This window comes from Gordonia lacunae, assembly GCF_002149015.1.
Classification (GTDB): domain Bacteria; phylum Actinomycetota; class Actinomycetes; order Mycobacteriales; family Mycobacteriaceae; genus Gordonia; species Gordonia lacunae.
In genome coordinates, this window is record NZ_NGFO01000005.1 from 115,343 (window position 1) to 173,013 (window position 57,671).

54 protein-coding genes (2 of these 54 running past the window's edge) are annotated in these 57,671 nt (G+C 67.8%); 21 read left to right on the forward strand and 33 right to left on the reverse strand.

What is annotated here, in order from left to right:
- Positions 1–4,343 carry the 5' portion of a non-ribosomal peptide synthetase gene (locus CA982_RS05820; protein WP_086534405.1) on the reverse strand. Its footprint begins 9,541 nt before the window's first position, so 4,343 of the gene's 13,884 nt are visible here — the first part of the coding sequence; it begins with the start codon at positions 4,341–4,343; its stop codon lies off the left edge, out of view.
- A gap of 602 nt (positions 4,344–4,945) precedes the next feature.
- On the opposite strand from CA982_RS05820, the gene rplN reads away from it, so the two are divergent.
- Genes rplN through CA982_RS05840 form a run of 4 tightly spaced genes read left to right on the forward strand, consistent with a single transcriptional unit; the run spans position 4,946 to position 6,433 of the window.
- On the forward strand, positions 4,946–5,314 hold the full coding sequence (gene rplN, locus CA982_RS05825; RefSeq protein WP_004019493.1) for a 50S ribosomal protein L14: 369 nt from the start codon (positions 4,946–4,948) through the stop codon (positions 5,312–5,314).
- A gap of 1 nt (position 5,315) precedes the next feature.
- The gene (gene rplX / locus CA982_RS05830) at positions 5,316–5,633 is read left to right on the forward strand and encodes a 50S ribosomal protein L24 (RefSeq protein ID WP_005197643.1); all 318 of its coding nucleotides are present in this window, start codon (positions 5,316–5,318) and stop codon (positions 5,631–5,633) included.
- A 1-nt stretch (position 5,634) separates the two neighbouring features.
- Positions 5,635–6,246: a 50S ribosomal protein L5 gene (gene rplE / locus CA982_RS05835; protein ID WP_004019491.1), complete on the forward strand. Its 612-nt coding sequence runs from the start codon at positions 5,635–5,637 to the stop codon at positions 6,244–6,246.
- Between the two features lies 1 nt (position 6,247).
- Entirely contained in the window at positions 6,248–6,433 is a 186-nt protein-coding gene (locus tag CA982_RS05840; RefSeq protein WP_004019490.1) for a type Z 30S ribosomal protein S14, read from the forward strand.
- Between the two features lie 100 nt (positions 6,434–6,533).
- Here the strand turns inward: CA982_RS05840 and CA982_RS05845 are convergent, their stop codons facing one another.
- Positions 6,534–6,986, reverse strand: coding sequence for an SRPBCC family protein (locus CA982_RS05845; protein ID WP_086534406.1), 453 nt, complete (start codon positions 6,984–6,986; stop codon positions 6,534–6,536).
- 82 nt (positions 6,987–7,068) lie between these two features.
- A complete protein-coding gene (locus CA982_RS05850) occupies positions 7,069–8,490 on the reverse strand; it encodes an AIM24 family protein (protein ID WP_086534407.1) in 1,422 nt (473 codons plus the stop codon).
- Between the two features lie 268 nt (positions 8,491–8,758).
- Here CA982_RS05850 and CA982_RS26665 point away from each other — a divergent pair, with 268 nt between their 5' ends.
- Positions 8,759–8,899: a hypothetical protein gene (locus CA982_RS26665; RefSeq protein ID WP_167383334.1), complete on the forward strand. Its 141-nt coding sequence runs from the start codon at positions 8,759–8,761 to the stop codon at positions 8,897–8,899.
- A gap of 58 nt (positions 8,900–8,957) precedes the next feature.
- Here the strand turns inward: CA982_RS26665 and CA982_RS05860 are convergent, their stop codons facing one another.
- From CA982_RS05860 to CA982_RS27115, 19 genes are all read right to left on the reverse strand, one after another.
- Entirely contained in the window at positions 8,958–10,451 is a 1,494-nt protein-coding gene (locus CA982_RS05860) for a sugar transferase (protein ID WP_086534501.1), read from the reverse strand.
- A 132-nt stretch (positions 10,452–10,583) separates the two neighbouring features.
- Positions 10,584–11,252, reverse strand: coding sequence for a GAF domain-containing protein (locus CA982_RS05865; protein ID WP_086534409.1), 669 nt, complete (start codon positions 11,250–11,252; stop codon positions 10,584–10,586).
- Between the two features lie 46 nt (positions 11,253–11,298).
- Positions 11,299–12,516 carry a lipase family protein gene (locus CA982_RS05870; RefSeq protein ID WP_086534410.1) on the reverse strand — a complete coding sequence of 406 codons (1,218 nt, stop codon included), beginning with the start codon at positions 12,514–12,516 and terminating at the stop codon, positions 11,299–11,301.
- Positions 12,513–13,784: a hypothetical protein gene (locus CA982_RS05875; RefSeq protein ID WP_086534411.1), complete on the reverse strand. Its 1,272-nt coding sequence runs from the start codon at positions 13,782–13,784 to the stop codon at positions 12,513–12,515. The genes CA982_RS05870 and CA982_RS05875 overlap by 4 nt, the downstream gene beginning before the upstream one ends.
- A complete protein-coding gene (locus CA982_RS05880; RefSeq protein WP_086534502.1) occupies positions 13,771–14,877 on the reverse strand; it encodes a glycosyltransferase in 1,107 nt (368 codons plus the stop codon). Before CA982_RS05880 ends, CA982_RS05875 begins: the two co-directional genes overlap by 14 nt.
- The gene (locus CA982_RS05885; RefSeq protein ID WP_086534412.1) at positions 14,867–16,258 is read right to left on the reverse strand and encodes a YveK family protein; all 1,392 of its coding nucleotides are present in this window, start codon (positions 16,256–16,258) and stop codon (positions 14,867–14,869) included. Before CA982_RS05885 ends, CA982_RS05880 begins: the two co-directional genes overlap by 11 nt.
- A 148-nt stretch (positions 16,259–16,406) precedes the next feature.
- On the reverse strand, positions 16,407–17,498 hold the full coding sequence (locus CA982_RS05890) for a glycoside hydrolase 5 family protein (protein ID WP_086534413.1): 1,092 nt from the start codon (positions 17,496–17,498) through the stop codon (positions 16,407–16,409).
- Between the two features lie 62 nt (positions 17,499–17,560).
- Positions 17,561–18,658, reverse strand: coding sequence for a glycosyltransferase family 4 protein (locus tag CA982_RS05895; protein WP_086534414.1), 1,098 nt, complete (start codon positions 18,656–18,658; stop codon positions 17,561–17,563).
- Entirely contained in the window at positions 18,655–20,175 is a 1,521-nt protein-coding gene (locus CA982_RS05900; protein ID WP_086534415.1) for an oligosaccharide flippase family protein, read from the reverse strand. The genes CA982_RS05895 and CA982_RS05900 overlap by 4 nt, the downstream gene beginning before the upstream one ends.
- Entirely contained in the window at positions 20,172–21,122 is a 951-nt protein-coding gene (locus CA982_RS05905) for a glycosyltransferase family 4 protein (RefSeq protein WP_086534503.1), read from the reverse strand. Before CA982_RS05905 ends, CA982_RS05900 begins: the two co-directional genes overlap by 4 nt.
- Before the next feature lie 32 nt (positions 21,123–21,154).
- Entirely contained in the window at positions 21,155–22,555 is a 1,401-nt protein-coding gene (locus tag CA982_RS05910) for an O-antigen ligase family protein (protein ID WP_167383335.1), read from the reverse strand.
- A gap of 138 nt (positions 22,556–22,693) precedes the next feature.
- Positions 22,694–23,320: a DUF4262 domain-containing protein gene (locus CA982_RS05915; RefSeq protein WP_086534417.1), complete on the reverse strand. Its 627-nt coding sequence runs from the start codon at positions 23,318–23,320 to the stop codon at positions 22,694–22,696.
- Between the two features lie 86 nt (positions 23,321–23,406).
- On the reverse strand, positions 23,407–24,615 hold the full coding sequence (locus CA982_RS05920) for a nitrate/nitrite transporter (protein WP_086534418.1): 1,209 nt from the start codon (positions 24,613–24,615) through the stop codon (positions 23,407–23,409).
- Complete coding sequence (gene narI, locus CA982_RS05925; protein WP_086534419.1) at positions 24,612–25,361, reverse strand: respiratory nitrate reductase subunit gamma; 750 nt, start codon at positions 25,359–25,361, stop codon at positions 24,612–24,614. The genes CA982_RS05920 and narI overlap by 4 nt, the downstream gene beginning before the upstream one ends.
- A gap of 8 nt (positions 25,362–25,369) precedes the next feature.
- Complete coding sequence (narJ, locus tag CA982_RS05930) at positions 25,370–26,035, reverse strand: nitrate reductase molybdenum cofactor assembly chaperone (RefSeq protein WP_086534420.1); 666 nt, start codon at positions 26,033–26,035, stop codon at positions 25,370–25,372.
- On the reverse strand, positions 26,032–27,723 hold the full coding sequence (gene narH, locus CA982_RS05935; protein ID WP_086534421.1) for a nitrate reductase subunit beta: 1,692 nt from the start codon (positions 27,721–27,723) through the stop codon (positions 26,032–26,034). The genes narJ and narH overlap by 4 nt, the downstream gene beginning before the upstream one ends.
- The gene (locus tag CA982_RS05940) at positions 27,723–31,481 is read right to left on the reverse strand and encodes a nitrate reductase subunit alpha (protein ID WP_086534504.1); all 3,759 of its coding nucleotides are present in this window, start codon (positions 31,479–31,481) and stop codon (positions 27,723–27,725) included. The genes narH and CA982_RS05940 overlap by 1 nt, the downstream gene beginning before the upstream one ends.
- A gap of 124 nt (positions 31,482–31,605) precedes the next feature.
- Positions 31,606–31,947, reverse strand: coding sequence for a cupin domain-containing protein (locus CA982_RS05945; RefSeq protein WP_086534505.1), 342 nt, complete (start codon positions 31,945–31,947; stop codon positions 31,606–31,608).
- Between the two features lie 223 nt (positions 31,948–32,170).
- Positions 32,171–32,527, reverse strand: a complete 357-nt coding sequence (locus CA982_RS27115) for a PQQ-dependent sugar dehydrogenase (protein ID WP_341865015.1) — start codon at positions 32,525–32,527, stop codon at positions 32,171–32,173.
- Between the two features lie 410 nt (positions 32,528–32,937).
- Between CA982_RS27115 and rpsH the strand changes: the two genes are divergently transcribed.
- From rpsH to map, 9 genes are all read left to right on the forward strand, one after another.
- Positions 32,938–33,336 (forward strand): 30S ribosomal protein S8, encoded by a 399-nt coding sequence (rpsH, locus tag CA982_RS05955; protein ID WP_004023571.1) that lies wholly within the window; start codon positions 32,938–32,940, stop codon positions 33,334–33,336.
- 15 nt (positions 33,337–33,351) lie between these two features.
- The gene (rplF, locus tag CA982_RS05960; protein WP_004023570.1) at positions 33,352–33,888 is read left to right on the forward strand and encodes a 50S ribosomal protein L6; all 537 of its coding nucleotides are present in this window, start codon (positions 33,352–33,354) and stop codon (positions 33,886–33,888) included.
- Positions 33,889–33,891: 3 nt separating this feature from the next.
- The gene (rplR, locus tag CA982_RS05965) at positions 33,892–34,296 is read left to right on the forward strand and encodes a 50S ribosomal protein L18 (RefSeq protein ID WP_086534422.1); all 405 of its coding nucleotides are present in this window, start codon (positions 33,892–33,894) and stop codon (positions 34,294–34,296) included.
- A 61-nt stretch (positions 34,297–34,357) separates the two neighbouring features.
- The gene (rpsE, locus tag CA982_RS05970) at positions 34,358–35,008 is read left to right on the forward strand and encodes a 30S ribosomal protein S5 (protein WP_086534423.1); all 651 of its coding nucleotides are present in this window, start codon (positions 34,358–34,360) and stop codon (positions 35,006–35,008) included.
- A gap of 2 nt (positions 35,009–35,010) precedes the next feature.
- On the forward strand, positions 35,011–35,196 hold the full coding sequence (gene rpmD / locus CA982_RS05975) for a 50S ribosomal protein L30 (RefSeq protein WP_086534424.1): 186 nt from the start codon (positions 35,011–35,013) through the stop codon (positions 35,194–35,196).
- Complete coding sequence (rplO, locus tag CA982_RS05980; protein ID WP_004023566.1) at positions 35,193–35,633, forward strand: 50S ribosomal protein L15; 441 nt, start codon at positions 35,193–35,195, stop codon at positions 35,631–35,633. The genes rpmD and rplO overlap by 4 nt, the downstream gene beginning before the upstream one ends.
- A gap of 205 nt (positions 35,634–35,838) precedes the next feature.
- A complete protein-coding gene (gene secY, locus CA982_RS05985) occupies positions 35,839–37,167 on the forward strand; it encodes a preprotein translocase subunit SecY (protein WP_010842208.1) in 1,329 nt (442 codons plus the stop codon).
- The gene (locus CA982_RS05990; RefSeq protein ID WP_004023564.1) at positions 37,164–37,718 is read left to right on the forward strand and encodes an adenylate kinase; all 555 of its coding nucleotides are present in this window, start codon (positions 37,164–37,166) and stop codon (positions 37,716–37,718) included. The genes secY and CA982_RS05990 overlap by 4 nt, the downstream gene beginning before the upstream one ends.
- Positions 37,719–37,756: 38 nt before the next feature.
- Positions 37,757–38,554 carry a type I methionyl aminopeptidase gene (map, locus tag CA982_RS05995; RefSeq protein WP_086534425.1) on the forward strand — a complete coding sequence of 266 codons (798 nt, stop codon included), beginning with the start codon at positions 37,757–37,759 and terminating at the stop codon, positions 38,552–38,554.
- 47 nt (positions 38,555–38,601) lie between these two features.
- Here map and CA982_RS06000 read toward each other — a convergent pair whose 3' ends face one another.
- Together CA982_RS06000 and CA982_RS06005 are read right to left on the reverse strand one after the other, a co-directional pair.
- Positions 38,602–40,173 carry an alpha/beta hydrolase gene (locus CA982_RS06000; protein ID WP_244176143.1) on the reverse strand — a complete coding sequence of 524 codons (1,572 nt, stop codon included), beginning with the start codon at positions 40,171–40,173 and terminating at the stop codon, positions 38,602–38,604.
- Positions 40,124–40,753, reverse strand: coding sequence for a hypothetical protein (locus CA982_RS06005; RefSeq protein ID WP_244176144.1), 630 nt, complete (start codon positions 40,751–40,753; stop codon positions 40,124–40,126). Before CA982_RS06005 ends, CA982_RS06000 begins: the two co-directional genes overlap by 50 nt.
- 143 nt (positions 40,754–40,896) lie before the next feature.
- Between CA982_RS06005 and CA982_RS06010 the strand changes: the two genes are divergently transcribed.
- Positions 40,897–41,499 carry a TetR/AcrR family transcriptional regulator gene (locus CA982_RS06010; protein ID WP_086534427.1) on the forward strand — a complete coding sequence of 201 codons (603 nt, stop codon included), beginning with the start codon at positions 40,897–40,899 and terminating at the stop codon, positions 41,497–41,499.
- Positions 41,500–41,512: 13 nt separating this feature from the next.
- On the opposite strand, the gene CA982_RS06015 is transcribed toward CA982_RS06010, so the two are convergent.
- Entirely contained in the window at positions 41,513–43,117 is a 1,605-nt protein-coding gene (locus CA982_RS06015; protein WP_244176145.1) for an HNH endonuclease signature motif containing protein, read from the reverse strand.
- 305 nt (positions 43,118–43,422) lie between these two features.
- Here CA982_RS06015 and CA982_RS06020 point away from each other — a divergent pair, with 305 nt between their 5' ends.
- The 6 genes from CA982_RS06020 to CA982_RS06045 all read left to right on the forward strand — a co-directional run bounded on the left by CA982_RS06020 (position 43,423) and on the right by CA982_RS06045 (position 51,083).
- Positions 43,423–44,364, forward strand: a complete 942-nt coding sequence (locus CA982_RS06020) for a hypothetical protein (RefSeq protein ID WP_244176146.1) — start codon at positions 43,423–43,425, stop codon at positions 44,362–44,364.
- Between the two features lie 52 nt (positions 44,365–44,416).
- Positions 44,417–46,507, forward strand: coding sequence for a bifunctional lysylphosphatidylglycerol flippase/synthetase MprF (locus CA982_RS06025; protein ID WP_086534430.1), 2,091 nt, complete (start codon positions 44,417–44,419; stop codon positions 46,505–46,507).
- A 109-nt stretch (positions 46,508–46,616) separates the two neighbouring features.
- A complete protein-coding gene (locus CA982_RS06030; protein ID WP_208617892.1) occupies positions 46,617–47,531 on the forward strand; it encodes a carbohydrate ABC transporter permease in 915 nt (304 codons plus the stop codon).
- A gap of 110 nt (positions 47,532–47,641) precedes the next feature.
- Positions 47,642–48,478, forward strand: coding sequence for a carbohydrate ABC transporter permease (locus tag CA982_RS06035; RefSeq protein ID WP_086534508.1), 837 nt, complete (start codon positions 47,642–47,644; stop codon positions 48,476–48,478).
- A 111-nt stretch (positions 48,479–48,589) separates the two neighbouring features.
- Complete coding sequence (locus CA982_RS06040) at positions 48,590–49,903, forward strand: ABC transporter substrate-binding protein (protein ID WP_086534431.1); 1,314 nt, start codon at positions 48,590–48,592, stop codon at positions 49,901–49,903.
- Positions 49,904–49,952: 49 nt separating this feature from the next.
- Positions 49,953–51,083 carry an ABC transporter ATP-binding protein gene (locus CA982_RS06045; protein ID WP_086534432.1) on the forward strand — a complete coding sequence of 377 codons (1,131 nt, stop codon included), beginning with the start codon at positions 49,953–49,955 and terminating at the stop codon, positions 51,081–51,083.
- On the opposite strand, the gene fdhD is transcribed toward CA982_RS06045, so the two are convergent.
- From fdhD to CA982_RS06085, 8 genes are all read right to left on the reverse strand, one after another.
- The gene (gene fdhD / locus CA982_RS06050; protein ID WP_086534433.1) at positions 51,055–51,924 is read right to left on the reverse strand and encodes a formate dehydrogenase accessory sulfurtransferase FdhD; all 870 of its coding nucleotides are present in this window, start codon (positions 51,922–51,924) and stop codon (positions 51,055–51,057) included. The two genes, CA982_RS06045 and fdhD, sit on opposite strands and share 29 nt — an antisense overlap.
- Positions 51,925–51,964: 40 nt before the next feature.
- On the reverse strand, positions 51,965–52,414 hold the full coding sequence (gene dtd, locus CA982_RS06055; RefSeq protein ID WP_086534434.1) for a D-aminoacyl-tRNA deacylase: 450 nt from the start codon (positions 52,412–52,414) through the stop codon (positions 51,965–51,967).
- 44 nt (positions 52,415–52,458) lie between these two features.
- Positions 52,459–53,193 (reverse strand): SIMPL domain-containing protein, encoded by a 735-nt coding sequence (locus CA982_RS06060; RefSeq protein WP_086534435.1) that lies wholly within the window; start codon positions 53,191–53,193, stop codon positions 52,459–52,461.
- A complete protein-coding gene (locus CA982_RS06065; RefSeq protein ID WP_086534509.1) occupies positions 53,190–53,582 on the reverse strand; it encodes a phage holin family protein in 393 nt (130 codons plus the stop codon). Before CA982_RS06065 ends, CA982_RS06060 begins: the two co-directional genes overlap by 4 nt.
- Positions 53,583–53,665: 83 nt before the next feature.
- Positions 53,666–54,436 carry an ABC transporter ATP-binding protein gene (locus CA982_RS06070; protein ID WP_086534436.1) on the reverse strand — a complete coding sequence of 257 codons (771 nt, stop codon included), beginning with the start codon at positions 54,434–54,436 and terminating at the stop codon, positions 53,666–53,668.
- Between the two features lie 28 nt (positions 54,437–54,464).
- A complete protein-coding gene (locus CA982_RS06075) occupies positions 54,465–55,469 on the reverse strand; it encodes a FecCD family ABC transporter permease (RefSeq protein ID WP_425269037.1) in 1,005 nt (334 codons plus the stop codon).
- Positions 55,470–55,549: 80 nt separating this feature from the next.
- On the reverse strand, positions 55,550–56,596 hold the full coding sequence (locus tag CA982_RS06080; RefSeq protein WP_086534437.1) for an ABC transporter substrate-binding protein: 1,047 nt from the start codon (positions 56,594–56,596) through the stop codon (positions 55,550–55,552).
- 217 nt (positions 56,597–56,813) lie between these two features.
- Positions 56,814–57,671, reverse strand: the 3' portion of a protein-coding gene (locus CA982_RS06085) for a short-chain fatty acyl-CoA regulator family protein (RefSeq protein WP_244176147.1). Its footprint extends 630 nt past the window's final position; 858 of the gene's 1,488 nt are visible here — the last part of the coding sequence; the start codon falls outside the window, past its right edge — the gene reads right to left on this strand; its stop codon occupies positions 56,814–56,816.

Below are 57,671 nucleotides of genomic sequence, written 5' to 3' on the forward strand. Positions count from 1 at the left end.
TCGAGGGCCAGCGACACCTGGAAGAACGGGTGGACGTTGCCCGAACGGACCGGGTTGAGCTCCGTCACGAGCCGGTCGAACGGCATGTCGGCGTTGTCGAACGCGTTCAGGTCGGTGTCCCGAACCCGAGCCACCAGATCGGCGAACGGCATGTCCTTGTCGACGTCGGTGCGCAAGGCGAGCGTGTTGACGAACATGCCGACGAGGTCGTCGAGGTCGGCGTCGCCGCGGCCGGACACCGGTGTGCCCACGAGAACGTCCGAGGACTGCGCGAGGGAACGCAGCAGGAGCGCCACCGACGCGTGGAGCACCATGAACACCGTGGCGTCGGCCTCGGTGGCGATGGTCCGGATCGCGCCGTAGGTGTCGGCGTCGATCGTCGACGTCACCGACGAGCCGGATCGGCCGGTGACCTCGGAGTCCCGGCTCCGTGGCCGGTCCAGGGGCAGTTCGGTCTCACCCGGCGCCCCGGCGAGGGTGTCCCGCCAGAAGTCGAGTTCGGCGGCGGCGTGAGGACTCTGGTCGAGCCAGGCGTGCCGCGCGGCGCTGGTCTGCGAGTAGCTGACCGGCAGCTCCGCCCAGGCGGGTTCGGTCCCGTCGCGGCGGGCTCGGTAGGCGGTGGCCAGGTCGCCGGCGAGCGGGGCCAGCGACCAGCCGTCGGCCGCGATGTGGTGGACGACCATCGTCAACCGGTGATCGTCGTCGGCGGTCCGGACGAGGCGCGCACGAACGGGGGTCTCGGTGGCGAGGTCGAAGGGCAGTGAAGCGAAGTCACGGTCCGGGCACTGCGCGATGTCGGCGGCCGTGAGAACCGGGAGGTCGACGTCGACCTCGCCCGGGTCGGTCGCGGAGATGCAGGCCACGCCGTCGATCTCGGCGACGACGCTGCGCAGCGGCTCGTGTCGTCGGACCACGTCGACGAGTGCCGCACGGAGTGCGTCGGTGTCGAGTGCCCCGACGAAGCGGACGGTGAACGGCATGTTGTAGGTCGCCGAGGACGCCGGGTCCAGACGGGTCGCCAGCCACAGGCGGTGCTGGGCGGGGGACAGCGGCACGGCCCCGGACGCGGTCCGGCCCGCGGCATCGTCGGCGCCCGCGGTACCCGCGGCGGCCAGGGCATCGGCGTCGACGCCCAGGTCGGCGATGGTCGCGACGATGCCGGCGAGGTCGTCGGCATCGAACACGGAGCGGATCCCGATCCGGTGGCCGGTGGCCCGCGAGAGCCGCGACGCCATCCGAGTCGCCGAGAGCGACGTCCCGCCGATCTCGAAGAAGTTGTCGCTCAGCGAGACCGAGGCCGCCTCGGGTTCCGCGGAAGCCTCCGACGAGTGGCGGTCGGATGCGTCGTCCGGCAGATCCAGCACGTCGGCGACGGTCGTCACGACGAGACGTTCGAGCGGGGTGCGGGCGGCGACGAACTCGCGGTGGGTCCGCAGATCCGGCCGGGGGAGGGCGCGCCGGTCGAGCTTGCCGTTGGCGGTGGTGGGCAACGAGTCGAGGACCACGATCGCGGTGGGGATCATGTGGTCGGGAAGAGCGGTGCGGAGTTCGGCACGCAGATCGCGGTCGGCGAGCCCGGTGCCCGTGACGTAGCCGACGATCGTGGCCTCACCGGCGATGAGGTCGTCGCGGATCACCACACCCGCCGCGGTGACGTCGTCGAGGCCGCTGAGCGTCGATTCGATCTCACCGAGTTCGACGCGCTGGCCGCGGATCTTCACCTGAGAGTCGGTGCGGCCGAGGTACTCCAGCTCGCCGGTGGCGTTCAGACGGACGAGATCGCCGGTGCGGTAGAGACGTTCGCCCGGCGCCGCGGGCGAGGCGACGAACCGCGATGCGGTCAGGTCCGCGCGGGAGCGATAGCCGCGGGCCAGCTGGACGCCGCCGAGATAGAGCTCGCCGATCGCGCCGGGCGGTTGCGGCCGCAGGCGGTGATCGAGCACATGGACGCTGGTGTTCCAGACCGGGGACCCGATGGGGATGGCCGGGAGATCGGCGCGGCAGTCGTCGTGATGGGTGACGTCGATCGCGGCCTCGGTGGGACCGTAGAGGTTGTGGATGGGTGCGGGGGTCAGTGTCGCCGAGGCGCGGACCGTCGACGGTGTCAGTGCTTCACCGCTGGTGAAGATCCGGCGCAGACTCGACAGCGCCGACGCGTCGTCGGGGTCGAGGGCAGCGGTGAAGGCGGCCAGCATCGAGGGGACGAAATGTACAGTCGTGACGCGATGTTCGGCGATCACGTCGCGCAGGTACCACGGATCGCGGTGTCCGTCGACGGTCGGTACGACGAGCGCGGCGCCGGTGGTGAACGGCCAGAAGAACTCCCACACCGACACGTCGAAGGTGGCCGGGGTCTTCTGCAGCACGCGGTCGTCGGCGCCGAGCCGGTAGCGGGACTGCATCCACGCGAGGCGGTTGACGATGGCGCGGTGGGTGATGACCACGCCCTTCGGCTTTCCGGTGGAGCCCGAGGTGAAGAGCACGTAGGCGGCCGTGTCGGGGCTCGGGGGCGTCGGTGCGGCCGCCTCGGGATCGTCGTCGGCGCGCAGCTCGGCGAGCATCGATTCGGTGATGACGAGGTCGGGCGAGGCCACCTCGAGGATGTGACCGAGCCGGTCGGCCGGCTCGGCCGGATCGATCGGCAGGAACGCGGCTCCGGCGCGGACGACGCCGTGCAACGACACGACCTGGTCCGTGCTGCGGGGCAGCTGAACGCCGACGACGCTCTCGGGACCGATCCCGCGACGCGCGAGCGCGGAGGCGATCTGCGTTGCCGCGCGGGCGAACTCGAGATGGGTCAGCGAGTGCCCGTCCTGCGCGTCGGTGATCGCGGTCTCGTCGGGGTGGGACCGGGCCGCGTCGTCGAGCAGGTCGACGAGGGTGGTCTCGCCGTGCTCGACCCGCTCCCCGGTCATGCGCTCGGGGAGTTCGGCTCGTTCGGCGTCGGTGAGAACGTGCAGGTCAGACACCCTGGTCTCGACCGGCGCCCCGACGAAAGCGGTGACGAAGTCGACCAGGCGCCGGTGATGGGTGGTGATCTCCTCCGCCGGGTAGATGTTGGGGTTCGCCTCGAGGTCGAGGGTCATCCCCCCGTCGAGGCTGTCGTAGACGTTCACCGACAGGTCCTCGATCGGACCTGTGGACAGGACGTGCAATTCGCCCTTCAGCGGACCGAAGTCGATGTGCTGGAAGAAGAGCATGACGTTCACGAGCGGGCCGAAGAATCCTCGTCGCGCACCGGCCGCACCGAGGATCTGCGAGGTGATGTCCTCGTGCCGGAACTTCTGATGCCGGACGGCGCCCTTGATCTCCGAGTTCGCCGACTTCAACAGATCGGCCAGGGTGGCGGTGTCGTCGTCGAGCGCGATGCGCAGCGGGATGACGTTCGAGGTCAGGCCCGCCGAGGTGCGGAGGACATCGCGATCGCGGGCGGCGACCGGCAGGCTCAGCATCGCCTCGTCGCGGTCGGTGTAGCGCGCGACATAGGCGGCGACGGCGGCGGTGATGACCGAGGCGGGCCGGACCCGGTGCGTGCGGCCGAGCTCACGGATGCGTCCGACGAGCGTGTCGTCGAGTACTGCCGTCCGAACGTCGGACAACGGCGCCGCCGAGGCCGAAAGGCTGGTGAGAGTGGTCATCTCGGGCATGTCGGCCAGGCGCGCCGCCCAGTGCTCGCGGTCCTCGACGAACTTCGCCGACGCGCGGTACTCGCGGTCGAATTCGGCGATGTCGACCATCGAGGCGGTGTCCGCGATCGGGGGCGGGGTCCCGTTCACGATCGCGGTGTAGTGCGAGGCGACACGCAGCATCATGTACATCGCCGCGTAGCCGTCGAAGCCGATGTGGTGCCCGTGGCAGTACCAGATCGAGTGTCCGGGACCGATTTTCAGCAGGTGGGTCTCGAGGATGCGGTCTGCGAACACGTCCGAGCTCGCGCTTCGCCTGCGGTCGATCCAGGCCAGCGCGGCCGCGCGCGGGTCGTCGGCGTCGGAGAAGTCCTGTCGTCCGAGGACCACTCCCTGCGACCGGTCGAGCACCATCATCGGTTCGCCGTCGTCGGTCGGGATCAGCCGGAGCAGCGGTGCCTCGGTCTCGCGCTCGGTCAGGGTGACCGCCCGCTGCATGATGTCCGGGTCGACGTCGACGAGGGGGTCGTCACCGCTCTCGGCGTGCGGTGCCGACGTGTCGCCGCGGAACTCCACGTACGCGTCGATGGTCATCGGCACGTCCGGCTCGAGTTGCTGGGCGTAGAAGATGCCGCGTTGTGCGGCGGTCATCGGGATCGTCAGGCCGGTGTCGATGTCGGTAGCAACGGTGTTCCGGACCGCGTCGTCTGTGGTCACGCGTGCCTCCCCTGTGAGTGCGCCCGCACGGCAGCGTCGAACCCGGATCGAGCGTGGGGATTCGAACTCCGGTCCACGAACTCGGGGCGGGTGGCCCGGAGTCGAGGACTTGCCGTCAGGCCCGCGGTTGTCGGACTGAGCTGCGGAGCCGGGGGGAATGGTGATCGTTCGGCTCACGATCGGCAGCCGAGAAAACCCCCGGTGCTGACACGCCCCCCGTGTTTCGCTCCCTCCCGGCGCGCTCTCGTGGCTCGCCGGGCGGGCTTGTAATCTGGTCGATCTCGTCTCGTGAGGTGCTTCGCGTGGCGGTACACCCCAGATGGGTCAGTGCGGAAAAAAGTTTCCCGGCCCGGTGCCATCCGAAACCCGCGGCCGGTGACAGCGGCACCGATTTGGCCCGGACCTGGGCATTCCCCTACACTTGTGGGGTTGCCTGCGGCACTGTCGTGTCGCGAATCGGCTCACGAACCCACTGGGGCGGACCGCTCAGGTGTCACAGCCTGGCCAAAACCCCAGGCAGGCGTGTGTTCGGTGGCAGCGGACCGTGTGCGTCGGGTCGGAAATCCGCCGTACATAAGAAGCCAGGTCAAGGAGACTAACGAGTGATTCAGCAGGAATCCCGCCTGCGAGTCGCCGACAACACCGGTGCCAAGGAGATCTTGTGCATCCGCGTGCTCGGCGGTTCCTCGCGGCGCTACGCCGGCATTGGCGACGTCATCGTCGCCACTGTCAAGGACGCCATCCCGGGCGGCAACGTCAAGAAGGGTGAGGTCGTCAAGGCCGTCATCGTGCGCACCACCAAGGAGCGCCGTCGTGCGGACGGAAGCTACATCCGCTTCGACGAGAACGCCGCCGTCATCCTCAAGGGTGAGAGCGACCCCCGCGGTACCCGCATCTTCGGCCCGGTCGGCCGCGAGCTGCGTGAGAAGAAGTTCATGAAGATCGTGTCGCTGGCACCGGAGGTGATCTGACATGAAGGTGCACAAGGGTGACACCGTGATCGTCATCTCGGGCAAGGACAAGGGCGCCAAGGGCAAGGTCATCCAGGCCTTCCCGAAGACGCAGCGAGTTCTCGTCGAGGGCGTCAACCGAATCAAGAAGCACACCGCCGCGTCGGCCAACGAGCGCGGTGCCTCCTCCGGCGGCATCGTGACCCAGGAAGCCTCGATCCACGTCTCGAACGTGATGGTCGTGGATTCCGACGGCAACCCGACTCGCGTCGGCTACCGCGTCGACGAGGAAACGGGCAAGAAGGTCCGGATCTCGCGCAAGAGCGGGAAGGACATCTGACATGACCTCTACTGAAACTGTGAACGGCGGCTCCGCAAGCTCCGCCGACAAGATCCAGCCGCGCCTGAAGACTCGCTACCGCGAGGAGATCAAGGACACGCTGAACAAAGAGTTCGAATACCCCAACGTGATGCTGATCCCGGGCGTCGTGAAGGTCGTCGTGAACATGGGCGTCGGCGACGCCGCCCGTGACGCGAAGCTGATCAACGGCGCCGTCGAGGATCTGGCCAAGATCACCGGTCAGAAGCCGGAGATCCGTCGCGCTCGCAAGTCCATCGCGCAGTTCAAGCTGCGTGAGGGCATGCCGATCGGTGCGCGCGTCACCCTTCGTGGCGACCGCATGTGGGAGTTCCTGGACCGCCTCGTGTCCATCGCCCTCCCGCGTATCCGCGACTTCCGCGGTCTGTCGGACCGTCAGTTCGACGGCAACGGCAACTACACGTTCGGCCTGAACGAGCAGTCGATGTTCCACGAGATCAACATCGACAACATCGACCGGCCCCGCGGTATGGACATCACCGTCGTGACGTCGGCCACCACGGACGACGAAGGCCGGGCGCTGCTGCGTGCCCTGGGCTTCCCGTTCAAGGACAACAACGTTAAGGACAACTGACATGGCAAAGAAGGCTCTGGTCAACAAGGCCAACAAGAAGCCCAAGTTCGCCGTGCGGGCCTACACCCGGTGCAACAAGTGCGGTCGCCCGCACTCGGTGTTCCGCAAGTTCGGCCTGTGCCGAATCTGCCTGCGCGACATGGCACATGCCGGCGAGCTGCCGGGTGTGCAGAAGTCCAGCTGGTGACACTCACCCCCCGGATTTCGTAGCAAGAATGCGCATGGCGCGTTCGCGCCACAAGATCGTCGACGGCCCCACCTCGCCCAGCGAGGTGGGGCCGTTGCCGTCAGCGGGTCGCGGCCCATTCGTCGACGAGGCGCGGCAGCTTCTTCGCGTTCGCGGAGAGCGACCGCTGATACGCGCGGATCGCCAGCGCGTCGGCGAGCTTCCCGACCGCACCGCCGACGCCGGCGTTGCGGATGCGGTAGGTGAGTTCGACGCCGCGGCGAACCTCCGCGAACGTGGCCGAGATGGCGAACTCGAGCGGTGACTCCGTGGAGGAGAACTCGGTGGTCGTGTGCGCATCGACCCGCGTGAACTCGCCGGTCCAGTCGACGGCGCGGCCGAGCCCCTTCATCTGGCCGCGCCAGACGGTCCCGACCGTGACCGGCCCGTCGGTGACGGTCTCGACGCCGATCACGCCGGGCGTCAGCGCCGCGACGTGCTCCGGGATGAGGCAGTACTCCCACACCGTGGTGAGGGGTTGTCGGACGAGGACGGTCGCGCTTGCTTCGGGCATGGCGTCGACGTTACCCGCCTGCCGGATCCGGTAGCGAAGTGTGTTCTCTGACAGCGCTTTTCGCCACGAGGACCAGCGGGACTCAGCGCCCGAGGATCCCGCCCAGCACGCCACCGGCGCCGGACCCGGCCGACCCGCCGCCGCCGGTCCCGCCGATGAACCCGCCGGGTGGTAGCTCCGACGGCTGGACGACGACGAAGCCCCGGCCGGAGAACTCGAGGGTGAACCGCTCGCCGGTGCTGCGTCCCATGAGGGTGCCGAGATTGAACGAGTCGTTGGACTTCACCGACGTGCGCAGGCTCGACGACCATGCGACCGCGGCCTGCGGGTCGGCGTAGGTCGCGGCGTCGACATTCAGGACGACCGGGGTGCCGTCGGTGGTGATGGCGATCCGGCCGCGACCGGTGAACACACAGTTGAACAAACCGGCGTTGCTCATCGCCCCGGCCCCCTGCACACGGGCGATGTCGTAGGACAGCGACGAGTCGAAGGCGAGTACGTTGGCGCCGTTGATGGTGAGCCCGTCGGACCCGTCGAGATCGATGAGGTGCACGTCCGACGCGGCGTCGGCGAGGAACAGGTCACCCTGCCCGGTCACCTTCATCAGCGGGACGCCCTCGCCGGTCATCGCCTGACGCATCATTCGTCCGAGGCCTCCGGAGCCGAGCGCCTCGAACTTGAGGTTGCCCTGGTAGGCCACCATCGAGCCGCTGCGGGCCATCACCTCGCCGGCGAGTCCGACGCGGCACATCTTGCTGCCCTGCTTCTGGATGCCCTGCCCGGTGACCTCGGCGTGGGACGGCGCGAACAGATCGCTGTGCATGGGAACTCCCTGTGGTTGGGCGGTGACCGGAGACCGGGGCGGCGCGGGCGGTGTATTCCGGTGCGACGCCTGCGGTCCGGGTGACGGTGGTGGTGCGGGCGGCGTGGCCGTCGGCGGTGGCCATGGCTGCGGATCGGTCACGCGCGGCGGATGCCCGGGCGGGGCTGACGGAGCGGGTTCGTCGTCGACCTCGATGCCGAACGCGGTGGCCAGCCCCGCGAGACCGGCGTCGTATCCCTGTCCGACGGCCCGCACCTTCCACTGGTCGTTGCGCCGGTAGATCTCCAGGCACACGACGGCTGCCTCGCTGGTGAGGCCGGCGGGGCTGAAGGTGAGCTCCTCGCCGCCGCCGGTCACCGTCGCGGTGAGCGCACCCGCGGTGGCGAAGCTCGAGGGCCCGGTCCCGTCGAGGCTCGCCGCGACCACCACCGTCGCGATGTCGCGCGGCAGGGCACCGGTGTCGATCGTGACGATGTCGGCGGAGCCGTCGGAGCGGTAGCCGACGCCGGGGCCGGCGGGCTGGTTGTAGAAGATGAGGTCGTCGTCGGAGCGGACGCGACCAGCGTCGGTGAGCAGGATCGCCGAGGTGTTGACCGGCGATGCCGAGCGCACCGAGACGGTCACGGCCGACGACGGCAGTGGCCGGTTCTCTCCGGCGGTCAGCGTGAGCACGATGCCCATTGTGCCAACTCTCCGCACTCGGGGGCGCCCGCTGGTCGATCGACACGTGGCCTGCCGTACGTGTTGCTCGGTCTGGCCCGCGCGTCGGCAGGTTCCGGACCACCACCGGCCTGGCTTGACGACCACCCGAAAAACCAGTGGCGCCGGCAGGTGCCCGCACGCCACGATGAGCGGGCAATCGAGTCACGGATGCCCGTGCGCATCCACCATCGGCACGTCATGGCGAATGATGTGCCGGCACATCATGTCCGAGCGACAGGAGATCGCCATGACCGCACTGCTCCTCGCGATCGTCAGCGGCGTCGTCCTGCTCGTCGTCGTCGCGCGTACACTGATCGTCACCATCCGGGACGACCGCGGCCGCGTGCCGCATCGCGCGGCCTACGACACCCGACGACCGTTCCCATGACGATCCCCATCGCGTGGCCGACGCTCGTGGGTCGCGACCTTCTCCCCGTCACCTCGACTCACTCCGCCTTCTTGAGCACTGCCAGCACGGTCAGGAGAAGGATCTTGATGTCGAGCCACAGCGACCAGTTCTCGATGTAGTAGTTGTCCCACTCGGCGCGGTCGGCGATGGAGGTCTGCCCGCGGAGACCGTGCACCTGAGCCCATCCGGTGACGCCTGCCTTCACGCGGTGGCGTTCGCCGTACCGCCGGATCTGCACCTCGAACAGCGAGACGTATTCCGGACGCTCGGGTCGCGGACCCACGAGACTCATGTCGCCGCGGATCACGTTGAGCAACTGGGGCAGTTCGTCCATCGACGTCGACCGCATGATCTTGCCGATCTTGGTGCGGCGGTCGACGCCCTCGACGCCGCCGGGAGCGCTGCCCGCGGTCGGTCGGAACTTCTCCGCGTCCGGATCCTCGGGTCGCATCGAGCGGAACTTCAGACAGTCGAACACCCGCGCGTTGCGGCCCACCCGAGGCTGCGCGAAGAAGATCGGCCCGGGTGAGCTCAACCGCACCAGCAGCATGAGAGTCAGGAACAGCGGTGAGATCGCCGCCAGAATCAGGGCCCCGACCACCCGGTCCCCGATGTGCTTGGTGCGGAACTGCCATCCGCGCGGGTTGGTGTGCGGGACCGACATCAGGGGCAGCCCGCCGATGTGGTCGACCCGGCTGCGGCGTCCGACGACGTCGAACATGCGCGGCACGATCCACACCTTGACCCCGTGCCGGTGGGCGATACGGACGGCGGCGGTGAGTCTTTCGACATTGGTGACCGCGAAAGCCACGACCAGGACCTCGGCCTTCGTCGCCCGGATCGCCTCGTCGAGTTCGTCCACCCCACCGAGCTGCGCGATCTCGTTGGTGGGGCCCTCGTCCCGGTCGGCGCGGGGTGGCGCGCTGGCGGCCAGGATGCCGACCGGCCGGAGACCGTGCTCCGGCGCGGCGACCATGCGGCCCACCACCTGTGCGGTGATCGGTCCGTCGCCGATGATCAGCGTGGGAGACAGCAGGTGCCCGTTCTTGCGCAGGCTCCGCTGGATGATGTCGCGGAGGAGACGACCGAACGGAACCCAGAACAGCGCCGACACCCACACTTTGGTGACCGCGGCGCCGGGTCTGTCGTCGGAGTAGGACAGGAGCAGCGAGCACAGCAGGATCATCGCGGCGATCGTGCAGCCGGTCATGACCCGCCCGACCTCGTCGAGGAAGCGGCGGTTCAGGCCGCGGCGGTACACCCCGCGCAAGGTGAAGATGACGACGAGGATCGGCACGAAGAGGACGAGCGTCCACAACGGCGGATTGGCTCCACTGCCGCTGTTCACCCACCAGATCCCCATGGCCAGGGCGATCGTCGCGGAGACCACGTCGATCGACACGGTCACCATCGTGCTCAGGGGATCGTCGCGGATCAGCTCGTGGAAGGTGCGCCGGCCACTCGGTGGCGCGGACGCGGGGGCACGCATCGTCGTCTGCGGGATCTCGGCCTGCGATACACGGGTCGACAAGTCCACTCCATCCGAAACAACAGCCCCCCGTCTCGACGATTGTAGGTGCACACGGCAGTCCCGCGTGCGCCTACCGGGCACGTGTTGGGCACCGAATGCTCACCGCCAGGTCACGAGGCCTCGCGATCGGTGTCACCGCCCGAAGATGAGCTCCTGGACCAGGATCGAGAGATCGGACATGAGCTGGACCTCCGCGGAGGACCAGTGGTGCGGTTCGGAATCCCAGGCGCAGAACGTGCCGATGACATGTCCCTCGTCGTCGGCGAGCGGGATGCCGAGATAGGCGGTCACCTCGCCGCTGACGGCGGTCGGATGATCGGCGAGCAGAGCGTGGTCGGCGATGTCGTCGATGATCAGGGGTGAACCACTGACCACCGGGAGGACGCAGAGCGAGTCGACCAGCGATCGGGTGCCGGGGCCTTCGGGACTACCGGAGCGGAAGGCGATCGCCGCGGTCGCCTGCTCCTCCGGGGTGATGAGGTTGACCGCGACATGCGGAACGCCCACGGCGTCGATCGTGAGACGGATGGTCTCGTCGAGGTTGTGGGTCGGCGGGTCGTCGAGGAGCCCGCTGTCCTTCAGGGCGCGCATGCGCGCGGGATCGGACAGGACCGCGTGGAGCGTCCTGGCCACGTCCGGGTTGCGTCCGCGTACCGCCTCGAGCACGGCGAGCAGGCCTGCCTCGGGGGACGTGTCGAAGAGTGCGGCCAGCCGGTCGGCGTCCGTGGCAGTTCCGGAGTCGGGAGCGGGTTCGTCGACGGGGTCCACCGTGTTCTCGCCCTCGTCGGGGTTCACACTCATACTCACTCCTCTCGCTGCCCGGATCGACCGGGCACGCGCACACGATTCACGCGCAGGTGTTCGGTGGGCGCTGTCCTGATCGCACGGCCCTGACCCAGTCGGTCGCCGACGAGCCGATGTCGAGTATGCCGTGCGGTTGATCGCGGACCCTGATCGCAGTGATCACATCACCCAGGCGACATGCCCGGTCGATGGCCGCCGCGGTCCACGGGGCGGGGATCACGTCGTCGGAGTCGCTGTAGGCCACCAGCATCGGCGCGGAGGCCCGTTCACGGGGCAGACTCACCTCGCGCAGCCACATCCGGAGCCGATCGGTCGCCGCGTCGTCGACGGGCCGGTAGTCCTCCGGTCGGGTCTCCTCGACGACGGCCTGCTTCTGCACGAGCGCGGCGTCGTTGCACTCGAGGAAGATCCCGAAGCCCTGCTGCAGTGGTCCGTGCACGTAATCGTCGATGACGAGGTCGGGATGGATGGTCTTCAATCCGGTCAGCACGAGCGGGAGGAACGCGATCTGCTCGGGCGTGAGGGTGCCGGCGGCCATCGCGTCGGCCAGCGGCGCGACATCGAGCGCGGGACTCATGCTCACCGTGCCCCGCAGGGTCAGACCACGACCGTAGGTGTCGGCGATCTCGTTGGCATGGAAGATCGCATGTCCGCCCTGCGACACCCCGAAGCCCCACCACTGGTCGCTGGTGCCGTCGACGACCGTCCGGGTCGCCCGGACCGCATCGATGATGTCGTTCGCGGCCGGTGCCGGGTCGAGATAGCGATGCGGCCCGGGGGTGCCGAGTCCTCGATAGTCGGTCTGGACGACGACGAACCCCTGCTCGAGCAGCGACGCGATGAGCCCGACGGTGCCCAGCAGGTTGCCGTACAGCGAGGGGGCGCAAGTACCCGCGGTGCCGGTCGTCGGGTGTCCGACCGCCAGGATCTCCCACCCGCCCGCAGGTGCCCGTCCGCGCGGCACGAACGCGGCGGCCGAGACGGGAACCAGCTCACCGCTGACCGGATCGGTGGACAGGTACCGGAATCGCACGGTCCGGTCGACGATGCGCCGCAGTGCGATGTACGCGTCGGTCGGCATGGGCGACCCCACCAGATCGCCTGCCGACGTCCCCGCCGGGGCGTCGAGATCCGGCGACCCGCCGTCCGACGCGGGGCCGGCGGACGACGAACACGCGGCGGCGAGCAGGACGGTGACGACGAGGAGAGCCATGACCACGGCCGCAGGCGGGCGCCCGGCACGCCGCGACGTCGCCCTCATGATCGAGTGAGCAGGTGATCCAGCAGGGACACCGGGTCTTCACAGAGATGGTCGAGAGCCGCTTCGATCACCGGGCGCCCGACGAAGTCGCTGCAGAAGGTCGTGGTGAAGCTGCGCGAACCGTCGATCTCACTGACGAGCATGCTCGCCGCATCCGGTCCGTCGGGTTCGACGTAGGCGAAGAGGTGGTGCGATGCCGACGCGGGTTCCCACGGCAGGTCGCCGAAGATCCCGATCCGGCCCAGGTCGCTGACCGACAGCCGTAACCGGTCGGGCACTTCGACCCGGGTGGGTGCCGTCTCCTCGCCGGGTGTCGCCGGACGAAGCCGCATCCGAAGTTCACCCGCGGCCAGAATGGCTGCAGGCCAACCTGATTCGGCGACCGCGCGAATCCGGTCCCCGATCTCTGTCGGTGTCGCGTCGGGCGGGAGGCGCAGTGGGATGCCGACCGCGAAGTTCCCGTGGTCCTCGGCGTGCTCGGCGTCGAGATAGCGGCGACAGTCGAACAGGATCTGGGTGCGGTCGTCGAGCACCACCCCCTGCGCGGACAGCGCCGCGCGCCACAGCGCGACGGTCACCGCCGCCGACGACATCCGGACGCCCGTGTCGGCGATCGCACGCGTGAGTTCGGCGGTCTGCCCCGGACGCATCGCGGCGGTGACGGCGCAGCGGGTCGAGCGCCAGTCGTCGATCGTGCGCCGGGGCGCGTCGACGGGCGGTGCCGCGTTGGCGGCGCGCAGGCGAACGATGTCACGGAGGCGTCGCGGATGCCGCAGCACGTGCCGGCGCAGTGCCTGCCACGCCGCGTCGGACGGCAACGATCGTTCGAATCGCTCGGCCATCGGGAACTCGTGGCGGCTCGCCACGCCGGCGATCTGCTCGATGCCGAGGCGGCCGTCGCCCATGCCGTGGGTGTGGTCGATGACCAGCCAGTGGCCGCACACCAGCACCTCCAGCCGGGGCAGCGGTTCGGGGCGGTTGCGCAGGTGCGTCATGAGGTCGCCGACCGGCAGATCGGCGAGGTCGGGGCGCTCGACGACCCGCGGCAGGGTCGCCACGTCGTGGGCCCAGCTCGCCGACGCCGGATCAGGGACGAGACTCAGTCTCGACGTCGGTGTCCACGCCCGGGTCAGCCGGGTCCGGATGACCTCGATGTCCAGCGGTGCCATCGGACCGGTCACCGAGATCGTCCGGGAGGTGGCCAACGCACGGTCGAGGACGGACGCGCGCCGGCGGCCGGACGTCCCGGTGGTCCTAGAGCGCGGCATCGACGACCTCGCGCATCTCGTCGCGGAACCGTTCGCGCCGGAATCGCTCGGCCCAGGACCGGATCTCGGAGCGGTCGAAGTCGTCGACGGCGAAGTCGCGCAGCGCGGCCGCCAGACGTTCGACGATCTCGTCGTCGGTGCCGGGGTCGATGAGCCGGCCGGTCGATCCGGGCACGACGGTGTCGAGCGCACCGCCCTCCCCGAGGGCGATGACGGGGGTGCCGGTGGCCATCGCCTCGACGGGCACGATGCCGAAGTCCTCGATACCCGGCATCAGGACGGCCTTCGCGCTGCGATGCAGGTTCAGCAGCGTGTCGTGCGGCACGCGGCCGAGGAACGTCGTCTTCGGCCCGGCGAGTTCCCGGCACTGGTCCATCGCCCGGCCGTCACCGGCGACGACGAGCCGGACGTCGGCGCGGGCGGCCGCCGCGATGGCGAGGTCGGGCCGCTTGTACGGGACCAGCCGACCGGCCAGGAGGTAGAAGTCCTCGCGTGGCACCGCGGGATCGGGGGTGAAACCGTCGAGGTCGACCGGCGGGTGCACGACGACCGACTCGCGTCCCCACTGCTGGCGGATGCGCTCGGCGACCGCCGACGAGTTCGCCACGATGGTGTGCAGGCGCGGAGCGGCACCGACCTCGCAGCGCCGGGCGACCACCGACAGTGTGGACAGGATCGCCGCGCCGGCGGCGCCGCCTCCCTCGCCGGCCCGGAGCGACGGGTCCCAGGCCCAGCGGGCGGGACTGTGCACATAGGCGATGACCGGGGCCTGGGTCGCGTGCACGGCCTGGGTGGCGAAGGCGTGGTGGCTGGTGACGACCGCGTCGGCATCCTGTAGCGGCATCCGCCGGAAGGCGAGCGGCATCAGTGGGAGCAGCGGCGCGTAGCTGCGCTCACCCAGCAGACGGTAGGCGCGATTGAGCGACGAGGTGATCGGCGGTTCGGTCAACCCGGCCGGGATACCGGCGGGCCGGGCGATCGGCGCGTGCACCTCGACGTGTGGCCACGTCGCGGCCAGCTGTTCGACGACGTGCTCGGATCCGGCTATCTCCGTGAGTCGTTCGTGGACGACGGCGATGCGGTCACCGGGCATTGCTGCCCACATCTCCCGGTGCGGCCCGGAACCGGTCCGGATCGACCGGGTTGGTTCCGGGATCGTCGTGCGCTGCAGCAGGTGTCATGGGTGTGGCGGCCTCGGTTCTCGGTGCGGCTGTGTCCCCGGCGCTCTCGACCCCGGCACTGTCGTCGGGGACCACGTCGGCGGGGCTGGACAAGGCAGGCGCGGGAGGCTGCTTCCCCGTGCGCTGCACGATCAGATGTCGAGTCGCCCCGATGGTCGCGAGCTGGGACAGGGCCTGCTCGGCGGCCTTGCGGTCGCGTCCCGACGACGACACGACGACGACCGCGAGCGCGAGGTCTCCCGGATCGACACGCTGCCACCAGGCCTCGGTGATGGAGTGCCGGGCGACGCGCAGACGATGTCCGTTCAGCGCGTCGTCCGTGGGCGGGACGAGGTCGCCGATCAGGCGATCGGCGTCGACGTGCTCACCGGTGAGGATCACCGCGGTCTGGGCGCGGCGATGGCGTTGCGCGAACGCGGGCAGCAGGGTCGACGGCAACGCCGGTTCGCCGCGCCGTCCGTAGGTGAGCTGCGCGCCGTACCGGTGCGCGACGCGGCGGGCCCAGATCGGATTCGGTCTGCGACCGACCCGCCCGCGGAACAGTACGAGCAGCTCGGCCGCGACGATCGTCGCGGCGATACCGGCGACCGCGGCCTCCTGGGCGGGCTTGGGGGCGACGGGGACCTCGCTCACCGACGGCGCCGCCAGGATCGTGAGCGTGTCCGACGACGAGTTCTGCAGGCGGGTCAGCTGCGAGTCGAGATCGGCGAGGGTGGCGTCGGACTCCACCTTCGCGTCACTGCGGTCGGGCAGCGCGCGGTTGCGGACCCGCTCGGCGGTCACCTGCGCGCGCAGCTGATCGATCTGCCGGGTGATGTCACGGGCATGCGTGGACAGGGATGCGGCCGAGATGGCGGTGACCATCGCGCGGACGACGTCCTCGGCCTGCTCGCTCGTCGGCGCCGTGGCGGTGAAGTCCATCAGCGTGGGTGCGGTGCCCGGGGTCGTGGTGACATGCGAACTCAACTCGCTTGTGCTCCACCCGGTGTCGACCTGGGTCAGCACCTGCCGCAGCACGTTCTCGTCGGTGGACAGCGCCACGAACGGGGCACGCAACTGTTCGACGAAGGCGTCGCCGGGGATGATCGTGCCGGCGGGCGTGATCTCGGCGACGACCGTGGCCGAGTACTCCTCGGCGACCAGCGCGGTGCGCAGCGCGAACACCGAGGCGCCGACGAGGATGCCGATCAGGATGGCCGGGACGGCGACGCGGACGAGATCACGGAAGTGCCCGAACAGGTCGACCGAGGGCGGCGCATCGCGTCGCCCGGCGGCATCGAAGCTGGAGGTCACGCGCCTATCTCCTGTGGTGTCGGATCCCCCCGACCATCCCCGGACATTGCAGTGCTCGATCAGCTGTCAGTTCACCATAACCAACGATGACCGCGACGGTGGTCGAGGTGAACGGGCGTGGCGTGTGTGCGACAGACGATCTCGCGTGTCACCGGTTCGCCAGCATGGTGTACGCCTGCTTCGGCGACCAGTCCCGGCGGACCAGCCCGAAGTTGTGTTCGAGGTTGTTCGGGTCGGTGCCTGCGTCTCGCAGCGAGTACACGAACAACGGCCCGAGCCAGGGCGCGTCGGTCTGGGCGCCGATGGCTATCGCGATGCTCTGCGCCTGAACGTCTTCGGTGACCGCGTTGGTGCCGGTGCCGGTCGGCGCGCCGAACTCGGTCATCCAGATCTTCTTGCCGCCGTCACCCGCGGCGACCATCACGTCGCGCATGTCCCACATCCGGGCCGCGGTGCTCCACGATGCCGCGGCGGGGTCGTTGGGCAGCGCCGGATAGGTGTAGGGATGCACACCCAGTGCGTCCAGGGATTGGTTGAACCCGCCCTGATACAGGGTGCGCACGAACGTCAACGGCGCGATGTCGCGGCCGTTGTCGGTGCCGGGCGCCAGGCCGCCGGAGATCACCGCGGCGCCCGGGACCGCCCTCTTGATGGCGGCGTACGACGCGGTGAGCAGACGCCCGTATTCGCCTGCGTTCGCGCGAGGGAGCCAGTAGTTCGCGAGGTTCGGCTCGTTCCAGATCTCCCAGACCGCTATCGAGTCGGCATACCGCTGCGCCGCGGCCGCGGCGAAGGAGGCGAAGACGTTGGGGTCGGCGGGACGGTAATGGCTGTTGCGGGGGAAGTCGGACGCGCGTGCCGCCCACAACGGGGTGTAGGTCACCAGGCCCAACGGGCACATTCCGTGGGCGACGACGGCGTTGACCACGCGATCGATGGGGGCCCAGTTGCGTTGCCCGCGCCGCGGTTCGACGACGGACCAGTCCACGTCGAGGCGGACCGACCACATCCCGAGATCCTTGGCCACCGACAGCTCTCGATTCAGATCCGCATCGGACGCGCTCAGCAGAGCGGCGCCCGGGGAGGCCGCGATCTGACGGTCGCCGCCCGCGAGTGAACATGCGGCCGGTGCGGAATGGGCGTCGCTGCGCACCCACACGATGGCGGTGAGGGTTGCGACGAGGATGCACACGTACGTGAATGCCGACCGGGTGGCCCGACCGTGCAGGGACCGTGTCATGGATGGCGCCTATCTGACGAGACGCGCCGCGCGCGTCACAGGTTCCGGTCGCGGACTTCTGCTCAGCCGGACAACAACTCGTCGAGCATACGCGGTAGGGTCGTCGACTTGTCGTGTCCGTCGGCGATCCGACGACGAGCCGCCGCGGTCAGCGAACGGCGCAGGCCGGCGTCGTCGAGGACGCGGCTGATCGCCCCGGCGAGCGCGGCGGGATCCGACGGCGGGACGAGGACCCCGGCACCGTCGCGCAGGAACTCGGTCGTGCCGCCGTGGTCGGTACCGATGACCGGTTTTCCGTAAGCCATCGCCTCGAGTACCGACAGCGGCCCGGCCTCGGGTGTCACGCTCGCGGACAGCACGACGTCCCAGCGCTGCAGCGCGGTACGCAGGTCGGTGTGACCGAGGAACCGGACGCGTCCGGCGAGGTCCGGTCCACCGGCCCGAGCATGCAGGGCGGCAACGTGATCGGCGTCGCCGGGAAAGGAGCCCCCGGCGAACTCGAGCTCGACCCCCGGCAGTCCGGCGACGGCGTCCAGCGCGATCGCGTGCCCCTTCCACGGTGTGAGCAGCGCCAGCATCCCGACGACCGGCGGGTCGTGGAGATCGGTCGACAGGGCGGTGACCGGCCAGGTCACACCGTTGTGGGCGACGACGACCGGCAGGCCGAGCTCGGCGAGGGGGACCGCCGTCGCCTCCGACACCGACACCGCCCGCCGGATCACGGGTGCGCTGATGCGGATGACCGCGCGCTGCCGGCCCGACGACAGGGTGTCGTGGACGAGCCAGGAAATCCGGCCCGCGGGTCGCGCGATGCGTGCGGCGGGGAGCGCGAACAACGAGTTGACGATCGTCGAGGTGTCCGCCGTCCGGGACACCCGGCGCAGGATCCGCCCGGCCCGGATCCAGTCGACGACGAGCCGGCCGCCGCCCGCGAGACGCGCCAGGCCGCGCTCGCCACTCAGACCGAGCGGGGGGATGACCACATGGTCCACCCCGGCCGGGAGTCGCCCGGACAATGGCCCGTCCGGGCTGACGACCCGCACCCGGTGGCCGCGGCCGACCGCCACGTCGATGAGATCGAGCATGACCTTCTCCGCCCCGGAGACCTGACCGGTGTGCGCGACGAAGACGATCGTGCGCTCGGCTGCGGGACCGCTCATCGGACCACCTTCGTGTGTCGGCCGGGTGGCGTGGTCACCGCCCGGATCAGCAGAACGGCGGGAGCGGCGACGACCAGCGCCGCGCCCGCCGAGACGACCGGCCAGGGCACGGATTCCGCGGCGGCCCAGACCCCGAGCGCGCACGCGGCGGCGGTCAGCGCGATCAGTGCGATCAGCGTGCCGAGGGGGAGGAGACCGGTGATCAGCAGCGTCCGGCCGATCACCACCCACAACGCCACCGCTGCGACGACGAAGGTGACGACGGTGGCGATCGCCGCTCCGTCGTAGGAGTAGCGCGGGATGAGGACCACGTTGAGTCCGACGTTCAGTGCCAGTCCGCCGATCGCGATCCACGGGTAGCGGTTCGCGTGGCCGGTCGACGCGAGCAGGAAGATGCCGAGGACGATGAAGGCGGTGATCGCCGCGCCCAGGACGAGGAATCGGGCGGCGTCGGCGCCGACGACGAACCGATCCCCGTACAGGAGCCCGATGATGGGTCCGGCGCTCGGCCAGAACGCGGCCACGGCGACGGCGCCACTCGCGGCGAAGACGGCGGCCGCGCTCCGGCACCGCTGCCGCAGGACCGCCGACTGGCTCGGCCAGGCGGCGACCAGCAGGGTGCTGATGGGGCCGATCGCGGCGAGGATCAGGGTGTCCATGATGTCGGAGAACTTGTACCCGATGCTGTAGATGCCGACCGCGTCGAGCGAGTCGAGCAGGCTCAGCAGCAGGACGTCGACCTTCTGCAGCGCGATGGTCAGGGCGAGGCCCAGGGCGAGCGGAAGGGCGTCGGAGAGCATCGGTTTCCAGCGCGACCAGTCGACGATCCGCGACGGTCGCAGCCCCGACGACCGGCGCATGATCCCGACGATCTTGATGATCAGCGACAGGATCTCGTTCGCGACCGGGGCGAGCACGAACACCAGCAGCGCAGGCGCGACCAGTACGGCGGCGATCGTCAGGGCCAGCTGCAACACCTGCCCCAGGCTCTCCGCGATCGCGGTGAGCAGCAGGCGGTGTCGGCTCTGGAAGATGACCGTGAGTGCCTGAGCGGGCGTGGCGAACACGACGACGAGACCGGCGACGGCGGTCGCGCGGACGACGTCGCCGGGATACTGCAGCACGATCACATAGGCGACGGCGATCAGGTAGCCGAGGACGCCGAGCACCACCCGCAGGGCGATGAAGGCCGACGACGTCTTCGCCACCTCGTCGGGATCGTCGGAGATGAGCCGGGCCATCACCGCCCGGCCGACCCCGAGGTCGGTGAAGATCGCGGTCAGACCGAGAAGGGCGAACACGAATGAGTAGGTGCCCCAGTCCTCCGGGGACAGGGTGCGCGCGATCAGAACGCTTCCGGCCCAGCCGAGAGCCGCGATCACCAGGCGACTCACCAGCATCGCGATCGTCGCCCGGGTGGCGGCCCGCGCATCCGAGGCGGGGTGCGGGCCGGGTTCGTCGGCCTGCTGATCGACCAGCACATCGGATGGCAGCGGACCGGTGACGTCCGGGCTCACGGCACCCCCGCGGCGGGTATGTCGATGCCGGACGCGCGGTAGGCCTCGACCGTGCGTCGTGCCGTGGTGTCCCAACTGAGGGCCGACGCGACCGCGGTGCCGGCGGCGACGAGCTCGCCGCGCGCGGCATCGTCACGCACGAGGGGTTCGAGGGCGCGAACCCAGTCGTCCTCGTCGTGGCCCTCGACCAGGGTCGCGCCCTTCCCGACGACCTGCGGGAGCGCGCCGACCGCACTCGCGACGACGGCGCCACCACAGGCCATCGCCTCGACCGGCGGCAGGCCGTAGCCCTCGTAGAAGGAGGCATAGGCGGTCACGGTCGCCGCGGCGTACAGCGACGGCAGGTCCTCGACGTCGACGTAGCCGAGTCCGACCGCCGATGACGGCGCATCGGGCCCCGTCGAGCCGGCTCCGCCGAGTACGCACGGAATGTCGAGGCGCCGCGCGACCGCTGCCACGAGCTCCACGTTCTTGCGTGGTTCGACCGTGCCGATCTGCATCACGAAGCGTTCCGGCAGATCGTATTTCGCCCGAACCCGGGTGATGTCGGCGGCCGACGGGGGGCGGGCCCAGTCTGCGGGCGCGAGTTCGGTGACGTACGCGTCCCGCCCGCACGTCTCGCGGATCCGTTCGGCGGTGAACTCGGAGACGGCGATCAGCACGTCGGCGCGACGAAGCGTCGTGCGGACGAGTACGGATTCGCCCGCGGCGCGGAACCTGCTCGACGCGGACGGCATCTCGAGTACCGACAGATCATGGACGGTCGCGACCGTCGTGGCCGGGCCGGCGAGCGGCAGGTCGACGTCGAGGCCGTGGAACACCCCGCCGGACCGGGTCGGCAACACGCCGAACAGCGCGCGCCGGACTCCGTCGGCGACCGGGCGCCCGACCGGGGCGATCGTCGCCGGCAGTTCGCCGACCGCGTCGGTCTGGACGACCGCGGACAACGGGGTGCCGTCCACCTGGCCCGGCATCGCCCTCAGGAGTTCGCGGATGTAGGTCTGGACCCCGCTTCCGCCGGGACGAAGTGCAAGCGCACCGTACGTGATTCGTGTTGTGCCGTCGCGCATCCAGCAGCTCCCAACAGTAACCAGAAGTAGAAGTCGAGCGGGAAGATCTCGAAGTAGGTGGCCACCAGGCACGCCACCATCGCCGCGACCATCGACGCACTGACACCCAGGACGAGGGCTCCATCCGGGTCGGGCATCCGGCGCGAGTACTGCACGCACCAGATCACCGCGGTCACGATCAGCGCCAGGAACAACCACAATCCGATCGGCCCGAGTTCGAGGAGGAGCTTCACGTAGTAGTTGTCCGGCTGATAGTTCTTGGACAATTGCTGCACGGTACCGTCGGCGCCCGCGGTGATCGTCTGTGACGTGTCGCCCTGGGCTGCCGACAGCGCGTCGGCGGCCGACCCGCTCGACGCGAGTCCGGTTCCGAGGGGGTGCGTCCAGATACTCGCGAAGATCTCACCCCACCCGGAGCCGCGCTGACTCAGGCTACTCGAGTTGAAGAACACCTTGGTGATGCTCGACGGCAGGAACGGCAGCGAGATGACGGCGACGACGCCGAGCGCGACGAGCGGGGCGAAGAGGCGGCGGAAGCGCAGTGCGGCAAGCCAGATCACTCCGACGGCGAGGCCGAGGATCGCCGCCCGAACCACCGACGTGGCCATCGTGATCGCCATGACCGGCCAACAGACGAGGAACAACTGGTTGCGTCGGCGACCGGTGTCGGACAGCGCGACCGCCCCGCCGACCAGCAGCGCGAGCATGACGAAGAGGCCGAAGCCGAAGGGCTGGTTGAACGTGCTGAAGGTACGGAACAGGGGTCCGCTCGACCGAACCTGCTCGCCGTAGGTGTAGCCGAGTTCGACCAGCCGGGCCGGGCCCAGGATCTGCTGCCCGATACCCACGATGGTGGTGAACACCCCGAGCGCCATGATGATCGAGACGAGCCGGTCGCGATCGAGCGCGTCGAACGGGGTCAGCCAGAGCGCGAGGACCACGAACAGGTAGAAGAAGGTCACCTTGACGCCGTACAACCCGATGGGCCCGTAGACGTAGAGCGCCGAGACCACCCCGAACGCGACCAGTACGGCCGCGGCCGGCCACCACGGCATCTGCAGCGGCGGCCCCGTGCGGTCGGCGGGCCGGAGGCGCCGATTGACCGTGCAGATCAGCGTGAGCGCGAGGACGCCTTCTTTCCACGCCGAGGCGATACCCGGTACCGGAGCGATGTCGAGGAGGCCGTCGAGCGGGGTGAGTGCCGCCAGGATCAGGAGCCCCCGCTGCGGACGCCGGTAGATCGCGGCGACGAAGGCTGCCGCGAGGACCAAGGCGACGAGGACCGCGACCACGACGGGGAGGTGCGCCACGCCGACCTGCCTTTCCACGTGCCCCCGTGGTCCGTTCCAGCCCCCGGGTACCCATGGTGGCACCTCGGAGGTCCGTTTGTCCGGGGCAACACGGACACATCTCGCCCCGGACCGCGCCGGACCTCCTCAGGGCGCAGGTCAGTGACCCGAGATACGACGACCTTTTCGCGGTCGGGTCCGGTCGGGACCGTATTCGGTTGTGAGAAGGCGTGGTTCCCCGAACGGCGGATCGAGGAGCTGCGGCATCCCCGTCACCGGCTGGTGCATCGGGAGCAGGGTGTAACCGTCTTCCCATGGGAGGTGGCCGTGGTCGTCAGGCCAGACGACCTGCAGTTTCGGATGGTCCGGGAACAGCAGGTTGGCCAGGAGGAGTTCGTCGTGATCGAGCTGCTCGATGAGGCGAACGGTCACGGCGACCGTCTGCAGTGGGATGTCGACCTGCGCGGCGACGAGATCCCGCCAGTCCTCTCGATGCAGCAGAGCGCCGAGTTCGTTCAGGATGTGGGTCGCGGTCAGCGGATCGACCCCGTAGATCGAGAGCTCGGGGATCGAGTGCAGGGACAGACCGGCGGTGTAGGAGTAACCGCACTCGGGCAGGATCTGCTCACCACGGGTACGGACGGTGCGCCCGTCGAACTCGGCGTCCGCCTCGCCGACCGAGGTCACCTGCCAGCCGCAGCGCCGGATGGTCTCGATGGTCGATCGGATGAGCGGATTGGGATGCCACCGGGGCAGACCTCGGATCGCGGCAGCGTGGTCTGACATGGATCGCTCCTTTGTTCGACGGGTGCGATCATCAGAACACGAGGTCCCGACAATTGTTCTCGGGCCGCCGCGGGGGAGGCGAGGCGTCAGGTGTCCGCCGTGCGCCGGATGCCGAACACGGTGAACAGGGCCGCGCACGTGGCGAACACGACGAGCAGCGCGAGCCCGATCGTGTAGCTGTGCGTGGTCGCGTCGTAGGTGGCACCCATGACCATGGGTGGGAAGAAGCCACCGAGCCCGCCGAGAGCGCCGACGATCCCGGTGACGGAACCGACCCGTTCGGCGGGCGCGGCCTGGGCGACCCAGCTGAACACCGAGCCCGAACCGAGGCCCATGCAGATCGCCATCAAGACGAAGTCGAGTCCGGCGGGTATCTCCAGCGGCGGTTTCGTGATCATCCAGACGGCGAGCACGGCGGCACCGCCACACGAGATCACGGTGATGATGCGGGGGCCGAACCGGTCCGACAGGATCCCGCCGACCGGACGCGCGACGACGGCGGCGATCGCGAACCCGGCCGTCCGGGTCCCGGCGGCCTGCAGATCGAAGTCGTACACGTCCTTGAGGTAGGTAGGCAGATAGGTGCTGAACGCGACGAAGCCGCCGAAAGCGGCCGCGTAGAGAAAGCCGAGCTGCCAGGTGACCGGGAGCTTCGCGGCGCCGACGAGCTTGGGCACCACCGAGTCGTGGGACGGAACCCAGCGGGGCGAGTCGCGCATCAACAGCCAGCAGATGACCGCGACCACGGCCAGGGACACGGCGATGATGAGGTGGGTGGCGATGTAGCCGAACCACGACACGAAGCGTGGGGTGAAGAAGGCGGACAAGGCCGTCCCGCCCATTCCGGCACCGAAGACACCGGTGGCGAAGCCCCGCCGCGACTTGTCGTACCAGGCGTTCACGAACGGGATGCCCACGGCGAACGTGGTACCACCGACGCCCAGGAAGAACCCGGCGACGAGCAGGAGCGCATAGCTGTCGAAGTGCCCGGCGGCCGCGACCAGCAACACGAACGGGATCGTGGCGACCAGCAGCACGGTGAACATGAGGCGTCCGCCGAAGCGGTCGGTCAGTGCGCCGGTGAGGATTCGGCCCAGCGACCCGACCAGGATGGGGATCGCGACGAGCACAGACTTCTGTGTCGCCGTCAGGTCGAGTTGATCGGTGTAGACCACGCCCAGCGGTCCGATGAGGTTCCACGCCCAGAAACTGATCGTGAACGCGAGCGTCGCGAGAGCGAGGTTCGTCGTCTGCGCACGCGAGCTGATGGCGGGCGTCGTGGTGTCGGTGCTCATCGATCACGATCCTTCACTCCGACGGGCGCCCACCCCGGACGGTAGGGCTGGTTACCCGGTGCGACACGTCGGTCGCGGCTGCGGTACACGATGTACGGGCGGAACAGATAATGGACCGGTGCGGTGAAGATGTGCACCAGACGGGTGAAGGGCACCATCGCGAAGAGCAGCATCCCGATCAGGATGTGCACGTGGAATCGCACGGGCGCCTCCGCCATCGCCGTCACATCGGGCTGCAGCACGAACAGCGAGCGGAACCACGGCGACACCGTCTCCCGGTAGTTCACGCCGGGGGCGTGCGGGTCGAGGGTGCCGATCAGGGTGATGTAGGTGCCCACCACCAGGGCCGTGACCAGCACCAGGTACATCGCCTTGTCGTTGCGCGTGGTGGCCATGAACACCGGGCCGACGGTGCGCCGGCGGTACACCAGCATCGCGACACCGACGAGTGTGGCGACGGCCGCGAGAATCCCGAATCCACCCGCGCCCCAGTGGTACAGGGTCTCCGACACACCGATGGCCGCGGTCCACGACTCCGGGATGAGCAACCCGATGGCATGCCCGATGATCACCACCAGGACGCCGTAGTGGAACAGCGGCGAGGCGATGCGCAGGAGGCGGGACTCGTAGAGTTCCGACGAACGAGTGGTCCAGCCGAACTTGTCGTACCGGTATCGCCACACCGTGCCCCCGATGAGCAGGCCCAGGGTCACATACGGCAGTACGCCCCAGAGGAAGATGTCCACGCGTCACCTCACGCTCGGGTCGGGTCGATCGGTAGCAGTCGGGGATCGAAGGGTTCCAGGCCCACCGTCTCCGTCGGCGCGGGTGCGCACATGGCCATCGCCGTGGCCCGGTCCGGCGGGGAGGGGCTGGGCAGGGTGGCGCACACGGCCCCCAGTGCCCCGGCATACGGTGAGCCGGCGTCGAGGAGCGCGAACCTGATCAGTTCCAGCGCCGCCCGGTGCTTCTCGAGTAGTTCGACGCCGCGGACCGGATCGGCCCGCGCACTGAACTCGAGCACGACCGGCAGATGGTCGGGCAACTCACCGTGCAGGTCGACGAGGAATCCGCTGTCGCGGTACGCCTGCTTGAACTCGCCCAGCGACGTGCCCCGACGCCGGGTGTCCCCGTCGGACCAGTACGACAGGTAGAGCGTGTGCCGCTTGGAGAGGTCGAAGAGTTCGATGTAGCTGCGGCGCAGCGTGTCCGGTTCGCCGCCGTCGAGATGATCGATGGTCTGCCGCAGCGGTTCCGTCGCGCGGGGGTCGTCCTGCTCCTCGAGAGCGGCCCGCATCAGGTCGACGCGGCCGAGTACCTCGTCGTCGGGGTAACTCAGGCACCAGGAGGCGATCAGCCGGATCACGGTGGCCGCGTTCGGCGTCCGCGGCCGGCGCGCGACGACCCGCAGGCCCCTCATCGTGCCCCCTCGCCCGGTGTCGACGACCCGCCGGGGATGCGCTCCGGGAACAGCCCCGGCGGGGCGCCGTTGCCGTCCCAGTTCAGCAGGTTCGTCCGGCCGGCCATCGTGTGCTCACCGGCCGCGGTGTCGGTGTTCTGGCGCTGCCGCAGGGCGTGGAAGGTCTCCACCGACACCGGCGCCGGCCGTCCGCTGGCCTCGCCGAAGGGGGACGAGTCGAACATGCCCGGCCCCTCGTCGTAGTCGAGTGAGCAACCCATCTCGTCGAGCTTCTCGGCCTGCTCGAGGTGGGCCGTCGGGATCACGTACCGCTCCTCGTATTTCGCGATGGCCATCAAGCGGTACATCTCGTAGATCTGTTCTTCCGTCATCCCCACCGCGGCCGGGATGGCGGCGTCGGGCTCGCGGCCCAGGGTCACGTCGCGCATGTACGAGCGCATGGCGGCCAGGCGGCGCAACACCGTGTCGATGACGACCGTGTCACCGGCGGTGAACAACTCGGCCAGGTACTCCACCGGAATCCGAAGGGCCTCGATCGCGCCGAACAGTGTTCCCGCGCCCTCGGCGTCGTGCCCCTGCTCGGTGAGCAGATCGACGATCGGTGACAGCGGGGGGACGTACCAGACCATCGGCATGGTCCGGTATTCCGGATGCAAGGGGAGCGCGACGCGATACTTCTTGGCCAGGGCGTAGACCGGCGATCGGCGCGCGGCCTCGAGCCAGTCGTCCGGGATGCCGTCGCGACGGGCGGCGGCGGCCACGTCCGGATCGTCGGGGTCGAGCATCAGATCGAGTTGCGCCTCATACAGATCGCGGTCATCGGGGACCGAGGCGGCCGCGGTCACGGCGTCGGCGTCGTAGAGGAAGATGCCCAGATAGCGGAGCCGTCCGACGCAGGTCTCCGAGCAGACGGTCGGTTGACCCACCTCGATGCGCGGATAGCACAGCGTGCACTTCTCGGCCTTGCCGGACTTGTGGTTGAAGTAGATCTTCTTGTACGGACAACCGGTGATGCACTGCCGCCAGCCGCGACAACGATCCTGGTCGACGAGCACGATGCCGTCCTCGCTGCGCTTGTAGATCGCGCCGGAGGGGCACGACGCCATGCACGACGGATTGAGGCAGTGTTCGCAGATCCGCGGGAGATAGAACATGAAGGTCTGCTCGAAGCCGAACTTGACCGCGTCCTCGGACTCGCGCCGGAGCTTCTCGACGATGGGATCGTGGTTCGCCAGTTCCGGTGCGCCGCCGAGATTGTCGTCCCAGTTGGCCGACCAGGTGACCTTGGTGTCCTTCCCGGTGAGCAGGGACTTGGGACGGGCGACCGGGAAGTCGTCGCCGAGCGGGGCGTCGATGAGCGTCTGGTAGTCGTAGGTCCAGGGTTCGTAATAGTCCTCGATGGTCGGCTGGACCGGACTCGCGAACAGGGTCAACAGCTTCCGCACGCGACCGCCTGCGCGTAACCGCAGCCTGCCGTTGCGGTTGAGGACCCAGCCACCCTGCCAGGTCTCCTGGTCCTCGTGACGTCGTGGATATCCCTGTCCGGGACGGGTTTCCACGTTGTTGAACCACACGTACTCGGTCCCGGACCGATTGGTCCAGGCCTGCTTGCAGGTCACCGAACAGGTGTGGCACCCGATGCATTTGTCGAGATTCATCACCATCCCGACCTGGGCCATGACCCGCATCAGTACGTCACCTCCTGGCTGCGTTTGCGGATGGTCGACACCATGTCGCGCTGGTTGCCGGTCGGTCCGAGATAGTTGAAGGCGTAGGACAACTGGGCGTAACCGCCGATGAGGTGCGTCGGTTTCACCAGCAGCCGCGTGGGCGAGTTGTGGATGCCGCCGCGGCGGCCCGTCGCCTCCGATTTCGGTACGTCGATCGTGCGTTCCTGGGCGTGGTGGACGTAGCAGACCCCGGCCGGCATGCGGTGACTGACGATCGCGCGGCAGACGAAGACGCCGTTGGCGTTGACGCATTCGATCCAGTCGTTGTCGGCGACGTCGATCGAGGCGGCGTCCTGGGGACTCAGCCAGGCGATCGGCCCGCCGCGGGACAGCGACAACATGAACAGGTTGTCCTGGTACTCGGAATGGATCGACCACTTGGAATGCGGCGTCATGTACCGCACCGTGATCTCCCGCGACCCGTCGGCGCCGAGCTTCGGTTCGCCGAACAGGCGGTGCATGTCCAGTGGCGGCCGGTAGATCGGGAACGACTCGCCCATGTCGATCATCCAGTCGTGGTCGAGGTAGAAGTGCATCCGTCCGGTGAGGGTGTGAAACGGCTTGAGCCGCTCGATGTTCACGGTGAACGGCGCATACCGGCGGCCCCCGGTCTCCGATCCGGACCACTCCGGCGAGGTGATGACCGGAACGGGTGCCTTCTGGGTGTCGGCGAAGCGGATTCGCTTCTCCTCCGACCCGCGGGCGAGGTCGTCGAGGCGGAAACCGACGCGTTGCTGGAGTTGTTCGAAGCCGGCGACTGCGAGTTCGCCGTTCGTGGTCCCCGACAACGTCAGGATCGCCTCGGCGAGTTTCTCGTCGGTGTCGATGGCCGGTCGTCCGTCGCCGGCGCCGCCGAGCATGACGCCGTTGGATTCGGCGAGTTTGCGCGTCTGCTCCGCCAGCGGGTAGGTCACGTTCTTGACGGTGAAACCGAGTGTGTCCGCGAGCGGACCGATGGACGCCAGCTTGTCCGCGATCGCGGTGTAATCCCGTTCCACCACACTGAAGTCGGGCATGTTCCGGCCTGGCTGTCCGGGAACGTGTCCGGCTCGCCAGTCCATGACCCGGCCGTGCGGTTGCGCAACCTCGCCGGGGGTGTCGTGCTGCAGCGGCACGCTCACGAGGTCATGACGTGTCCCGAGGTGTGTCCGAGCCAGGTCGGACAGCTTGCGTGCGAGCCGGTGGAACAGGTCGAAGTCGGACTTGGCCTCCCACGGCGGGTCGATCGCCGGGGTGAACGCGTGGACGAACGGATGCATGTCCGTCGAGGACAGGTCGTGCTTCTCGTACCAGGTCGCGGCCGGCAGGACGATGTCGGACAGCAGCGTGGTCGACGTCATCCGGAAGTCCGCGGACAGCAACAGGTCCAGCTTGCCTTCGGGGACCTCGTCATGCCACCGGATCTCGGTGGGCCGCGGGGTGTCGGGATTCTCGGTGCCCAGCACGTTGTGGTGGGTGCCGAGCAGGGTCCGGAGGAAGTACTCGTTGCCCTTCGCCGACGAGCCGAGCAGGTTGGACCGCCACAGGACGAGGGTGCGCGGCCAGTTCTCCGGTGCGTCAATGTCGGCGATGGCGGGTGTCAGTTCGCCGTTCTGCAGACGTTCGGCGACGAAGGCGGCGGCGTCGGTCGCCTCGCCGCGGTCCACGGCCGCGGTCGCCTCGTCGGCGACGTCGAGCGGATTGGTCGAGAACTGGGGATAGAAGGGCATCCAGCCGAGCCGCGCGGATTGGGCGATGGCGTCGGCGGTGTGCTCGTGGTCCATCGTGCCGCGCGACAGCGGAGAGGCGAGTGAGGACGTCGAGTATCCGTCGTTGCGCCATTGCCCGGTGTGCATGTACCAGTACGAGGTCCCTGTCATGGTCCGCGGCGGGCGCGTCCAGTCGAGCGCGTTGGCCAGCGAGATCCAGCCCGTGATCGGACGGCACTTCTCCTGTCCGACGTAGTGTGCCCAGCCGCCGCCGTTGCGGCCCATGCATCCGGTGAGGATGAGCAGGGACAGAATCGCCCGATACGTCGCGTCGCCGTGGAACCACTGGCAGATCCCGGCCCCCATGATGATCATCGAGCGGCCCCCGGATTCTTCGGCGTTGGCGGCGAATTCGCGGGCGACGCGGATCGCGGCCGCAGCCGGTACCCCGGTGATCTCGGCCTGCCACGCCGGTGTGTACGGCGTCGACGCGTCGTCGTAGCCACTCGGCCACTCGCCCGGCAACCCGTCCCGGGCGACGCCGTACTGCGCGAGCATCAGGTCGAAGACCGTCGTGACGAGCCGCCCGCCGATGCGCCGCGCGGGGACACCACGGTGGACCACCGCGCCGCTGCCGTCCGGGGCGTCGAAGACGGGGAAGGCGACCGTGACGAACTCGGCCGCATCGCCCATGAGTGTCAGCGCGGGTTGCGCGCCGTCGAGATCGAGATTCCATCGGCCCGCGCCGGAGTCGGCGTACCGGAACCCCATCGAACCGTTCGGCACCACCGGCTCATCGCGCGCCTCGTCCCAGAACACCGTCTTCCAGACATCCTCGGAGGCAGCGGGTTCCGCGCCGGGCAACTCGTCGGCGGTGGCGAACTTCCCGGGGACGAACTTCCCGGGGGCGAATCTCCCGGTGGCGTCGGTGCCGGTCGAGTCGCCGTCCGGTCCCCCAGGTTCCTCGTCCAGATGGATCAAGAACGGGAGGTCGGTGTAGCGGCGCACGTAGTCGTCGAAGAACCCGGTCGAGCGCTGCACGAAGAACTCGCTGAGGATGACGTGGCCCATCGCCATCGCGAGGGCGCCGTCGGTGCCGGCCTGCGCGGGCAGCCATTCGTCGGCGAACTTGGTGTTGTCGGCATAGTCCGGGCTGACCGAGACCACCTTGGTGCCGCGATAGCGCACCTCGGCCATCCAGTGCGCGTCCGGGGTCCGGGTCACCGGGACGTTGGAACCCCACATCATCAGGTAGGTCGCATCCCACCAGTCCCCGGACTCGGGGACGTCGGTCTGGTCGCCGAACACCTGCGGACTGGCCACCGGGAGATCGGCGTACCAGTCGTAGAACGACGTCATCACGCCGCCGATCAGCTGGATGAACCTGGTGCCGACACAGTGGCTGACCATCGACATCGCCGGGATCGGCGAGAATCCCGCGCATCGGTCGGGGCCATGGGTCTTGATCGTGTGGACGTGCGCGGCCGCGGCCATCTCGATGGCCTCGTCCCAGGAGACGCGGACGAGTCCGCCCTTGCCTCGTGCTCGCTGGTACGAGCGCCGGCGCAAGGGGTCTCCGACGACGTCGGCCCAGGCCAGGACGGGATCGCCGAGCCGGCCCTTGGCCTCGCGGAACATCTCCACCAGGACGCCGCGCGCATAGGGGTGCCGGACCCGGGTGGGGGAGTAGGTGTACCACGAGAAGGCCGCGCCACGCGGGCATCCGCGGGGTTCGTACTCAGGCCGGTCCGGACCCACCGAGGGGTAGTCGGTCTCCTGGGTCTCCCAGGTGATGATCCCGTCCTTGACATAGACCTTCCACGAGCAGGAACCCGTGCAGTTCACCCCGTGCGTGGAGCGCACGATCTTGTCGTGACTCCACCGATCGCGGTAGAACACGTCACCCGCACGACCGCCGTCCCGGAAAACGACGCGACGGTCGTCGGTCTCGTCCCAACGGGTGAAGAATCTGCCGATGTCCAACAGTGCGGTGGCTGCAGAACCCTGTACATCTTCTGACCGGGCCATGTGCGACACCATACGGAGGGTCGGCCATTCTTTCGTCCCGAATCGCGAACTCGATCAGATAGGAAAAGTGTTTATCCGGAATACACCCGCCGATCATTCGACAATGGGATTCAGGCCGCTCGGATCAGCGGGTCGCCACGGTCAGCAGGATGGCCGAGTCCTCTTGTGCCGTCAGGCCATGTCGTGTCGACGGTATCGTCACGAGATCGCCTTCGGCGCCCTCCCAGCGGATGTCGGGGCCGCCACTTGCCGAGGTCAGGACGACGCTACCGCGCAGGACCTGCAGCGTGGCCTCGGTGGGACTGTCGTGATCGGACAGTGCCGCACCCGCGACCAGGGCGATCACCGTCTGCCTCAGGTGGCGAGAAGAGTTGCCGTGCAACGTATGCGAGGCCCGTCGGCTCGACGCCTCGCGCGCCGAGGAGAGGAGCTGGTCGACGAGGTCGGGCAGGTGAGTCGAATTCACGTGTACCACCATGGCATCGCGACAGGACGTCGATGCGGTGTTCGGAGGATTCGAGTCCGGTTCGTTGTCCGCTCTCCGACCCGGTTGCGGGCGATCCGAGGAAATAGATCACACAATCATTGCGGAAATCGGCTCACAAAGTCGCCGTCGTCGTTTCCGAAATACCGAATGAGACGTTCTCCCGAATGCGTTTCGCTTGTCCTCGACAAGTGCGCAAGCGATGTCAACCGGTCAGCATGCGGAAGAGGCGGTCGGAGTCGCCTTCGGCCTCCGGCCATCCGTAGTTGCCGCCCGGGCGGATCAGATCGAGTTCGTCGCGGCCGACCCGGAGGATCTTGCCGTTCAGCGAGTCGACGTCCTCGGCGACCTCGGGCACGGCGGCGTCCCCGACCGCGACGAACAGGCTCCCGTCCGGACCGAAGGCCAGGGCACCGCCGTGATGGTTGTACGCCGCGTCGAGTCCGGTGATCAGGGATCGTGGACGGGCGAGCCGGCTGCCGTCGAAGTCCAGGCGTACCAACCGGTTGTCGGTGGCGGTCGTGTAGTAGACGAACACCGCGGTCTCATCGCCCGGCGCCATGGCGATGCCCTGCAACCCGCCCTCACCCCGTGGGGCGGCGTCACCGAACTCGCCGGCGTGGGTACGGATGACCCCGATCCGCCGCCGGGAGCGGCCGCGGACTCCTCGTCGCGGGAGCAGCCGGCCAGTAGCGTGGTGCCGGTGACCCCGAGGAGTCCTGATCTGAGCCGCCGACCGGCGCCGATTTGGGTCTACGCTGCGGATTCTCTACACTAGACCGGTTGCCTGTGCACCTCAGGTGTCCGGGACACAACTGAATAGTCTCCGGTGCCGGCGAAAAGCCAAGGGCATCGGCGGCGAGAACCTCAGAGACAACTATCCACTTCGTGGAAGGCCCACCGCAGGTCACGGGATTTTCCCGGCGTCAGGCGCTGTATGGGAACCGCTACGAGAAAGGTTGACGGTCACCCATGACCATGACTGACCCGATCGCAGACTTCTTGACGCGTCTGCGTAACGCCAACTCGGCGTACCACGACGAGGTGACACTGCCCTCGTCGAAGATCAAGGTGAACATCGCCGAGATCCTCAAGCGCGAGGGCTACATCACCGACTACCGCACCGAAGACGCGGAGGTCGGGAAGAACCTCGTCGTCTCCCTGAAGTACGGCCCGAGTCGTGAGCGCTCCATCGCCGGACTGCGCCGCGTCTCCAAGCCCGGACTCCGGGTCTATGCAAAGTCCACCAACCTGCCCAAGGTTCTGGGCGGCCTCGGCGTGGCCATCATCTCCACGTCGTCGGGCCTGCTCACCGATCGCCAGGCAGCCAACCAGGGCGTGGGCGGCGAAGTCCTCGCCTACGTCTGGTAGGGGAGGTAACAACACATGTCGCGTATCGGAAAGAACCCCATCGAGATCCCCGCGGGCGTGGACGTCACCATCGACGGCCAGAACGTCACCGTGAAGGGCCCCAAGGGTGAGCTCTCGCTCACCATCTCCGAGCCCATCGCGGTCGCCAAGGAGGACAACTCCATCGTCGTGACCCGCCCCAACGACGAGCGTCGCAGCCGCGCGCTGCACGGCCTGAGCCGTTCGCTCGTGAACAACCTCGTCGTGGGCGTCACGCAGGGCTACACCAAGAAGATGGAGATCTTCGGTGTCGGCTACCGCGTGCAGGCCAAGGGCAGCGACCTCGAGTTCGCGCTCGGTTACAGCCATCCCGTGCCGATCGAGGCCCCGGCGGGCATCACGTTCGCCGTGGAGTCCCCGACGAAGTTCTCGGTCTCGGGTATCGACAAGCAGCAAGTCGGCGAGATCTCGGCGGTCATCCGCCGCCTGCGTCGTCCGGACCCCTACAAGGGCAAGGGCATTCGCTACGAGGGTGAGCAGATCCGTCGCAAGGTCGGAAAGACGGGTAAGTAAGCCATGAGTGAGACAGCTACCAAGACAGTTCGCAAGCCCGTCGGCAAGGACGTGTCGACGCGTCGTCGCAAGGCGACCACCAACCGACACTTCCGCCTCCGCAAGAAGGTCAGCGGAACCCCGGCTCGTCCGCGTCTCGCGGTCAAGCGCAGCTCGCGCCACATCCACGTCCAGCTCATCGACGACCTGGCCGGCAAGACGCTGGCCGCGGCCTCGTCGATCGAGGCCGACGTGCGTGCGGCCGGCGGCGACAAGTCGGCCCAGGCCCGCAAGGTCGGCGAGCTCATCGCCGCCCGCGCCAAGGCTGCCGGCGTCGACGCCGTCGTGTTCGACCGTGGCGGCAAGGACTACCACGGCCGGATCGCAGCGCTCGCCGATGCCGCCCGCGAGGGAGGCCTTGCCTTCTGATGAGCACAAGCCTGATGACAATCTTCACCAGCATTACCCACATGACCGGAGGGAACCTCTGATGCCCGGACGTCAGCGTGACGGCGGAAACGGACCCGCCGGTAACGACAACAACCAGAACAACGCAGGCGGCGGCAACGACCGTCGTGGCGGCGGTGGCCGTGGCGACCGTCGCGATCGCGGCGGCCGCGACCAGGACCGCAACCAGCTCGAGCGCGTGGTGACCATCAACCGCGTCTCGAAGGTGGTCAAGGGTGGACGTCGGTTCTCGTTCACCGCTCTCGTGGTCGTCGGTGACGGCCAGGGCATGGTCGGCGTCGGCTACGGCAAGGCCAAGGAAGTTCCGGCCGCGATCCAGAAGGGCGTCGAAGAGGCTCGCAAGAACTTCTTCCGCGTCCCGATGATCGGTGCCACCGTGACCCACCCGGTTCAGGGTGAGGCCGCTGCCGGTGTCGTCATGCTGCGCCCGGCCAGCCCCGGTACCGGTGTCATCGCCGGTGGCGCGGTGCGTGCCGTGCTCGAGTGCGCGGGCGTCCACGACGTCCTCGCCAAGAGCCTCGGCTCGGACAACGCCATCAACGTCGTGCACGCCACCGTCGCGGCTCTCAAGATGCTGCAGCGTCCCGAAGAGGTCGCAGCCCGCCGTGGTCTGCCGATCGAGGACGTCGCTCCGGCCGGTATGCTCCGCGCTCGCGCAGGACAGGGGGTCTGATCATGGCTCAGCTGAAGATCACCCAGGTCAAGGGCACCATCGGTACCAAGAGCAACCAGCGTGACAGCCTGCGGACCCTCGGACTCCGGGGTATCCGCCAGACCGTCACCCGCGAGGACACGCCGATCAACCGCGGCCTCATCAACGCGGTTCGTCACCTCGTGACAGTCGAAGAGGTTCAAGCATGACCATCAAACTCCATCACCTTCGCCCCGCTCCGGGGTCGAAGACCGACAAGACCCGCGTGGGTCGCGGTGAGGGGTCCAAGGGTAAGACCGCCGGTCGCGGCACCAAGGGCACCAAGGCACGCAAGAACGTGCCCGCCGGCTTCGAGGGTGGCCAGATGCCGATCCACATGCGGCTGCCGAAGCTGAAGGGCTTCACCAACCGCAACCGGATCGAGTACCAGGTCGTCAACGTGGGCGACATCGCCCGCCTGTTCCCGCAGGGCGGCACCATCGGCGTCGACGAGCTCGTCGCGGCCGGCGCCGTTCGCAAGAACAAGCTGGTGAAGGTTCTCGGCGACGGCGACCTGTCGGTCAAGGTCGACATCACCGCCGACAAGTTCACCGCTTCCGCCAAGGAAAAGATCGCCGCTGCCGGCGGCAGCGTCACCGAACTCTGACGGACACACACCGCGGTCGGGCGGCAGCATCGCTGCCGCCCGACCGGGGCGTTTCGGTGTGACTGTTAGAGTCTCAGACGTTGTCCGCCGGACACACCCAAGATCGCCGCATCCCGAAAGATCATCGTCGATTGCCGAGCACACGGGGACCGGGTCGCCTCGACCCGGGACGTACGCCTCGCGTGGTCGTTCCTAGGAGGAGTTAGTGCTTTCCCCCCTCTTCGCGGCCATTCGGACGCCGGACCTGAGGAAGAAGATCCTCTTCGTTCTCGGCATCATCGTCCTGTATCGGCTGGGTGCGACGGTCCCGTCCCCGGGCGTCGACTATCAGGCCGTTCGGGCGTGTCTCGACGAGGTCTCGTCCGGTGAGTCGAGCTCGGTCTACTCCCTGATCAACCTGTTCTCCGGCGGCGCGCTGCTCCAGCTGTCGGTGTTCGCGATCGGCATCATGCCGTACATCACCGCGGCGATCATCGTGCAGCTGCTCACCGTGGTCATCCCGCGGTTCGAGCAACTCCGCAAGGAGGGGCAGGCCGGACAGGCCAAGATGACGCAGTACACGCGCTATCTGGCTGTCGCTCTGGCGCTGTTGCAGTCGACCGGAATCGTGGCCCTGGCCGATCGCGGCCAACTCCTCCCGCAGTCCTGTGCGACCAGCGGCGAGGTCCTCAACGACTCGAGCATCTTCGGTCTCTCGATCATCGTGCTCGTCATGACCGCAGGCGCCTGTGTCGTCATGTGGTTCGGCGAGCTCATCACCGAGCGCGGCATCGGCAACGGCATGTCGCTGCTGATCTTCGCCGGCATCGCCGCCCGCATCCCGGCCGAGGGTCGCACCATCCTCAACAGCCGCGGCGGACTCGTCTTCGCCCTGGTGTGTGTCGCCGCACTGATCATCGTCGCCGGCGTCGTGTTCATCGAGCAGGGCCAGCGACGCATTCCGGTCCAGTACGCCAAGCGCATGGTCGGCCGGAAGATGTACGGCGGGTCGTCGACCTACCTGCCGCTGAAGGTCAACCAGGCCGGCGTCATCCCGGTGATCTTCGCCTCGTCGCTGTTGTACCTGCCGCAGCTGATCGTCGAACTCACGCGTAATCCCGATGGGACGCAGTCGACCTGGCAGGAGTACGTCACCAGGTATCTGACCGATCCCAGCAACGGTGTCTACATCGCCGTCTACTTCCTGATGATCATCTTCTTCACGTACTTCTACGTGGCGGTGACGTTCAATCCGGAGGAACGCGCCGACGAGATGAAGAAGTACGGTGGGTTCATCCCGGGCATCCGTCCGGGAGCGCCGACCGCCGAGTATCTCGGATACGTGCTCAGTCGCATCACTCTGCCGGGCTCGATCTACCTCGGTATCATCGCGGTACTCCCGAACCTGTTCCTCGAGATCGGCAACAGCGGCAACGTCCAGAACCTGCCGTTCGGTGGTACGGCCGTGCTGATCATGGTCGGCGTGGGTCTGGACACGATGAAGCAGATCAACAGTCAGTTGATGCAACGCAAGTACGAAGGATTCCTGAAGTGAGACTTGTCATTCTCGGCCCGCCCGGAGCAGGCAAAGGCACCCAGGCGGAACTCTTGAGCGAAGCACTCGGGATCCCCCACATCTCGACCGGCGACCTCTTCCGCGCCAACATCTCCCAGGGCACTGCCGTGGGCGTGGAGGCCAAGAAGTACCTCGACGCCGGCAATCTCGTCCCGTCCGAGATCACCGTGGACATGGTTCGTGCCCGCGTCGGTGAGCCGGACGCGTCGAAGGGGTTCATCCTCGACGGTTTCCCACGTTCGACCGAGCAGGCCGACGCACTCAACGACATCCTGGCGAACCTCGACGCCTCGCTCGACGCGGTGCTCTCGTTCGTCGTCGACACCGATGTCGTCGTGGAGCGCATGCTGGCGCGTGGTCGCGCCGACGACACCGAAGAGGTCATCCGCAACCGGATGGACGTCTACACACGGGAGACCGCGCCGTTGCTCGCCTACTACGGCGACCAGGTCAAGACCATCGACGCGGTCGGTGACATCCAGGGCGTTCATCAGCGCGTCCTGAGCGCCCTCGGCGCCGGCGTCTCCTGACCGGCGTCATCTGACCACCGAGAAATCGCTGTTGACGCATGGGTTTTCGTAAGCGCAAGCGCGTCGTTCCGTTCCGCAGTGCGGGCGAGCTCGACGCCATGGCTGCTGCCGGCGCGGTCGTCGGGGCCGCGCTGGTAGCGGTACGCGCAGCGGCGAAGCCGGGCGTGAGCACGCTCGACCTCGACGAGGTCGCCGAGTCGGTGATCCGGGGGGCCGGTGCGGTGCCGTCGTTCAAGGGCTACCACGGCTTTCCCGGCTCCATCTGCAGCTCAGTGAACGACGTGGTCGTCCACGGCATCCCGTCTGCCGATGTGGTTCTCGCCGACGGTGATCTCGTGTCGATCGACTGCGGTGCGATCCTCGACGGATGGCACGGCGACTCCGCCTGGACCTTCGGGGTCGGGACCCTGTCCACCGCCGACGAAGAACTGTCCGAGGCGACCCGGCTCTCGATGGAGGCGGGTATCGCGGCCATGGTCGACGGTGCGCGTCTCACCGACATCTCCCACGCCATCGAACTCGGTACCCGCGCGGCGGAGAAGAAGTTCGGTCGTTCTTTCGGCATCGTCGACGGTTACGGCGGCCACGGCATCGGCCGTGAGATGCACATGGACCCGTTCCTGGCCAACGAGGGTGAGCCGGGGAAGGGGCCGACGCTCGTGATCGGTTCCACTCTCGCCATCGAACCGATGTTGACGCTCGGCACGACGGAGACCACCGTTCTCGACGACGACTGGACCGTAGTCACCGACGACGGGTCCCGCTCCGCCCATTGGGAACACACCGTCGCGGTCACCGCCGATGGCCCTCGGATTCTGACCACTCGTCCGGCGTGAGCCTTACCGCCGGTGCCGGTCGAGCGCCGGCCGGTCAGACTTGACCACTACGCAGGACAGGTCACGTCCTCCTCCGGCATGGTGCCGTCAACCAGATAATCGGTGATGACGTCCTGGGCGCATACGTTCTTTCCGAGTGCGTAGACGCCGTGGCCACTACCGTCGACGCTGAGCAGGCGCGATCGCTCGCCGAACTTCTCGTTGATGCGCTCCCCGTTGACGTGTGGCGTGACTGGATCGCGCTGATGCTGCGCGACAAGAACATTGGTCGGTCCCTCGTCGTCGACGGCCGCTGGTTCCTCGGTTCGGTCGATCTGCCAGTACGCGCATGGCATGATGTTGGCCGGCGCGGCACCATACAGTGGGTACTTCTTGCGGTCGTCCTCGACGGCTTGTTTGTACACCTCGGGGTCACTAGGCCATTCGACATCGTTACACGTCACCGCCAGGAACACCGACCAACTGTTGTCCGAGCCAACAGCGGCCGCGCTGATGGCCAACGGGGCGTCGTTGGGTGCACCGTCGCGCATGGCGATCCAGTTCTGGGCTGTCGCGTCGTAAGAGGACGGGTTGTAGAGAGAGACGAACATGCCCAAACGGAACGTGCGACCGTCGATTCCGTCGACGGGGCTCCGATCGAGTTTGTCCGCGATCGCGAAATACGTATCGCGCACCGCCTCGGGTGTGTTGCCCAGACCGTAGTGGGAGTCTCGATCGGCTGCCCACCGTGCGAAGTCCGGGAATGTGTCCTCCATTCCGCGCGCGTACCTACGCATACCGGCCTGGTCGAGGTGGGTGTCACCGATGTTGCTGTCCAGCACGATTCGGTCGGTGGCGTCCGGGAACATCGATGCGTAGGCGGCGCCGAGTGCTGAGCCGTAGGAGTAGCCGAGGTAGTTGCCCTTCTGCTCGCCCAGTGCAGCGCGGATCCGGTCGAGATCGCGCGCGATGTTCGCCGTCGTGACGTGCCGCATGCGGCCATCGTTGTTGTCTGAGCACCGATTGGCCACCGCCTCAGCGGTTCTCACCTGCTCCGCGAATGCAGCGTCGTCGAAGGCGAACGGCGGGATCGACCCGTAGTATTGGACGTCGGATGAGAAGCCGCAACTGATCGGCGACGAATGCCCGACGCCCCTTGTGTCCATTCCGATGAGGTCGTAGGTGTCGAGCAATTCCGGTGCGATGCCCTGCTGTGTCAGGAACACCGGCTGGTTTAGCCCGGAGCCGCCGGGGCCGCCCGGATTCAACATGAGTGAGCCACGTCGCGCTTCCGGATTCTTCGATGGCAGGCGCGAGATCGTCAGATCGATCTGGTCGCCCTCGGCATCGCGGTAATCAAGTGGCACCTGGACAACGGCGCACTGTAGTCGCGGGGGTCCGGCTCCGGGGTTCTCGACGCCGTCGGGGCACGGCGACCACTGGAGCGGCGTTTGGCTTGGGGGCTGTGCGCTTCCGAGCGGAGGAGCATGGGCGGATGTCATTGAGCACCCGACGACAAGAAGACCTGTCGCCGCGATCGAGGACACTAGTCTAGTTCGCATTGTGTTGGTTGCCTTTCTATTGAGCGGGTCACGTGCCGACTGCGTCGAGCAGCCAGTGGTATCGGAGGCGGAGTGCACGCTCGAAGCTGCCGGCCACCGCACCGATGCCGACAGCCACGTTGAGCCAGAGTGGTAGTCGCACGGGAGATGTGAAAACCCCGATGGACTCCGCGATCGGTGGGATCTGGGAGATTGGTTCGGCGACCTGCAGGATGAGGAGTGCGACGCCGAAGATCAGGAAGGTCACCGAGAGAACGGCGAGGAGCCGGCTGGTGAGTGGGTGGTTCGTCGCCAGTCGAGCGCGACGTCCCTCTGCCGATGCGCGGTCGGGGCTCAGCTGCCGTTCGTGGCCGTTGTCGGCGACGAAGTGGCATCGTTTGATGCCGGACCCGCTCATCGCCACCTGGATCGCGCCGCCGTCGACGGGAAACGTGGCGGGAAGCCGCGAAACCGCGATCTGTTTGTCTGCGCGATAGAGGTCCGCTGTGACCTCGCCCGAACTCTGGTTCTGCCAGTGCCTGATGTCGACGGCGTAGACCTCGTCGAGCCGGAAGAGCGCGCGACCGGGGAGTTGCCACCATCGAAACCGCTGGAGTGGGCGGCCGTCACCAGCTGTCATCCGTTTGGCCATGCGTTGTTGCTTCCACGAGTGGAACACGGCGTATTGCTCCTTTTCACAGCACTAGCACGCTGTACTATTAGACGGTCGAAACACGCTAGCACACCGTGCTAGTACGGTGTGCTAGTGGAGTTGGTGGCGGGTGGCCATTTCGGATGCACCTGGTTAGGGAAAGGGTGACGATGGCGGAGAAGGCGGAGCTGGATTCCAGGGCCAAGGTGCTGATCGCTGCGTGCGAGATGATCGGTGAAGATCCGGCGTCGACGCTGAGTGTGCGGGCGGTGGCGTCGCGCGCAGGTGTGAGCATGGGTTCGCTGCGACATCACTTTCCCACGCAGCGCGCCCTGCGTGATGCGGTTCTGCGGACCATCTACGACGTGGCGACCTCAGGCGACGACGTGATCTATGACCGGTCGGTGCCGGCGCGTGATCGACTTGTGCAGTGCCTGCGGCAAGTGCTTGCGCCAACCGCAGGGGATGAGGCGCGGAAAGGGTGGATCAAGATCTTCGACGCGTTCATCGCCCCCGAGCCGACCGAGGAGACGCGCTCGGCATACCGCGCCATGGTCGCCGAAGGGACTCGTCGGATGGAGCATTGGCTGACGGTTCTGAGCGACGAGGGTGCGCTGGTCGACGGTGACGTGACGCAACAGGCGAGCTACCTGAACGCCGTCGTCAACGGGGTGTCGATCGAGCGGGCTCTGCCGGCTGACTTGTCGATCCTCGAGAGCGAGAACGCCGTTCTGTACCTGGCTGTTGACGCACTTGTGAAGTCCGTCGAATAGTACGCAGGCGTGGTCAGTTTTGCGCGAGGAGTTCGGCGAGACACGCTTCGACGGGGGTGTACACCTGGCCTGGCTTGAGTGGTCGGATGACGATGGGCCGGTAGTCGATGATCGGCCACACGAGGAGTGGGTCGGGGCGTGCTTCTGCGCCGGACATGTTGCGTCCGTGGATCTCTCGCCGCACCTGTTCGAGGTGGGCCGTCAGCCGCGTGGGTATGTCGGGTCGGCGGTTGAGGTGTTCGGGGTTGGGTGGTGCGCCGGGTTCGGCGTTGAGTCGCCAGACGCAGCGGCCTTCGTCGGTGCCGGACCGTGCGATGCGGGTGGTGTACTGGCCCAGTTTCGGGCCGACCATCCGGTTGTGTCGTGGGCAGGCGGGGGCGAGGTCGTCGATGTCGGTGAGTCCACCTTTGGCCCAGTCCTTGTGGGCGTGGTGGAGTTCGACGTGGGTGGCGGGTTGATCGCACCCGGGAGCGGAGCACACTTCGCCGTCGGGGCGGGCGAAGGAGACGAGGCGTTGTTCGCGGGTGGCGAGACGCTTGCCGCGTCCGAAGTGCAGGGGCACGGCGGTGTGATCTTTGAAGATCGCCAGCCACGGTTGGACGTCGGCGGCGAGCGCGATCAGGTCGGGGATGGGTAGCAGGGTGCCGGTGGCGGTGGTGGCGAGTCCGGCTTCGCGGATGAGGTCGGCGAGGTCGGCTTTGATGATCAACTGGACGGGCAGGCCGCGATGGGATTTCCCGAGCAACCCGTCGTCGAGGACTGCTTTGAGTAGGGCGTTGAGTGCGTCGTGGTTGATCTGGGCCGGTGTGCGGTCGTCCCGGTCGGCTGCGGCGGCGAGTTGTTCGGGGTCGGCGTCCTCGACCGACCCGGTCGGCGAATCAGGATCGTTGGGGTTGTTCATGCCGGGTGTGGCCCACACCGCCAACAGCATGGTCACCCGGGCAGCGAGTTCGGGGGTGAGGGTGCCGGTCATCTTCGCGGTGCCGTCGGCGCGTTGCCGGTTGACCCACAGGTTGCGGCGGCGCTTTCGTTCGGTGTCGTCGGTGAGGGTGCCGTCCGGATCGAGGTGGGCGAGGAGCCGCGCACCGAGTTGGGTGATGTCGGCGGGGGTGTGGGCTTCGGCGATCTCGGTCATCTGACGTTCGGCGGCGACTTTCACGTCGTGGTCGACGGTGCCCGGGATGCGGTCGAGGACATCGAGGGCGGCCTGGACGTGGGCGGTGCCCACTGTGCCTTGGGCGAAAGCCTCTGCGAGGCAGGGGTGTTCGGGTGGGAGCTTTTCGCCGCCGAGGCTGGTGCGGGTGGCGGTGGCGTCCATCTGCTTGCGGCGACGCACCGGGTTGGAGATCCGTAGGCGGTGGGTCATGAATTGCGTGAGGGTTCGGCAGCCGGTTGTGCGGGGCAGGTCGCGGGCCTCGGCGTGGTCGATCTGCCGGTCGCCGGCAACGGTCAGTCGTGTGATGGCGCGTTCGGTGGCGGCTGCGACCTCGGTGAGTTCGGCATCGGTGCACGGCGACAGGTCCACGGTCTGCAGTTCGTCAAGGAGGCGGTGAAGGTCGGCCACCAACTCGACCGCACGGGCGGGAGGTAGGTCAGGACCGACAATGGACTCGATCACTGGTGCACCCCCCCGGGTTGGCATTACGTCGAATGTGTGTTCTACAGTACTCGCGATCATTCTGTAGCGCAACGCTTCTGGGCGAGTCTATGGACGACTCATTGTGTCGGTGGTCGGTGATATGTGGCTGACGGGTGACCCTTCTCGGTTGAGCACCGGTTGGCCTCCCAGCCCATAAATGACTCGGCGCATTGCCTCGGCTTCGTTACCGTGGTCGGGTGGACTTGGCGCGAGAGATGCTGGCGTCACCGCGGGGCCGCTTCTTCTGTGCAAGCGTGGCCTTTCGGTGCACGACGGACGAACGCGTGAACCGGCATCGTTCCCCCAATTCGCTGCCGGAGGTACGGGCAGCGGTCAAAAGCGTTGACCTGGAACGTCTCGACCTGATGTCCGAGGTGGACATCCTGGACTCGCTCGGCTACGCGGTGGACTTTGCGCGGTACTGGCAGCCTCCCGATGTCGATGACATCCTCTACGCCGCACCGGAAGTCGTCGAAATGCTCGCTCCGATCGCGGAGGCGGTGCTGCGGAATCCGGCCTGCTCGTGGTGGGACGACCCGATCGACCCCGAGCACCAGCGCATGATTGCCTACCCGTTCGGGAACGAGACATTCCCGGAGTCCACCGCGCCCTATCGCAGCCAGGGGGTGGGATGGGGCGAGTGGCGTGCCCATCTCGAAGCCGGGGAGGCGCGCGCGCAGCGCCAGTACCGACGCGATCCTCATCGCGCGATCAGCGGCGAGTGGTGGTCGACGCCGTACGCAGTTGGGGTGGCGCAGACGACGCGTGCTCGGGAGGGTCTCGGCGCGCTCCAGCTCATCGCCGAGGAAGACACCTTGATCGGCGACGAGGCCCGGGTCTGGGCACTGTCGGTCGCCGAACGCGTGCGCGTGTACGAGATCAGTGCGCCCGATGACTGGGCCCGGCTCGTCGATAGATACCCACTCGAGGTGACCGCCTCGAAGCGGTGGGACTGGTACAACACCACCGGGAGTCACCAGCGGTGGTTCATGCCCGACTGGGAAGCGGTCGCCGACGACTACGACGCCGTGCACGTGAGCGTCACCGGTTACCTCGGGAGCGCCGGGATCGCCATCCCGCTCGAGACACGGGACGGTGCAACCGTGCTGGCCGGCTGGGGTCCGGACGCGACGTGGTGGCTCGACCCCGGTGCCCTCCGCATCGACGATGTACCCGTGCTGTGGCGTCGCGACGACGAGCGCTGGTTTCCGACCTCGCAAGCGTGACCGATCACCCCGATGACCATGTGGGGGCTGCCGGGCCGTCGTACCGTTGACCATGCACTCTGACGTGTCCTGGCTCACCGTCGTGCGACGGCTTCCGTTCACCGTCGCGCTCGCGGCTGCCCTGTTGATCGTCGGCGCGACAACCGGATCGCTGTGGGGTCGGGCGTCGGACAAGTCGTGGTACCGCGAGGTGGCGTTCGGGCTCCCGTCTCTTCGGGAGGGGCGGTGGTGGACGCCGGTCAGTTCCGCGTTCGTCGAACCCGGACCCTGGCTGTATCTGCTGGCGCTGGTGGCGATCATCATCGGAATGGGTTGGGCCGAGTGGCAATTGGGCACCGTGAAAGCCGTCCTGGTCGGTGTGGGTGGCCACCTGATCGCATCCCTGCTGTCGGTGTTGCTGGTGTGGTTGCTGTCCTCGGGGGTCACGTCGTGGCGCTGGGCCGAACAGCTGGCGGACTCGCGGGCCGCCGGCGTTGGAGCGCTGGTGGTGTCGGCGGTCGCGGTGGCCTCGGCCACCGTTCGTTCTCCATGGCGGCTTCGCGTCCGGGTCCTGCTGGCGGCGATCGTCTCGGTCGCGTTCCTGTTCGAGGGAACCCTGGCCTCGGTCGAGTACGTCCTCGCGGCGGTCATCATGCTGATCGTCGGCGAGAAGTTCTTCGCCACCAACGAGCGCGGCTGGGTTCCGCGTACGCGCCGCGAGGTTCGGATGCTGGGGTGTGCCGCGCTCCTCATCATCGCGGGTGCGAACCTCTTGGTGTTCCTGTTCCCGGGCAGCGGACCGCTTGGTCCGACCGACTCCGGGGACGACTCACTGTTCACGATGCTGATCGGCCTCGTGATCAACGTGCTCATCGCTGACCAGCTGCGGCGGGGTAAACGGTGGGCGTGGTGGGTGGCCGTCGTGCTCGGTGCGCTCAACGTCGTCGCGACCGTACTGGCAGTGGTCCTCGTCGTGTTCACCGACGTGTCATCGGAAGGTGCGGTGACACTCGGAACCACACTCCTGTGGGTCATGGTCCTGGCCATTCTCATACCGGGCCGTTTCGCCTTCGCAGTGCCGTGGCGCGTCCGGCAGGTCGGTACCTCGGGCGAGGTGGACGATCCGGTCGGTCGCGTCGGGCAACTGCTCCGCGTGCACGGCGGCGGCACGATGTCGTGGATGACGACGTGGCCGGGCAACAGCTACCAGTTCACCGGGGATGCCGATGACCTCCACGACCAGTCCGTGGTCACCTATCGCCAGCATGTCGGCACGATGGTGGCGCTCGCCGACCCGGTGTGTGCGCCCGACCGGCTACCCGACGCCGTCGATGCCTTCGTCGAACTCGCGGAGAGCTCCGGCGCCACACCCTGCTGGTTCTCCATCGGCCCGGCGACCTCGGAGATCGTGACGCGGCGCGGATGGCTCAGTGTGCAGATCGCCGAGGACACGATCGTCGATCTGCCCGGACTGGAGTTCAAGGGCAAGCCGTGGCAGCACGTGCGGTCGGCGATGAACAAGGCCACCAAACAAGACATCTCGATGCGGATGGTCTCGCTGGCCGACGAGTCGTTCGCGGTCAGGACCCAGGTACGCGCGATCTCGGAGGAATGGGTGGGGGACAAGGGACTGCCCGAGATGGGCTTCACCCTGGGCAGTGTCGAGGAGGCGATGGACCCCGCGGTACGCGTCGCGCTCGCGGTGGATTCGTCGGGCAACGTACACGGCGTACTCTCGTGGTTGCCGGTGTTCGCGCCCGGAGGCGACATCGCGGGGTGGACACTCGACATCATGAGGCGCCGGACCGACGGATTCGGGCCGGTTGTCGAGTATCTCATCGCGTCGTCCGCGGTCGCTTTCAAAGACGAGGGCGCGCAGTTCATCTCGCTGTCCGGCGCGCCACTGGCCAGGACCGGCGAGTTCGACGCCGAGCCGCTCGACAAACTGCTCGACACCCTGGGGGCCGCACTCGAGCCGTACTACGGGTTCCGGTCGCTGCACACCTTCAAGAAGAAGTTCAATCCCCGTTACGAGCCGGTCTATCTCGCCTTCCGCGACGAATCCGATCTCCCGCGTATCGGGGTGGCCGTGTCGAGGGCATACCTGCCCGACGCCACCACGGGTCAACTGGTCCGGCTGGCGGCGTCACGAGGGGACGGCTGACCGGTTCGTCGCGGCCCGCTCGCTTTCACTCCCGGCTGTGAAGTCACCGTTCACCGGATTCGTTGCCTGAGTTCACCATCCCGTCGTCTGCCGCGGACAGACTGCGCCAGTGCCATCGGTCGACGAACATGTGCTGCCCGCAACGGGGCGGCGTCCCTGGCGGAGCTATGGGCTGTTCCTGCTGCTCGTCGTGCCGAACCTGATCCTGCTCGGCGTCTTCACCTATCGTCCACTCATCGAGAACGTCCGGATGTCGTTCTACGACTGGAACATCGCCGAACCGAGGGCGACGTTCGTCGGGATCGACAACTACCTCGAATGGTTCACTCGTGCCGATTCCCGGGTGATCGTCGCGAACACGGTGATCTTCACGGTCGCGGCGGTCGTCGGGAGCATGGTCGCGGGCCTCGCTCTCGCACTGCTGCTCGACCGTAAGCTCCGCGGCCGCAACCTGGTTCGATCGATGACGTTCGCCCCGTTCGTGTTGTCGGGAGCGGCGGTGGGCATCGCCTTCCAGTTCGTCTTCGATCCCAGCTTTGGCCTGATCAACGACTTGATGCAACGGCTGGGGATGGGGTCGGCCCCCGACTTCTACCAGCAACCGTCGTGGGCGCTCTTCATGATCACGGTGACCTACATCTGGAAGAATCTCGGTTACACCTTCGTCATCTATCTGGCTGCCCTACAGGGTAAACGGATGGATCTCGACGAGGCGGCCGCGATCGACGGTGCGCGGTGGTGGACCTACTTCCGCAAGGTGCTTCTCCCGCAGTTGCGACCCACGACCTTCTTCCTGTCGATCACCGTTCTGCTCAACTCCCTACAGGTCTTCGACATCATCAACGTGATGACCCGGGGCGGTCCGCTGGGCAACGGCACCACCACGATGGTCTATCAGGTCTACGAGGAGAGCTTCGTCAATTTCCGTGCCGGTTACGGCGCGACGGTCGCGACCGTGATGTTCGTCGTCCTGCTGGCCATCACCGTGATACAGGTGCGCATGATGGATCGGGGTGCACGGTGAGACCCGTAGCGACGAAGCCGACGGCGACAACCTCTGTGGCGACGGCGAACATGCTCACATCCAGGGGTGGGGCCACAGGCCCGAACCCGGTGCGCGGCGATCGCTCGACCATGTCACCGGCGACACGACGACGGCTGGCCGACGCCTGCGGATACGCGGCGATGGCGCTGGTCCTGATCGTGATCGCCCTGCCACTGGTATGGATTCTGCTGGCCTCGCTCAAGGACCGCTCGGAGATCTACGTGCAGCCCGCCGTGTGGTGGCCGTCGACCTGGCGTCCCGAGAACTACGTCGAGGCGACCACATCGGTCCCGTTCTGGACGTATCTGCGCAACTCCGTCATCGTGACCGGGATCCTCGGCGTGGCCAAATTCGTACTGGGCGTGCTGAGCGCCTACGGACTGGTGTTCCTTCGTTTTCCGGGAAAGAACATCGTGTTCGTCGTCATCATCGCCGCACTCATGGTGCCGAACCAGATCACCGTGATCACCAACTACGCTCTCGTGGCGCAACTCGGGTTACGGAACACCTTCATCGGCATCATCCTGCCGCTGGCCGGGGTCGCGTTCGGAACGTTCCTGATGCGCAACCACTTTCTGTCGATCCCGCCCGAGATCATCGAGGCCGCACGGATGGACGGGGCCGGTCACTTCCGGCTCCTCACCCGGGTGGTGCTCCCGCTGTCGATTCCCACGATGGTCGCGTTCGCGACCATCACCCTGGTCAACGAGTGGAACGAGTACCTCTGGCCGTTCCTGATGGCGGACGACTCCACGGTCGCCACGCTGCCCGTGGGGTTGACCCTCCTGCAGAACAGTGACGGTCTCACCAACTGGGGCCCGGTGATGGCGGCGACCGTGCTCGCGATGCTGCCGATGCTCATCCTCTTCCTGGCCCTGCAACGACACATGATCAAAGGCCTCACCTCCGGGGCGGTCAAGGGATGACGCGCCGACCGCCGGGACCGAGACCTCGGCCGGCGATCCGGACCGACCTTCCCGGAACGGGATTTCCAGAACCAGACTCCCAGAACGAGACTCACCGACAGGAGACGACACATGATCAACATGTCCCGGCGCGGATTTCTGGCCGCGTCCGCGACGGCCGCGGCGAGTGCGCTGGTGGCCGCCTGCGCCGGCAGCTCAGGGGACGGCGGTTCGGCCTCGGGCGACGCCTCGAAGCTGACGTTCTGGTCGAACCACCCGGGTAAATCCGTCGAGGTCGAGCGGGAGCTGATCTCGCGATTCGAAGCGGCGAACCCCGGTCTCTCCGTGCAACTCGTCGACGCCGGCAAGAACTACGAGGAGGCGGCGCAGAAGTTCAACGCCGCGCTGTCCGGCGGCGCGGTGCCCGACATCATGATCCTGTCCGACGTCTGGTGGTTCAACTTCGCACTGATCGGCGCGATCGCACCTCTCGACGACCTGTTCGGTCGTGCGAACGTGAACACCGCCGACTACGTCGATTCGCTGGTGGGCGACTACAAGTGGAACGGGCAGACCTGGGCGTTGCCGTATGCGCGGTCGACGCCGCTGTTCTACTACAACAAGGACGTGTGGCGCCGTGCCGGACTGCCCGACCGCGGGCCGGCGACCTGGGACGAGTTCGACGACTGGGGTCCCCGAATCCAGACCGTCGTCGGCGGTGACAAGCGCGCACACGGTTGGGGCAACGCCACCGACTACCTCGCCTGGACCTTCCAGGGGCCGACCTGGACCTTCGGCGGCGCGTACTCCGACGATTGGACACTGGAGTTCACCGAGCCGAGAACCGTTGCCGCCGCCCAGTATCTGAGCGATTCGATCAACAGCAAGCGGTACGCGAAGATCTCCAACGACATCGCCGGCGACTTCAGCGCCGGGATCATCGCATCGACCATCGCGTCGACCGGCGACCTGTCCGGGATCACCGACAACGCGGGTTTCGAGTTCGGCACGGCGTTCCTGCCTGCCCCGCAGGGGGTCTCCGGGTGCCCGACCGGCGGCGCCGGGCTTGCGGTCCCGGCCAAGCTGTCCGACGAACGGAAGGTGAACGCACTGAAGTTCATCGAGTTCATCACCAACACCGAGAACACCGCCTACTTCGCGCAGAACGTCGGTTACATGCCGGTGCGGAAGTCGGCCCAGGACGATCCGTCGATGGTCGCGTTCCTGGAGAAGAACCCGAACTTCGCCACCGCCATCGAACAGCTGCCGCGGACGCAGCCGCAGAACTACGCGCGGGTCTTCGTCCCCGGCGGAGACAAGATCATCGGCACCGGTTATGAACGGATCGGACTGCAGAACGCCGACGTCGCCTCGACGCTCGCCGACACCCAGCGGCAGATCGCGCAGATCTACGAGGCGCAGATCAAGCCGAAGCTCCCGGCATGAGCGACGACATCACCGGGACCGTCACACGATGCGGGCGGGGAGGCCGGCCGTGGCCTCGGTGACCTACGACAGCGCGACACGGCGGTTCGCCGACGGGCAACAGCCCGCGGTCGATTCCCTCGATCTGGCCGTCGACGACGGCGAGTTCATGGTGCTCGTGGGACCGTCGGGATGCGGCAAGTCCACGAGCCTGCGTATGGTCGCGGGTCTGGAGTCGGTCGAATCCGGTGCGATCCTGATCGACGACGTCGACGTCGTCGGGATGGCGCCGAAGGCCAGGGACGTGGCGATGGTCTTCCAGAACTACGCCCTGTACCCGAACATGACGGTCGCCGACAACATGGGCTTCGCGCTCCGCAACGCCGGGATGAGCAAGTCCGACACCGCGGCCCGGGTCCGCGAGGTGGCCGAGATGCTCGAGCTCACCCCGCTTCTCGGCCGCAAGCCGGCGAAACTGTCCGGCGGGCAACGGCAGCGGGTGGCGATGGGGCGGGCGATCGTGCGGCGTCCCAAGGTCTTCTGCATGGATGAGCCGCTGTCGAATCTCGACGCCAAACTGCGGGTGAGCACGCGCGCCCAGATCGCGGCGATGCAGCGCGAGCTCGCCATCACGACGCTCTACGTGACACACGACCAGGTCGAGGCGATGACCATGGGTCACCGGGTGGCGGTACTCGACTCCGGTGTGCTGCAACAGGTCGGCACCCCGCGGGAGATCTACTCGCGACCGGCGAACCTGTTCGTGGCGTCGTTCATGGGCTCGCCGCAGATGTGCCTGATCGACGGCCGGGTCGACGCGGGTGTCGTGCGGCTGGGCGGGGCCGAGGTCCGGGTTCCGTCCTCGGTGCGCTCGGCGCTGCCGTCCGCCGACGTCGTCGTCGGTCTCCGCGCCGAGTCGTGGCAGGTGTCGGCGGCGCCGCAAGCCGGGACCCTCTCGGCGACGGTCGATCTCGTCGAAGAGCTGGGGGCCGAGCAGTTCGTCTACTGCAGCGCGGACCTGCGACTGCGCGGCAGCCGCATCGTGGTGCGGGTCGACCATCGCCGGACCATCGAGGCCGGTGATGTGATCGGGCTGACCCCGGAGGTCGACGAGACGTACTGGTTCGACCCGGTCAGCGGTGTCGCGCTCGATGACCCGCGGCGTCACGACCTCAGTGCGGGACCGAGGCGATCTCGCTGACCGTGGCGCCCGTCTGGTGGGAGATCCGGTCGGGCCGCGAGTAGACCACCATCGACTCGCCGCGGGAGAAGCCGACGAGTGTGATGCCGAGGTCGTCGGCCGCGTCGGCCGCCAGTGACGACGGTGCCGACACCGCGCAGAGCATCGGGATTCCCGCCATCGCGGCCTTCTGGACGAGTTCGAAACTCGCGCGGCCGGAGACCTGCAGGATCGTGTTCGACAGCGGCAACCGGTCGGCGAGGACACCCCAGCCGATGACCTTGTCCACGGCGTTGTGCCGGCCGACGTCCTCGCGCACGGCGAGGAGCCGTCCGTCGCCGGTGAAGAGCGCGGCGGCGTGGAGACCACCGGTCTTGTCGAAGACGCTCTGCTCGGCGCGCAACCGGTCGGGCAGGTCGAGGACCGTTGCGGCGGCGACGGTCATCGTGTCGGCCTCGGGATCGTGAACGGATGCGGTGGTCACCGCGGCGATGCTGTCCTTGCCGCAGATCCCGCACGCGCTCGTGACAGCGTTGGCGCGGACCAGCTCGGGCCCGGGCGGCGGCACGTGCGTGGCGAGGGTGGCGTCGACGACGTTGTACGTGTTCGCGCCCTGGGCGTCGGTGCCGGCGCAGTAGCGGGCCGTCGAGTAGTCGGCGCCGGTGGTCACGACGCCCTCGGAGACGAGGTAGCCGGCGACGAGTTCGAAGTCGTCGCCCGGGGTGCGCATGGTGACCGTGAGTGTGCGTCCGCCGACCCGGATCTCGAGCGGTTCCTCGACGGCCAGCGTGTCGGCGCGCTGCGTCGGCTCCGCACCGCGACGGATGCGGGTGACGCGGCGGCGCGCGGTGATTCGTCCCACGACCCCGACGATAGTCGTGCGACGGATCGTCCCGACGGTCTCAGACGTCGAGCACGAGGGTGACCGGACCGTCGTTGACGAGAGCGACCTCCATATGCGCGCCGAAGCGGCCGGTGGCGACGGTGGCGCCGAGTGAGCGGAGCGCCTCGACGACCGCCTCGACCAGGGGTTCGGCGACCGGTCCGGGTGCGGCCGCGTTCCACGACGGCCGCCGGCCCTTGGCGGTGGCGGCGTAGAGCGTGAACTGGCTGATGACGAGGATCGGGGCGTCGAGGTCGGCGGCGGCTCGTTCGGGTCCGTCGCCGCCGTCGAAGATCCGCAGGCGCCAGATCTTGTCGGCGAGGCGGACCGCGTGGTCGGCCGTGTCGTCGTGCGTGACCCCGACGAGTGCGACGAGGCCCGCGGTGCCGGGCACGATGTCGAGTTCACCGACGACTTCGTCGTCGACGCTCACGCTGGCTCTGCTGACTCGCTGGAGAACGGCTCGCACAGGACCTCCGATGTCAGGTGCGGTTGCACGGATAGGGGGAGGTTTCAGTCGAGCGCGAAGGTGACCGTGACGGTGAAGGTGAGTTCCTGCTCGCCCGGTTCGACGGGCACGGGTGCGGCCGCGACGTCGCGCTCGAACGTGCCCGGCGAGACGGGCTGCTCCTGGCCGCTGGTGCTCTCCTTGATGGTGAGGACATCGCCGAGGGAGTCGCCGGCGAGTCCGGCGTATTGCTCGGCGCGGCCACGCGCATCGGTGAACGCGGCTTTACGTGCCTTCTCGAGGAGTTCCGAGTCGTCGTCGATGGCGAAGGCGACGTTGTTGATCCGGGTGTTGTCGCCGCCGGCCGTCGCGGCGGCGCTCAGCACGGTCGACGCCGTCGAGATGTCGCGGATGGTCACGCGGATCGTGTTGGTTGCCGTGTACCCGCTGATCTGGCTCGAGCCGCCGGGTGCGGGACTCGAGTACTGCGGGTTCACCGACACCTGCTGCGTGGCGACGTCCTTGCGCTCGACTCCTGCCGCGACCACCGCGTCGGTGACGGCGGTGACCTTGGCACTCGTCTCGTTCAGCGCGGTGGTCACGTCGGACGCGCTCGCCTCGACGCCGATGTCGGCCCGCAGCGTGTCCGGCGCGCCGCTGACCTGACCCGAACCGACGACGGTCACCGACCGTGGCTGCCCGCCGGTGTCGCTGCCACATCCCGCCGCCAGCAGGACGACGCCGGCCAGGGCCACGAGGACCGTCACGGTCCGGAACGCGGGGCGCGAGGGAGCGTTCATCGGTCGGCCGGATCCCGCATCAGCAGGGCGAGCAGCCAGCCGACGACCGATACGACGATCGCGCCGAAGATCGCCGACCAGAAGAAGTCGTCGACCTCGAGCCCCCAGTGCGTGGTGTTGCGGGTGATCCACGCGGTGAGTTCGAGCATCGCGGCGTTGATGACGATGTGGATCAGCCCGAGCGTGAGGATGTAGAAGGGTATCGCGATGATCTGCACGATGGGTTTGATGATCGCGTTCAGGACACCGAAGATCACGGCGACGACCAGCGCGATACCGACCTTCTCGGCGGTCGTCGAACCACCCACGAAGTCGATGCCGGGAACGATCAGCGTCGCGACCCACAGCGCCACCGCGGTGAGCACGGTGCGGACGAGGAAGGCAAGCATGGGCGACAGTCTGCCAGCTCGGGGTGGTTCGGCGGCCGTACGCGGACCGGTGTCGCGCGTCGCGGACTCGACACGCGCGATTCTCATGGGCCCAGTACGTGTCTGGCCCAGTTGACGTGCGGGACCCCCTTGTCGACCGTGATGTGGGCGCGAACCGAGTACACACTCTCGACCAACTGTTCGGTGATGACTTCGGTCGGGGTTCCCATGGCGACGATCGAGCCGCGATCGAGGACGACGACGCGGTCGCAGAACACCGCTGCGAGGTTGAGGTCGTGCAATGCGATGTAGCTGGTGACCGGGAGCTTCGACACCAGCGCGAGGATGTCGAGTTGGTGTGAGATGTCCAGGTGGTTGGTCGGCTCGTCGAGGAGCAGTTCGTCGGGCTGCTGGGCGAGGGCTCGTGCGATCTGGACGCGTTGGCGTTCGCCGCCGGAAAGCGTGTGCCATCGGCGGTGGCGGTGCCGGAGCATCCCGGTGTGCGCGAGCGCCTCGTCGATGGCGGCGGCATCGGCGACTCGGTCGCCTCCGAAGGTGCCGCCGTGCGGGATGCGCCCGAGCCGGACGATGTCGCCGACGGTGATGTCGATGTCGGTGTCCGCGTGTTGTTCGACGGTGGCGACCCTTCGGGCGATCTGACGTCTCCGTAGGGTTCGGATGTCGGTGCCGTTCAACAGGACGCGGCCCGTGTCCGGTGTGTGGACGCCGGCGAGTATCCCGAGCAGAGACGACTTCCCGGAGCCGTTCGGTCCGAGGAGACCGATGGTCTCCCCGGAGGTGGGCTCGAAGGTGACCTCGTCGAGGACCAGGTGGCCGCCGCGGCTCCATCCGATGTTGTTGACCTGCAGCGGCATCAGCGCACCGTCCGTGCCACGAGCTGCCTCACGGAGTGCCCCGCATCCGGAACAGGATGATCGCGAAGGCGGGAACCCCGATCAACGCTGTGACGACGCCGACCGGAATCTCCTGTGGTGCGAAGAGGGTTCGTGCGGCCGCATCGACCCACACCATGAACACCGCGCCGATCACCGCGGTTGCGGGTAGCAGGCGCCCGTGGCGCGGGCCGACAAGGAATCGGGCCGCGTGCGGCAGCACCAGGCCGACGAACCCGATCGCGCCCGCCGCACTGACCAGGGACGCGGTGATCAGCGCGGTCACGGTGAAGAGCAGGAGTCGGACCTTCCGAACGGACACCCCCAGGGCAGCCGCCGCCGTGTTACCGAAGGTGAACGCGTCCAGTGATGAGGACACCATGAGGCACACGGCCATTCCGACGCAGGTGGTCACGCCGCAGACCACGACGTCGGTCCAGTCCGCGCCACTGAGCGAGCCCAACAACCAGAACAACACACCGCGTGTCTGTTCGGCGTTCGCCGAGGACATGACGATGAACGAGGTCAACGCGGAGAACAGCTGGGTGCCTGCGACACCGGCCAGGATGACTTTCGCGGTGCCACCTCCCGCACCCGCTGCCAGCGCGATGACGGTGGCGAATGCGACCACAGCGCCGGCGAATGCGCCGGTGGACAGTGAGATGAACCCACCTCCGATGCCGAGGATCGCCACCAGCACGGCGCCGGTCGAGGCACCAGAGGAGATCCCCAGAACAAACGGATCGGCCAACGGATTGCGAAGTAGCGACTGCATGATGGCGCCGCACAGCGCGAGTCCTGCGCCACAGACCGCTGCGAGCAAGGTGCGGGGAAGTCGGAGTTCCCAGACGATTCCGTCCTGCAACGCGGTCACACCGGATGTGCCGATTCGCCAGTGCTCACCGATGACGGCGTAGACGTCTCGAACCGACAGATCCGCCGGGCCGAAGGTCACCGTCACCGCGATCGAGACGATGAGCAGGGCGATCCCGCTCACGAGCACACCGATGAACACTGCGGCAGAGTCGGACCGTCGCAGGTGCGCCGGTTCGACAGAGGACTCGCCCGTGGTCTCTGGGCCCACGACGTCGGATGTCACGATCGCGGAGTCGCAAGGTTCCAGTCCTGCAGTGCAGCTGCGACTTTCTCGATGCCATCGACGGTGCGGATCGTCGGGTTCAGGTCCGCGCCGTTGACGATGATGTAGCGGCGCTCGCGGACTGCCTGCATCTGGGCGGTGACCGGGTTCTTCTCGAGGAACGCGATCTTGCTGTCGAGCGCATCGCCGTCGATGCTTCGTCGGCTCAGGTCCGCCAGCACCAGTGCGGTGGGATCGCGGTCGGCGACTGTCTCCCACGGCACCTGCGGCCACTCGTCGGTGGTGTCGGCGAAGACGTTGGTGGCGCCGACCGCCGCGGTGATGGCTCCCGAAGAGCCGCAGCATCCGGCCATGTACGGAGTTCGGGTATCGGCGAACCAGTACGCCAGCGTGACCCCGGTCGCGTCGACGGGGTCCGAGGCCGCGCGGACGCGGCCCTCGAGCTCGCCGATGAACTCCTCGCCGCGTTCCTCGACGCCGAAGATCGCCGCGAGCTCTCGGACCTCCTGGTACACGCTGTCCATCGTGTAGGGAGTGGTGCGGGCGCCGTCGGCGTTGGACGCCGAGGACACCTCGCCGTTGCAGCCGTTGTCAGTGGGCGAGAGGTAGGTGGGCACGCCCAGCTTCTCGTACTGGTCGCGACCGTCGGCTCCGCCGTCGCCGATGGATGACCCGAACGAAGCCGTCACGAAATCCGGGTTCGCCTCGAGCACGGTCTCCAGCGACGGTTTGTTGTCGGCAAGCCGGGGGATCGAGCTGTTCGCCTCGGCGAGGTTCTCGCGGACCGGATCGGTCCACGTCGCCGTGCCGACCATCCGGTCGCCGAGCCCCAGCGAGAGCAGGATCTCGGTGGAGGCCTGGTTGAGCGAGACCACCCGCTGCGGCGTGGACTCGACACTGACCGTGCGGCCGCAGTTCTCGATGGTGACGGTGCCGCCGCCTGTGGCTGCGTCGTCGGTGTCTCCGTCCGAGTCGGCGCAACCCGCAAGGATCAAGGTCGCCGCGGCGAAGGGTACTGCGAACCGGGTCGCTGACATGCGCATGGGTCGGGAGCTTTCTGGTGATGGGCCCGCTCGCGGAGCCCAGGTTCAACCTGAGCCGACCGGAGGAGCGATCGGACTCGCATCCAGTCGCCCGTCGGGCGGGATGCTCACCGTTGCGCGTCAGTTCCGGACTTGCACCGGATTCTCTCGACCGATCGGCGCCGCAGAGCGGCCATCGTCACCTTACGCGGCACTGCCCCTGTCCGGTTTGACAGGCTCACCGCTGTGCACGGAGATCCGGCCGACCGGGTGCCGGCCACGGCCGGTAGGGCACGGAGTCACTGACCTCGGGGTCGACGTGGATGGGGCGACCCAGTTGGGGGAAGGCGCGTTGCGGGCACGCGGGGCGGTCGCACACCTTGCACCCGGCGCCGATCGGTACGACGGTCCGGGGATCGGCGAGGTCCACCCCGGTGGAGTAGACCAGGTGCTCGGCATGTGCGACGTCGCATCCGAGTCCGATGGCGAAACTCTTGTAGGGGCTCAGGTATCCGCCGGGCTCGGTGGTGGTGCGAGCGAGCCAGAAGTACGAGCGCCCGTCGGGCATGGCCGAGACCTGGGTGACGACCCGTCCCGGTGTGGCGAATGCGTCGTGTACCACCCAGAGCGGGCAGCTCCCGCCGACCCGCGAGAAGTGGAATGCGGTCGCGGACTGACGTTTCGATATGTTTCCGGCGCGGTCGACGCGCACGAAGATGAACGGTATCCCGCGACTACCCGGACGCTGCAGGGTCGACAGACGATGGCAGATGGTCTCGAAGCCGACTTCGAAGCTGAGGCTGAGCAACTCGATGTCGTAGTGTGCTGCGTCGGCTGCCCGGCGAAAGACCTCGTAGGGCAGCAGCATCGCGCCGGCGAAATAGTTGGCCAGTCCGATTCGGGCAACAGGGATGGCTTCGTCGCTGAGATCCTCCGCGTCGGCGAGGATTTCATCGATCACGTGGGACTGGGTGATCATGGCCAACTGCGTAGCCAGCTGGAAGGCGCGTTGTCCCGCGGTCAACCGTCCCGCCAGATGCACCGTGCGATCGGACGGGTCGAATCGTCGTTTGGGTGTGCGAGCCCGTGCGGCAGG

Excerpts from the sequence above, each read along its gene's own strand:
- rplX (WP_005197643.1), top strand. The coding sequence starts at position 5,316 with ATGAAGGTGCACAAGGGTGACACCGTGATCGTCATCTCGGGCAAGGAC.
- rplE (WP_004019491.1), top strand. The coding sequence starts at position 5,635 with ATGACCTCTACTGAAACTGTGAACGGCGGCTCCGCAAGCTCCGCCGAC.
- CA982_RS05840 (WP_004019490.1), top strand. The coding sequence starts at position 6,248 with ATGGCAAAGAAGGCTCTGGTCAACAAGGCCAACAAGAAGCCCAAGTTC.
- CA982_RS05845 (WP_086534406.1), bottom strand. The coding sequence starts at position 6,986 with ATGCCCGAAGCAAGCGCGACCGTCCTCGTCCGACAACCCCTCACCACG.
- CA982_RS05850 (WP_086534407.1), bottom strand. The coding sequence starts at position 8,490 with ATGGGCATCGTGCTCACGCTGACCGCCGGAGAGAACCGGCCACTGCCG.
- CA982_RS26665 (WP_167383334.1), top strand. The coding sequence starts at position 8,759 with ATGACCGCACTGCTCCTCGCGATCGTCAGCGGCGTCGTCCTGCTCGTC.
- CA982_RS05865 (WP_086534409.1), bottom strand. The coding sequence starts at position 11,252 with ATGAGTGTGAACCCCGACGAGGGCGAGAACACGGTGGACCCCGTCGAC.
- CA982_RS05870 (WP_086534410.1), bottom strand. The coding sequence starts at position 12,516 with ATGAGGGCGACGTCGCGGCGTGCCGGGCGCCCGCCTGCGGCCGTGGTC.
- CA982_RS05875 (WP_086534411.1), bottom strand. The coding sequence starts at position 13,784 with ATGCCGCGCTCTAGGACCACCGGGACGTCCGGCCGCCGGCGCGCGTCC.
- CA982_RS05880 (WP_086534502.1), bottom strand. The coding sequence starts at position 14,877 with ATGCCCGGTGACCGCATCGCCGTCGTCCACGAACGACTCACGGAGATA.
- CA982_RS05890 (WP_086534413.1), bottom strand. The coding sequence starts at position 17,498 with ATGACACGGTCCCTGCACGGTCGGGCCACCCGGTCGGCATTCACGTAC.
- CA982_RS05895 (WP_086534414.1), bottom strand. The coding sequence starts at position 18,658 with ATGAGCGGTCCCGCAGCCGAGCGCACGATCGTCTTCGTCGCGCACACC.
- CA982_RS05915 (WP_086534417.1), bottom strand. The coding sequence starts at position 23,320 with ATGTCAGACCACGCTGCCGCGATCCGAGGTCTGCCCCGGTGGCATCCC.
- CA982_RS05920 (WP_086534418.1), bottom strand. The coding sequence starts at position 24,615 with ATGAGCACCGACACCACGACGCCCGCCATCAGCTCGCGTGCGCAGACG.
- narJ (WP_086534420.1), bottom strand. The coding sequence starts at position 26,035 with ATGAGGGGCCTGCGGGTCGTCGCGCGCCGGCCGCGGACGCCGAACGCG.
- narH (WP_086534421.1), bottom strand. The coding sequence starts at position 27,723 with ATGCGGGTCATGGCCCAGGTCGGGATGGTGATGAATCTCGACAAATGC.
- CA982_RS05940 (WP_086534504.1), bottom strand. The coding sequence starts at position 31,481 with ATGGCCCGGTCAGAAGATGTACAGGGTTCTGCAGCCACCGCACTGTTG.
- CA982_RS27115 (WP_341865015.1), bottom strand. The coding sequence starts at position 32,527 with ATGGCGCCGGGCGATGAGACCGCGGTGTTCGTCTACTACACGACCGCC.
- rpsH (WP_004023571.1), top strand. The coding sequence starts at position 32,938 with ATGACCATGACTGACCCGATCGCAGACTTCTTGACGCGTCTGCGTAAC.
- rplF (WP_004023570.1), top strand. The coding sequence starts at position 33,352 with ATGTCGCGTATCGGAAAGAACCCCATCGAGATCCCCGCGGGCGTGGAC.
- rplR (WP_086534422.1), top strand. The coding sequence starts at position 33,892 with ATGAGTGAGACAGCTACCAAGACAGTTCGCAAGCCCGTCGGCAAGGAC.
- rpsE (WP_086534423.1), top strand. The coding sequence starts at position 34,358 with ATGCCCGGACGTCAGCGTGACGGCGGAAACGGACCCGCCGGTAACGAC.
- rpmD (WP_086534424.1), top strand. The coding sequence starts at position 35,011 with ATGGCTCAGCTGAAGATCACCCAGGTCAAGGGCACCATCGGTACCAAG.
- rplO (WP_004023566.1), top strand. The coding sequence starts at position 35,193 with ATGACCATCAAACTCCATCACCTTCGCCCCGCTCCGGGGTCGAAGACC.
- map (WP_086534425.1), top strand. The coding sequence starts at position 37,757 with ATGGGTTTTCGTAAGCGCAAGCGCGTCGTTCCGTTCCGCAGTGCGGGC.
- CA982_RS06010 (WP_086534427.1), top strand. The coding sequence starts at position 40,897 with ATGGCGGAGAAGGCGGAGCTGGATTCCAGGGCCAAGGTGCTGATCGCT.
- CA982_RS06025 (WP_086534430.1), top strand. The coding sequence starts at position 44,417 with ATGCACTCTGACGTGTCCTGGCTCACCGTCGTGCGACGGCTTCCGTTC.
- CA982_RS06035 (WP_086534508.1), top strand. The coding sequence starts at position 47,642 with ATGTCACCGGCGACACGACGACGGCTGGCCGACGCCTGCGGATACGCG.
- CA982_RS06040 (WP_086534431.1), top strand. The coding sequence starts at position 48,590 with ATGATCAACATGTCCCGGCGCGGATTTCTGGCCGCGTCCGCGACGGCC.
- CA982_RS06060 (WP_086534435.1), bottom strand. The coding sequence starts at position 53,193 with ATGAACGCTCCCTCGCGCCCCGCGTTCCGGACCGTGACGGTCCTCGTG.
- CA982_RS06065 (WP_086534509.1), bottom strand. The coding sequence starts at position 53,582 with ATGCTTGCCTTCCTCGTCCGCACCGTGCTCACCGCGGTGGCGCTGTGG.
- CA982_RS06070 (WP_086534436.1), bottom strand. The coding sequence starts at position 54,436 with ATGCCGCTGCAGGTCAACAACATCGGATGGAGCCGCGGCGGCCACCTG.
- CA982_RS06080 (WP_086534437.1), bottom strand. The coding sequence starts at position 56,596 with ATGCGCATGTCAGCGACCCGGTTCGCAGTACCCTTCGCCGCGGCGACC.